This is a genomic window from Paraburkholderia phytofirmans, assembly GCF_046028095.1.
In the GTDB taxonomy this organism is placed as follows: Bacteria; Pseudomonadota; Gammaproteobacteria; order Burkholderiales; family Burkholderiaceae; genus Paraburkholderia; species Paraburkholderia phytofirmans_A.
The window spans coordinates 57,672-115,342 of sequence record NZ_JAQQDJ010000010.1 but is presented as its reverse complement, the minus strand read 5'-3'; the positions used below and the strand labels follow the sequence as shown (position 1 = coordinate 115,342).

Sequence of the window (57,671 nt, the reverse complement as noted above, 5' to 3'; positions counted from 1 at the left end):
CACGCATGACCACGGACGTTTCCACTCAACCTCCCGTGCAGCCTCCCGGCGCTAATCCGCCAGGACAGCCGCCGGGACAGCAGCCGCCGCCCGAGGCGCCGCCGCCCAGGCGCCGCCTCGGCTGGTTGCTGCTGAAAACGGTCGCGTGGATGTTGGCCGTGCTGGTGCTGTTGCTCGCGTTGGGAGTGGGTTTGCTGTACGGCGCGCTGACGACCGAGCGCGGCACCGCCTATGCCTGGCAGGCGGCGGTGAAGTTGCTGGGCGGCAAGCTGAGCGGCACGCTGGAGCGAGGTGCGCTCGCCGATGGCCTGGAATTGCGGCAAGTACGCTGGCGCAGCCTCGACGGCAGCGGCACCGATATTCAGATCGACCGCGTGGCGGGCCGCTGGGCGCTTGCGCGCGAGCCGTGGCGCTTCACGATCGATTATCTGCATATCGGCACGGTGGACGCGCGCATCGGTTCTTCGTCGTCGAGCAGCAGTGGACCGGTGAAGCTGCCGCAGGATTTGCGCTTGCCGATGCAGCTCGACGTTCGCGACGTCCAGGTCGACAAGCTGCTGCTGCATCAAGGCGCGTCGACGACCGAATTCTCGCGCTTCGTCTTTCATGGCCGCAGCGACGGGCGCCATCACGAAGCCGCGATCGAGCGGCTGGATACGCCGTTCGGCGCGGTGACGGCGGCCGCCAAACTCGACGGTGTGCGGCCGTTTCCGCTGAGCGGGGACATCGGCTATTCGGGGAAGGTGAACGACGAAGCGGTGCAGGTGGGCGGCCATCTGAGCGGCTCGTTGGAGAATCTCATCGCGGAACTCGATGCTAGCGGCATGAAGCTCACCGGTCACGCGCGGGTCGAGGCTACGCCGTTCGGCGACGTGCCGCTGCAGCGCGCCACGTTGACTTTCGATCACATCAATCCGCAGGCATTTGCGCCCGGTGCACCGCTGGCCGATCTGGCCGTGCGGGCGGAATTGCAGCCTGTGGGGCAGGGTGCGACGGGGGAGGTTGTGCTGGGGGCGAGTGGGGTCGCCGGGGCGAGTGCCGCGAGAGCGATTGGCGCTGCGTCCGGGCCGGGTGCGGCAAGTGCGGCGAAGGCAGTGAGAAAGGCTGCGAGTTCGGCGAGTACTGGTAATGCCGCGAGTGCCACAAGCGCCACGAACACCGCTACCGCCGCGAGCGCCACAAGCACGACGAACACCGCGAACACCGGCGCCGCCAGCCAGAGCGCACTCGCAAGCGAAAGCAAAGCCGCCAGCACGACACAAACGCACGCCGCCACAAGCGGAAAACGCTCCTCCCAACCTCCGCCAACTTTCGCGGTCACCGGCCACATCTCAATCGTCAACGCCAAACCCGGCGCGATCGACCAGAACCTGCTGCCGCTAATCGACGCCAACGCGGACGTACGGCTCGACGCCCAGGCGCAGCGCATCTCGAACCTTGTCGTGAGGCTCGTAAAAAACGCCACGCTCACCGGCGGCGGTACGCTATCCGGCAAGCGCGGACAGTTCGATCTACAGGTCGCCAACCTCGACCTGAACGCGCTGCAAGCGACGGTGCGGCCCACGCAACTGTCCGGCCCCATCGGCGTGCGCCTGAACGACGACGTGCAGAGTCTCACGCTCGATCTCGCCGACCCGAAAGCGGCGCTGCGCGCTCAAGGCAAGGTAACGTTCGATCCCGCCCGCATGAGCTTCAACGACGTGCGCATCACGTCGGGCAAAGGCCGCATCGATCTGTCCGGCGCGCTCAAGCACGACGCGAATTCCACCTACAACCTGAAAGCGCAACTGACCGATTTCGACCCGTTGACGCTGACTTCGCAGATGCCGTCGCGCAAGCCGGTAGCCGAAGCGGCTCCAGCGGCGAGCCGCGACAAAAACAGCAAAACCGCACAGGCCGCCGCCGCGCAAGCGGGCAGCACGGCCGGCGCAAAGTCCGCTGCGGCAGCGGAAAAAGCCGCCGCCGCCGTGAAAAACACCGCCAAAGCTGCTGTCAAAACCGAAGTAGTCGAGCGCAAAACGCCGCCGCCGAAGAAACGCGGTGCCCCGCCTGCCCGCAAAATCGAGGCGCGCGTGACCGGCACGCTCACCGCGGCCGGCATGCTCGGCCCGGTCTTCACGACCAAGGCCGAATTCAAGCTCGGGCCGAGCGTCTACGACGGCCTGCCGTTGACCGGCGGCGGCACGATCCAACTGGCGGGCTCGCGGATTCTGCCGAGCCGCGCGAACCTCTCGGTTGCGGGCAATCAGGTGGATCTGCAAGGCAGCTTCGGCGCACGCGGCGACCGGCTGAAGTTTCGCGTCGACGCCCCGGCGCTGGAGCGCCTCGGTTTCGGTCTCGCAGGGCTCGTCGCGGCCGATGGCGACGTCACCGGCTCGTTCGCGCATCCGAACGTCGTGCTGAACTACAAGGCCGACAGCGTGGTGTTCAGCAGCAACCGCATCGGCCATGCGGAAGGGCACGCCGAATTGCGCGACGGCGCGAACGGCGCGCTCGTCTTCACCACCGACGCGCGCAATCTCAGCGCGGGCGGCGTCGATCTGACCACGCTCACGGCGCATCTGTCCGGCACGCGCGCCAATCACACGCTCGAGGCCGCGGCCACCGGCAAGCTGCAGGACCGTCCGCTCGATCTCACGCTCGCCGCCAACGGCAAGCTGACCGAAGCGCGCGACGGCACACGCTGGGACGGCACCGTCACGCGGTTGCAGAACCGCGGCACGCCGGCGTTGAATCTCGAGTCGCCGCTCGCCGTCAGCGCCGGGCCGGACCGCCTGACGCTCGGCGCGACCCGGCTCACGCTCGAAGGCGCGGTGCTGAGCCTGAAAACTTTTGCCTTCGATCACGGCAAGATTCAGTCGGCCGGCAGTCTGACCGGCATCTCAGTCGCGCGTCTGCAGGACCTGCGGCGCGAGATCACGGGCGAGCCGCCGCACGTCAAAACCGACCTGGTGTTCGACGGCGACTGGGACTTCGCGCTCGGCAGCACGGCGACCGGCCACATCCAGTTGCAGCGCCGCAGCGGCGACGTCACGGTCGAAATCGGCCGGGGGCTAGCGTCGCTCGGTATTTCGAGCATCGCCGCGCGCGCTGAATTCAGCGGCGGCAACCGGCTCAATGCCACCTTGCACGCGCAGGCGAGCCGCATCGGCGTGATCGACGCCGATGCGCACACCACGCTGGTGATGCGCGACAGCTTCCTGACCGTCAGCGAAGACGGCGCGCTCACCGGCAATGTGAACGCCAACGTGCCGTCGCTGAAAACGACCGGCGGTCTGTTCGGCCCGAGCTATCTGCTCGACGGCCACCTCGCGCTCAAGCTCGCGCTCGGCGGCACCGTCGCCAAGCCGAACCTGACCGGCTCGCTGCTCGGCGACGGCCTGTCCGCGACCCTGGTCGATCAGGGCGTCCAATTGAAGGACGGCGTGGTGCGCATTGCGCTTTCACAAAATCTGGTGGACTTCCAGCAGGTCGAATTTCACGGCGCGAGCGGCACCTTGCGCGCCACCGGCCGCGTGCGCCTGGACGGCGCGGAGCCGGATCTGACGGCGAGCATCGTCGCGGACAAGCTCGAACTGTTTGCGGCGCCGGATCGCAACCTGTCGCTGTCGGGCAGCGCGAGCGTCGCGAACGCCGGCGCGCAGGGCGGCATGGCGATCAACGGCAAATTCGTGGTCGATCACGCGTTGTTCGACATGCCGGAGCAGGCCGCGCCGAAGCTCGGCGACGACGTGGTAGTCGTGCGGCCGGACGGTTCGGTGGCGGGCGAGCGGCCACGGCCTGTACCCGGCGCCGACAAGCCGATCGGTCCGTTCGCGCCGCGCGCCAATATCGACATCAGCCTCGGCAACAACTTCCGTTTCCGCGGCCAGGGCGCCGACCTGGGCTTGACGGGCACGATCACCGCAATGAGCGCGCCGAATCTGCCGCTGCGCGCGGTGGGGAACGTGCGCGTCACGCAGGGCTCGACCTACACGGCGTTCGGCCGCAAGCTCAACATCGAAAACGGCTTCTTCACGTTCAACGGGCCGGTGGCCAATCCCGGCATCAATATCCTGGCGATGCGTCGCAATCAGCAGGTCGAGGCGGGCGTGCAGGTCACGGGCACGGTTCAGTTCCCGACGGCGAAGCTGGTGTCCGAGCCGAACGTGCCGGACAACGAAAAGCTCTCGTGGCTGCTGTTCGGCCACGGCACGGACCAAGGTAACAACCTCGGTCAGCAAAGCACCATGACGACGGCGCTCGCGCTGCTCGGCAGCGCGAGCGGCAAGCGGATCGCGCAGACGTTCGGGCTTGACGAATTCTCGGTCGGACAAAGCGAAGTCGGCTTGACCGATCCGCAAGTGGTGATGGTGTCGAAGGCGATCAACGAGTGGCTCGTGATCGGCTACGAACAGGGGCTGCAGTCGGCGAGCAATGCGATCAAGGCGACGGTCAATCTGACGCGGTACTGGTCGGTCGGGGCTTACGGCGGAACGTTCACCGGCGTCGAACTGTTTTACACGCGGCGCTTCGACCGGATTCGATGGTGATGGGGTGATCGGCTGCGCTTGAATTTGCGGGCCGAGGGTCAAAAAAAACGGCACGCCTTTTTAAGGGCGTGCCGTTTTTTTATGCTTGCTTGCAGCGTGAGACGCCGCGCGCTTTATTTCACGCGCATGCCCGGCTTCGCGCCGCTGTGCGGCTCCAGGATGTACAGGCCCGGTTCCGCTTTCTCGTCGGTCGCGGAGGCGGCTAGCACCATGCCTTCGGACAGGCCGAACTTCATTTTGCGTGGCGCGAGGTTCGCGACCATCACCGTCAACTTGCCGACCAGTTGCTCCGGCTGATATGCCGACTTGATGCCCGAAAACACGTTGCGAGTTTTTTCTTCGCCGATGTCGAGCGTAAGTTGCAGCAGCTTGTCCGACCCTTCCACCGCCTTGCAGTCGACGATCTTCGCAACGCGCAAATCGATCTTCGCGAAGTCGTCGATCGAGATGATGCCGGGCGTTTCGTCCTTATCGGCGGCGGCTGCTTTCGCTGCCTTCGACTTGCCCTTGGCGTCGGCCGGCGCGGCTGCTTCCGGCGTGGCTTGCAACGAGTCGCGATTGGCGGCGATCAGCGCTTCGATCTGCTTCGGATCGACGCGCGTCATCAGATGCTTGTACGCGTTGATCGGGCGCGTGGAACTGAGCGGCACGTTGGCGTCGGCCCATACCAGCGGTTCGATGCCGAGGAAGCCTTCGACCGCTTCGGCGAGCTTCGGCAGCACCGGCTTGAGCGCCAGCGACAACAGGCGGAAAGCCTCGATGCTCACGCTGCAGGTTTCATGCAGCGCGACGCCGTTCGCCGGGTCTTTGGCCTGATCCCACGGCTTGGCGGTGTCGACGTACGCGTTCACGGCGTCGGCCAGTTCCATGGTCTGACGCAGCGCGCGGTTGTACTCGCGGGCTTCGTAGTTCGCGGCGATTTGCGGCAAGGCGGCGCGCAGCGAGGCGAGCAGCGGATGCTGCATCGCGCTGTCCTGCACGCGGCCGTCGAAGCGCTTGATCAAGAAACCGGCGGCGCGGCTCGCGATGTTCACGTACTTGCCGACCAGATCGCTGTTCACGCGCGCCTGGAAGTCGTCGAGGTTCAGGTCGAGGTCTTCCATCGTGCTGTTCAGCTTGGCCGCGAAGTAGTAGCGCAGCCATTCCGGATTCAGCCCTGTGTCGATCACGCTCTGCGCGGTGATAAAGGTGCCGCGCGACTTCGACATCTTCGCGCCGTCCACGGTCAGGAAGCCGTGCGCGAACACGTTGGTCGGCGTGCGGTGGCCCGAAAACTCGAGCATGGCCGGCCAGAACAACGTGTGGAAATACAGAATGTCTTTGCCGATGAAGTGATACTGCTCGGCCGTCGAACCCTTGCGAATCCACGCGTCGAAGTCGAGGCCGCGCTTTTCGGCGAGGTTCTTGAAGCTCGCGTAATAGCCGACCGGCGCGTCCAGCCAGACGTAGAAATACTTGCCCGGCGCGCCCGGAATTTCGAAGCCGAAATACGGCGCGTCGCGCGAAATGTCCCAGTCTGCGAGCTTGGCTTCGCCGGCGTCGCCGAGCCACTCGCGCATCTTGTTGGTGGCTTCCGGCTGCGCCAGGCCGCCCACCCACGCGCGCAGGAAATTCTCGCAACGCGGATCGGAGAGGCGGAAGAAATAGTGCGTCGACGTTTTGCGAATCGGCGTGGCGCCCGAGACGACCGAATACGGATTGATCAGCTCGGTGGGCAGATAAGTCGAACCGCATACTTCACAGCTGTCGCCGTACTGGTCTTTGGCGCCGCATTTCGGGCATTCGCCCTTGATGAAGCGATCCGGCAGGAACATTTCCTTGACCGGGTCATACGCCTGTTCGATGTCGCGCGCGTCGATCAGGCCCGCTTCCTTGAGCGCCAGATAGACGTTTTCGCTGAGAACGCGGTTCTCTTCGGAGTCGGTCGAGTAGTAATTGTCGAACGAAATTCCGAAGCTGTCGAAGTCGCGCTTGTGTTCCTGCCAGACGCGGTCGATCAGCTGCTTCGGCGTGAGACCTTCTTTCTCCGCGCGCAGCATGACGGGCGTGCCGTGCGTGTCGTCGGCGCCCACGTAATAGACCTCGTGCCCGTGCATTCGCAACGTCCGGACCCAGATGTCCGTCTGGATATATTCGACCAGATGGCCGATATGGATTTGCCCGTTCGCATAAGGAAGGGCCGACGTGACGAGAATCTGGCGACGGCCTGACGGCGCGCCTGCGGAGAGATCGGTTACGGGTGCTGACATAAGGATGGTGGGAGCCTGCGGTGGGACGAAAGGTTGATTCTAGCAGGGCAGGCGCCCGGCGCGGGGCGGGCCGCTCGGGGCGCGGCGTGAGTCGTTGCGGGCCGGACGGTGCATAACCGGGCGCCCAAAAAAAACCGGGGCTATTAACCCCGGAGCAACAACGACAAGAGGAGAATGGTGACGCGGCGGCTTCGCCAGCCACGTACCGTAAAGACAGACAGCGGATTTTCGGCAGAGTTCGAAATTTTTTTCGTTCCCGTGCGAGATTCCCTGTTTCCGCTCTTCACGGCTTACCAGAGCGTAACGATCGCCGGTGATACTGCCCCGGCGACCGGCTTTCCCAGTCTCCCGAACTCTCGTCCTTATTGCGTGGTGTGCTGAGCCGTGGCGCGCAGATAGATTTCCACGCGACGGTTGGCGGCACGGCCGGCTTCGGTGTTGTTGTCGGCGATCGGCTGGGTTTGGCCCAGACCTTGTGCCGACAGGCGCTGCGGCGCGACACCGCGTTGGCCCAGATAACCCGTCACGCTTTCCGCGCGGTTGACCGACAGCGTCTGGTTGTACGCCGGCTGGCCCGTGCTATCCGTGTGGCCGACCACTTGCGCGATCAGCTCAGGGTTCTGTTGCATGGTCTGCGCCAGTTGGTCCAGCACCGGCGCGAACGACGGCTTGACCGCGTAGCTGTTGGTGTCGAACGTGACCGAGCTCGGAATGTTCAGCTTGAGCGAGCCGTCCGGCTGCTCGGTGATCTGCGTGCCGGTGCCCTTGGTGGCGCCCGACAGCTTGTTGTGAATGGCTTGCCAGTTGTAGCCGGTGATGCCGCCCACCGCCGCGCCGACGCCGGCGCCGATCGCCGCGCCCTTACCGCCGCCGAAGATCGCGCCCAGCGCCGCGCCGGTGCCGGCGCCCACGCCCGTACCGACAGCCGTGTTGGTGCCCTGTTGAGTGGCGCAGCCCGCCAGCAGCGAACCGGCAACGGCAAAGACAGCCAGGCGAGTCATGATTTTTGCATTCATATTTTTGATTCCTCTTGAGTGAAGCGAGTCAGGCAAGCAAAGCGGCGACAGAAATAAATCTATACGGCGAACGTGACGGCGATAAAGCCGCCGGCTCGCCAGCACGAAAAGTCTTACGCCCTGCTCAGCCTCGGTCCGACAGTAAAAAAGGGTCTTCCGGCACGGCTTGGCGCCAGCCACTACAATAATGACTGAAGCACGCAGCGATGCGGCCCCATGGCGTTCCGCCTGCCCGAAGGGTGCCCGGCACGCCTGGTTTTCGCAATGCTGTCTAACAATTTCTTTCAAATTCCGGCGCGTGGCCGAGACTTCGATTCCGCTGCGCCGCAGGTGTTCCCCACGGAGTGTCAATGAGTATCGATCGGGCATTGGTCGACGCTGCCCTAGCAGCCGTCGCTGACCCCAACACCGGCCGGCCGTACGCAGCCGCCAAGAACATCAAGAGCGTCGCCGTGCAGGGTGACACGGTTAGCGTCGACGTGGTACTCGGCTATCCGGCCATGCGCCAATTCGACGCGATCCGCGCGCAGTTCGCCGATGCGCTGCGCGCCGTGCCGGGCGTGGCCGACGCGCGTGTCCAGGTGTCGCAGCAGATCGCCGCGCATACCGTGCAGCGTGGCGTGAAACTGTTGCCGAACGTTAAGAATATCGTCGCGGTGGCGTCGGGCAAGGGCGGCGTCGGCAAGAGCACGACCGCCGTGAATCTCGCGCTGGCGCTGGCGAGCGAAGGCGCAACGGTCGGTATTCTCGACGCGGACATCTACGGCCCGTCGCTGCCGATGATGCTCGGCATCGCAGGCCGCCCCGAGTCGCCGGACGAGAAGTCGATGAACCCGATGACCGGTCACGGCCTGCAAGCCAACTCGATCGGCTTCCTGATCGAGCAGGACAACCCGATGGTCTGGCGCGGCCCCATGGCCACTTCCGCATTGGAACAACTGCTGCGGCAGACGAACTGGCACGATCTCGACTACCTGATCGTCGACATGCCGCCGGGCACCGGCGACATTCAGCTCACGCTGTCGCAACGCGTGCCGGTGACGGGCGCCGTGATCGTCACCACGCCGCAGGACATCGCGCTGCTCGACGCCAAGAAGGGCCTCAAGATGTTCGAGAAGGTCGGTATTCCGATCCTCGGCATCGTCGAGAACATGGGCATGCATATCTGCTCGAATTGCGGGCACGAAGAGCATATTTTCGGCGCCGGCGGCGGCGAGCGGATGGGCAAGGAATACGGCGTCGACGTGCTCGGCAGCTTGCCGCTCGACATTGCGATCCGTGAGCAGGCCGACTCGGGCAAACCGACCGTGGTGGCCGACCCGCAGGGACGCGTCGCGGAGATCTATCGGTCGATCGCGCGCAAGGTGGCGATCCATATCGCCGAACGCGCTCGCGACATGACCTCGAAGTTTCCCAATATCGTGGTCCAGAACACCTGAGAAAACGCGGGCTACTCCAGGTTTTTGGCCTCGCGGGAAGTCTCCTGGAGGATCACGCCCGCGGGCGGGCTGGCGTGACACGCCACGTTCGACGGGCCACCCTTGACCAGCCGTTCGGATAAGGGGCCAAGGCGTCTGTTTTCGCCTGGTCTCGCGGTATCATGTCGACTTCACAAGTTCGGCTCGGCGGCCGCAGGGGCGGCCACCAGGCCGGCAAGAGGATCGCATGGGAAAACGAATCGACGGGCAGGCGGTGCATGCGTTCATCGTCCTGACTGCCAGCAGTGTGCTGTTATGCGGCTGTAGCGCGTTCCTGAGACCACAGGAAAAACGTGCGGACGCGCAGTTGCTGCCCACCGTGGGCAATCAGGCGCGCGGTCTCGTCACGTTCATCGAGCGCTCGGACGGCGTGCAAGTCACTTACAACCTCGCGGGTATGCCGCCCAATAGCGACCACGCGTTGCAAGTGCACGAGCGCGGCGACTGCAATGCCGCCGACGGCTCGAGCGCCGGCCAGGTGTTTTCGCCGGCCGCGGAGCGTTTGAAATCGGGCGCGCGCGTCGAGGGCGACCTCGGCAATATTCACGCGGACGCGAACGGCGTGGCCACGGGCTTCATCGTTGCGCCGGACGTTTCGCTCGACGGCATCCGCTCGGTGTTGCAGCGCGCGGTTCTGCTGCATCACGACGCGACCGATCCGTACGCGTATCCGCAACATGGCGCAGGCCCCGCGCTCGCTTGTGGATTGATTCGCCAATGAGCGATGAGCGGGCCTCGTGTTCGAGGTCCGGGCGCTCGCTGCCGGCATTCATCTAAAGCAACGTCGGAGCAGGCGCCAGAACACGCCTGAGCCTAATCGCGGCATCGATCTCACGATCGCGTAAAATAAGCGCCTTTCGTTCGGCTGCCTCGCCGGAGTGCCTGTCCTGCCGCATAGGCGGGACACCCGGCAAAGCGAGCGTAGGGCACCCGAACGGCCCGCCGCCTGGCCAGCCCGCGAGGTCAGCGCAAAGCAGGCGCGCAGTAAGCCAAAAGTGACCCGGCACTAACCGGGTCGTTATCCGTCATACCTCTGTCATTCACGTCGAGCAGCGTTCACCTATGACTATCAAATCCGACAAGTGGATCCGGCGCATGGCCGCGTCGCACAACATGATCGAGCCGTTCGCGCCCGATCAGGTCCGCGTCTCCGAAGACGGCCGGAAGATTGTCAGCTACGGCACGTCGAGCTACGGCTACGACATCCGCTGCGCCGACGAATTCAAGATCTTCACGAACATCAACTCGACCATCGTCGATCCGAAGAATTTCGACGAGAAATCGTTCGTCGACTTCAAGGGCGATGTCTGCATCATCCCGCCGAATTCGTTCGCGCTCGCGCGCACGGTGGAGTATTTCCGCATTCCGCGCAGCGTCCTGACCGTGTGTCTGGGCAAGTCCACGTATGCGCGTTGCGGGATCATCGTCAACGTGACGCCGTTCGAGCCCGAATGGGAAGGGCACGTCACGCTCGAATTCTCGAATACGACACCTTTGCCTGCGAAAATCTACGCGAACGAAGGCGTCGCTCAAGTGCTGTTTTTCGAAAGCGACGAGATTTGTGAAACGTCGTACGCGGATCGCGGCGGCAAATATCAAGGTCAGCACGGCGTCACGTTGCCCAAGACGTGACGTCGGCAGCGCATTGACCCACTAGCTATTCGGGTGACCGCTGCAATTTTCAGAATGCAGCGGTCGTTCTTTTTGGAGAATCGCCCATGAAGTTTCGTTTTCCCGTCGTCATCATCGACGAAGATTTTCGCTCCGAGAACATCTCGGGTTCCGGCATCCGTGCTCTGGCCGAAGCCATCGAGAAAGAAGGCGCGGAAGTGCTCGGGTTGACGAGCTACGGCGATCTGACCTCGTTCGCGCAGCAGTCGAGCCGCGCCTCGTGCTTCATCCTTTCGATCGACGACGACGAGTTGCTGCCCTACGTCGATAACGTGGTGGTGGAAGGCGAGACGCCGGAACTCGCCGCCGCGATCGTCGCGCTGCGCGCGTTCGTGACCGAAGTGCGCCGCCGCAACGCCGACATTCCGATCTTCCTGTACGGCGAAACGCGTACGTCGCGCCACTTGCCGAACGACATCCTGCGCGAACTGCACGGCTTCATCCACATGTTCGAGGACACGCCGGAGTTCGTGGCGCGCCATATCATCCGCGAGACCAAGGTGTATCTGGATTCGCTCGCGCCGCCGTTCTTCAAGGAACTGGTGCAGTACGCGGACGAAGGCTCGTACTCGTGGCACTGCCCGGGACACTCGGGCGGTGTGGCGTTTTTGAAGAGCCCGCTTGGCCAGATGTTCCATCAGTTCTTTGGCGAGAACATGTTGCGCGCGGACGTGTGCAACGCCGTCGACGAACTCGGCCAGTTGCTCGATCACACGGGTCCGGTGGCGGCATCCGAGCGCAACGCCGCGCGCATCTTCAGCGCCGACCACGTGTTCTTCGTGACCAACGGCACGTCCACGTCGAACAAGATCGTCTGGCACGGCACGGTCGCGCCGGGCGACATCGTGCTGGTGGACCGCAATTGCCACAAGTCGATTCTGCACGCGATCACCATGACCGGCGCGATTCCGGTGTTCCTCACGCCCACGCGCAACAACTTCGGCATCATCGGGCCGATTCCGCGCAGCGAGTTCGAACCGGAGAACATCAAGAAGAAGATCCTGGCGAACCCGTTTGCGCGCGAAGCGCTCGCGAAGAATCCGGATCTCAAGCCGCGCATTCTGACCATCACGCAAAGCACGTACGACGGCGTGATCTACAACGTCGAGATGATCAAGGAAATGCTGGGCGACTGGCTCGACACGCTGCACTTCGACGAAGCCTGGCTGCCGCACGCCGAATTCCACGAGTTCTATCAGGACATGCACGCGATCGGCGCGGGCCGTCCGCGGATCGGCGCGATGGTGTTCGCCACGCATTCCACGCACAAACTGCTGGCCGGTATTTCGCAGGCTTCGCAGATCGTCGTGCAGGACTCGAAGAACAGCCGCTTCGACAAGCATCGCTTCAATGAAGCTTATCTGATGCACACGTCGACTAGCCCGCAGTACGCGATCATCGCCTCGTGCGATGTGGCCGCGGCCATGATGGAAGCGCCGGGCGGCCCCGCGCTGGTGGAAGAATCGATTGCCGAAGCGCTCGATTTCCGCCGCGCCATGATCAAGGTCGACGCCGAATACGGCGACGACTGGTTTTTCAAGGTGTGGGGCCCGGACCAGTTTGCCGAAGAAGGCATCGGTTCGCGCGAAGACTGGATGCTGCGCCCGAACGACGAGTGGCACGGCTTCGGCCCGCTCGCCGACAACTTCAACATGCTCGACCCGATCAAGGCGACCATTGTTACGCCGGGACTGGACATGGGCGGCGGCTTCGGCGAGACCGGCATTCCGGCGGCGATCGTCACGAAGTATCTGGCGGAGCACGGCATCATCGTCGAGAAGACCGGGCTGTATTCGTTCTTCATCATGTTCACGATCGGCATCACCAAGGGCCGCTGGAACTCGATGGTCACCGAACTCCAGCAGTTCAAGGACGACTACGATAACAACCAGCCGTTGTGGCGCGTGCTGCCGGAGTTCGTCTCGCATCATCCGATGTACGAGCGCGTCGGCCTGCGCGATCTGTGTCAGCAGATTCATAGCGTCTACCGCGCGAACGATATCGCGCGTCTGACCACCGAGATGTATTTGTCGAGCATGGAACCGGCCATGAAGCCGTCGGATGCGTTCGCCAAGCTCGCGCACCGCGAGATCGACCGCGTGCCTATCGACGAGCTCGAAGGCCGTGTCACGTCGATCCTGTTGACGCCGTATCCGCCGGGTATTCCGCTGCTGATTCCGGGCGAGCGCTTCAACAAGACCATCGTCAACTATCTGCGTTTCGCGCGCGAATTCAACGAGCGCTTCCCGGGTTTCCACACGGATATCCATGGGCTCGTCGGCGAAACGATCAATGGGCGCATCGAATACTTCGTCGATTGCGTTCGCGGCTGATGATGTTGCGGGTAACGTCTCTGTTGGCGGCCGGTGCCGGCGTTCGCGGCGCACGGCGCGCGTTCGGCGCGTTGGCGCTGGCTTCGGCGGCGGTGTTCGGCGCGGCGTCGCTGCCGGCGCATGCCGAGGTCGCCGCCGCCGATCCGATCGATGCGTCGATGCGTACGTGCCTCGCACGCAGCGACATGTCGTCGACGACGGGGCAAGTGCAATGCATGGACAATGCGCGGATCGGCTGGAAAACCGCGCTCGATAACGCATGGCAGCAGCTTCAGCCGAAGTTGCCGCCCGCGCAGCGCAAGCAGTGGGAAAAGAGCCAGGCGAGCTGGCAGGCATCACGCGATGCCGAGAAGCAGTTGCTCGCGGCCGTTTTCGCCACGACGCACGGCTCGATGTACGTGCTTGCCGAAGCTGACATGCAATTGCAGCCGGTGCGTGACCGCGCGCTCGCGCTGCGCAGCGCGCTGGCGAAGGCGAGCGCCGGCGGCGCTGCGCTGCGCCGCGTGCGAGCCTGCAGCGCTGACGCGCAATGCGAACACGCGATGTTCGATCTGAACCGTTATTACCGACGTCTGCAGTCGAAGATGCCGGTGCGTTCGCGTGCGACATTGACGCGCGCGCAGAAAGCGTGGACCGCGTATCTGAACGCCACGACGCCGGTGGTCGATGAGCGTGGTCGCATCGACATCATCGGCGCGCGGGTGGCGACGCTCAAGCGTTTGTCGGAGACGGTTGGCAATAGCTGAGCGCTGAGCGACCGACGTTGCGCTTTAGTCTCAGCGGAGCGTGCTCAATCGAGCATGTACCCTTCTGCTTCCGGGCTTGGCAACTTGATGGCTGGTTCGCCGAGCAGGTCGCGCATGGCGTCTTCGATTGCCAGGGACATCGTGTTGAGCGCGAGGTCGTTGTCGTCGATGCCGAACGGCTCTTCGATTTGCGATGCAATGGCTTCGTGCGCCATGAACGTGTACGCCACGAAGACCGCGAAGACCGGCGTGAAAATGCCGATGCTGTCCACCAGTCCGAACGGTAGCGACGCGCAGAAGAAATACACCGTGCGGTGAATCATCACCGAATAGGCAAACGGCAGCGGCGTTGAAGCGATGCGCTCGCATCCGCCAATTACATCCGATATTCCATTCAGATTTCTATCGAAGGCGATGACCGCCATTGGGTCGATTGCGCCTGTTTTGGCCTGGCGTTGTACCCATTCGCCGAGGGAAAGCAGCAAGGTGGCCGGTTTGTACCGCGACGCTGTGACGCGGGCGAAGAGGGCCGGCGGCAAGCGTTCGGCGAGGTCTTCGGTGGGGTCGCTCTTGCGTAGTTGGTGACGCAGCGCGTGCGGGAGGGCGCTGAGTGCTGCTGTGAATTCTTTGAGGTCTTCTTTTTGCAGCTGTTTTGTCGGGAGGGTGAGTGCCTGACGGACGAGTGAGCGTGATTCGTTTAGCAGTTGGCCCCATAGCTTGCGGGCTTCCCACCAGCGGTCGTAGCTGGCGTTGTTTCTGAAGCCGAGGAATACCGCTAACGCTATGCCGATTAGCGAGAAGGGCGCTGTCGTGTTCAGGTTTAGCGAGATCGGGAGGAGGTGGTCGTGGGCCGCCACTGCGACTATCGAAATGCAGAAGATCAGCGCGAGGCGCGGTAGCAATTGCGGAAGCACGGAGCCTCGCCAGGCTAGCAGCATGCGGAACCAATGGACGTGGGGGCGGATGATCATCGTGGTTTGCTTTTTGCCTGCGGCGCTTTTCGGGGTTCTATTATCGCTTTTTTGGGTTTTGGGGGATTTTTAGGGTGGGTTTTGGGCGTTGGCCTTTCCTTGATTTGTTTGTGGTCTATTAGCGTTGCCCCTGTGCGGGGCGGCACTTACTTCTCTTTGCCGGCCGCAAAGAGAAGTAAGCAAGAGAAAGCGGCTCAAACCGCTAGTTCTTAAGCGGGGCCCTCGCACAGTTGCGGTAGTGGTGCATCTGGAATCTGTGTTCTCGCGCATTCGGCGCTTGTGACAAGGCCGTCATTCTTCCGGCGGCGCTGCGCGCGCCGTCGCGGTCGTTCTTCAACCAATCGCTTCGTTTTTTCCTGGCGTTTCTGCTGCGTTGTAGTACTTCGTTCGTGAGCGTGCTTGGGAAATTTCAGAAATCTTGCTGGTGCGCGGCTTTTAGCTCGTGCGGGTGATCACTCGTGAAGCAAGACGTTTAAACTCAATTCGCCGTCAAAACAGCGACGGCCAGGCTTGGCGGCCTGCTACCAAACACGCGCCTGCTTTGGCGGGGCGCGTGTCTATCTCAGCACGTCTTATGGGCGGGCCATGATGGGGAGGCCTTCGGGCCTGCCGGTTTGGTAACGGCCGCCAACCTTGTCACTGTGCCCGCTCACCACCTTGCAAGCGCGTGTCGGGCGATCCAGGAAAGGTTCAGGGAGATCGCGCCATGAGTAAATCCGTCAAGCATTCACGCACCACGTCGCGCCCACCCGTTGACGCACTTCAATACGAAAAACTCGCCTTGTCCGCCTTTGGACTGCTTGAACGGCAGCTAAGCCAGCTGGACAAGTTGGTCACACTCGCGGCTTCAATAGTTAGGAATCCGGCCGTGACGCGAGAAGAAAGGCATCGGCAGCGGAAATTGCTGGAACTGCTGTTGGACACTGGCGAGGACTACCAACGCGAAGTGGAGATTGACCGCGAGCTATACCAGGTCATCGCACTCGATGCGAAGGGAATTCCACAGAGCCGCATCACGGCGCGCCACGCCGCGAACCTTCTGGCAAAGGCCGCGCGCACAGCGGCGGATAGCCGTGAGCGTATCGGCGCAATGCGGGGGACGCAGAACAAGCCGATGCAATTTAGAACGATCTCGCGTCGCACGGCGACTGCACACTGACAGCGAGCCACGAGCCACGAGCCGTACGCTGCGGCTCGCGGCATTGCACTGCGGCCATGAAGAAAGACGCATGCGTCTTCGCATTCTGAGGGTACTGCGGCACGACGCGAAGCGCGTGCCGCGGTGACTGCGAATGTACTGGGTCAGCGCGAACGTTTTCCGACGCAATCCCGCTTAAAGAACCGGAAGCCTCTAACAGCACATCGCCGAGGCGAAGCCGACGGCCCGCAACGCGCACAGAAAAACCTACGGGTTTAAGCAGACCGTTCCGGCGAGCGCATCGCGCGAGGTGGGAAGAATGAGTGCTTTGTCACTGAAGCGGAATGTGCGAGAACACAGATTCCAGACGCACCACTACCGCGACTGTGCGGGGGACCCGCTTAAGAATTAGCGGTGTGAGCCGCTTTCTCTTGCCTACTTCTCTTTGCGGCGGCAAAGAGAAGTAGGTGCCGCCCCGCACAGGGGCAACGCTAATAGACCACAAAGAATTCAAGGAAAGGCCAACACCACAATCAAACACCCAAAACCCGCGGCGCGGACCAAAACCTCAAACCTCAATCCCGAGCCGAAGAAGCCGCCCCATGACTCAACCAATCGAGCACAGCGCTAGCATCATCATCAGCCCCTTGCCTGGCCTTGGCAACAGTCTCAGCCACATCAGCGCTAGGCACAGCGCGCCGAATAGCCACTCCAACAGCAAGAATATCGATCATAACCAGATGCAAGATCCGCGAGATCATAGACAACTGCGACTCACGAATCTCAATATGATCAGTCTCAAGCGCCACAGTAGCGCGCTTAGCCAACGGCGTATTGCTAGAGGTAATAGCAATGACCTTAGCCCCAGCCTGCATAGCCACATCAAGAACCCGCAGCAACTCAGGCGCGCGCCCTGACTTCGACACAGCGACAATCACATCCCCCTTCCCAAGCAAAGCAGCAGACGCCGCCTGCATATACAAATCGCCGTAGGCAATCGTAGGAATCCCAAACCGGAAGAACTTGTAATGCGCATCCTGCGCGACGATATTCGAATTCCCGAGCCCATAAAACTCGATGCGCCGAGCGCCGTTCAAAAGATCGATAGCCCGCTCGACCTGCTCGAAATTCAAATGCTCGCGCAACTGCAAAATTGCGGACACGGTGTTATCGAGCACTTTCGCGCCGAAGTCCGTCGCCGTATCACCGAGATGCACCTGGCTATGGCTAACAGGAATAGTGCCCGTCAAACCAGTCGCCAGCTTCAGCTTGAAATCCGATAACCCCTGGCAACCGAGCGAACGACAAAACCGGATCACCGTCGGCTGACTCACATCCGCCTTGCGCGCGATATCCACAATCGGATCATTGATAATCGACCGCGGATGATTCAGCGCAAGATCGGCAACACGTCGCTCGGCGGGCGTCAACGCATCGCGCATCTGCCGAATCCGCTCGAACACGGCGGATGAACTACCACCCGCACGATTCGACAACTGCTCGGCAAGAATCGCCGACACACCCAGAAACGCCGGATATTCAGCGGTAATCACATACGTCGGCACGTTTTGCAGATAAGCCTCGAACCGGCCTTTAGCCTCGAAGCGCTTGCGAAACGACGAACGTGAAAAGAACTCGCCGAGCCGCGGCACGACACCACCGCCGATATAGATCCCGCCCAACGCCCCGAGCGTCACCGCAATATTGCCCGCGAACGTACCGAGAATGCCGCAGAACACATCGACGGATTCGGCCGCCAATGGTTCGCCTTCCAACGCACGCTTGACGATTTCGATCGTGTCGACATTCGCCGCCACGCGCTTCTTGTCGCGACCCGCAAGCGCGCGATAGATCACTTCGATACCAGGCCCCGCAGCCACGCGCTCAAACGACACATGCGACCACTTCTTGCGCGCGTACTGCAGCACGATATCTTCGCGTTCGTCAGCCGGCGCAAAAGTAGCATGACCACCTTCGCTGCCAAGCGCGATCCAACGATCATCGGCAGGAATCAAGCCGGATACACCCATGCCGGTGCCAGGCCCAAGCAAACCAATCACGCTATTCGGCCGCCGCGCGCCACCACCCACCTGCACACGCTGCGCATCAGTCAGGCCAGGCAGAGCCATGGCCAGCGCGGTAAAGTCATTCACCACCAGCAGCGTATCGAAACCAAGCGCGCGCCGCGTGGCTTCAATCGAAAAGCTCCAGTCGTGATTCGTCATGCTCACCTGATCGCCATCGACCGGGTTCGCAATCGCAATCGCCGCATGATTCACGCGGCCGATCTTGGTGTCCTTCAGATACTTCTTGATGACTTCGGCAACGCCCGGATAGTCCGCGCACGGATAGACCTTCACCGAGCCGATTTCGCCCGGACTCGTCTCCAGCGCGAAGCGCGCATTGGTGCCGCCGATATCGGCCAGCAGCCTCGGTCCATCGGCGTGCTGGCCCGCGCCCGGAACAGCCTTAGTTTGCACACCAGTAGACATCGAGTCTCACTCCCTTGTCGTTTGCCAACTGCGAGATGGCATTTTTTTGTAGCGAAGCGGACGCGGCATTGAGCACGTCCATCTTGCGCGGTCCTGCGATCAGCAAGAACAGATGCTTGACTTCTTTCAACGCGGACATCGACCAGCTCACGCGCGCATGCGGTGCGCTGCCGGGATGCACGGCGACGAAGCGTTCGGTGGTGGTGATCGCATAATCCCATTCGGGCGAGTCGGCGAAGATCGACGCGGTGTGGCCGTCTTCACCCATGCCGAGAATCGCGACGTCGGGCACGTTGCTGAAACGCGCGTCGGCGTTCAGCGCGGCGACATGCGCGTTCAGATCTTGCGTGGTGTCGACTAGCGGCCAGAAGGTCGCGTCCTTCGCGGCGTTCTGCAACAGCGTGGCGTGCACCAGCTGCGAGTTGCTCGCGCTGTCCGTTTCCGGCACCCAGCGGTCGTCGACCAGCGTCACGGCAATGCGCGCCCAGTCGAACGTTTGCGTGGACAACGTCTGCAGGAACGGGCGCGGACTGCTGCCGCCGGACACTGCAAGCATTGCGGGGCGCGCGGTGGTGGAACCGGCGGCCTGTGCGGCGAGCGACGCATGTAACGCGTCGCCGACCGCTTTCGCCAACGCGTCGGATTGGGCGCGTTGATCGTCGAAAGCGTGAAGCTCGATCACTTCTCCTCCGTGCTGCTTTTTTGTGTGATCTGCGGAATCTGCCGTACTGCTCTTACACGATGCCTGCAAGATGGATGACTTGCAGGCGCCCTCGTGATACCGGCGCCATTCCATTCAGTTCGTCGGTGGGTCTTACGGGCGCCACGTCATATTCCATTCAATACGACGTACCGCCGTGATTCAATTCTCTTCTTCGAGCCAGCAGGTGCCGTGCTGCGCGAGCATCGCGCTCGATGCAGCCGGTCCCCACGTGCCCGATGCGTACGGCTTGGGCGGCTTGTTCGACGCCTTCCATTCGTTCAGGATCGGTTCGACCCAGCGCCATGCGGCTTCCTGCTCGTCGCGCCGCACAAACAGCGCGAGGCGGCCGTTGATGACGTCGAGCAGCAATCGCTGATACGCCTCCATCTGTCCTTCGCGGAAGAACTGGTCGAACGCGAGGTCGAGGTGGACGCTGGCGAGGTTCATGCCTTCGCCGGGTTGCTTCGCGAGACAGTAGAGGCGAATGGTTTCGTTCGGCTGCAGGCGGATCACCAGACGATTCGCGCCGGCGCGCAATGCGGAAGCGCCGAGCGCCGAATGTGGCACTGCACGAAAGTTCACCACGATCTCGGCGACGCGATCGGCGAGGCGCTTGCCGGTGCGCAGGAAAAACGGCACGCCGGCCCAACGCCAGTTTTCGATCTCGACCTTCAGCGCAACGAACGTTTCGGTCGCGCTTTCAGGCTTCACGCCGGGCTCCGTTGCATACGCCGGCACGGCAGTGCCGCGGATCACGCCCGAATGATACTGCCCGCGCACGGCAACCTTGCCGATATCGCGCGGATCGATGGGCTTCAAAGCGCGCAGCACGCGCAGCTTTTCGTCACGCACCGAATCCGAATCCATGGAGTGCGGCGGTTCCATCGCTACGATGGAAAGCAGTTGCAGCAAATGGTTCTGCACCATGTCGCGCAACGCGCCGGTGTTGTCGTAGAAGTCGCCGCGCGCTTCCACGCCGAGTTCTTCGGCAATCGTGATCTGAATGCTCTCGACCCACTCGCGACGCCACAGCGGCTCGAACAGCGCATTGCCGAAGCGCAGCGCCAGCAGGTTCTGCACCGGTTCTTTACCGAGGTAGTGGTCGATCCGATAGATCTGTTCTTCAGCGAAGATTTCGCCGACCGCATCATTAATTGCATTCGACGACTTGAGGTCGTAGCCGAGCGGCTTTTCCAGCACGATGCGCGAATTCGCGTTCAGTCCAACCGATGCCAGCGCATGGCAGATCGGCACGAACAGCGACGGGCCTGTAGCCAGATAGAACACGCGGATACCAGGCAAGTCCTGGATGGCGTCGCGTAAATGCACGAAGTCTTCCGCTTTGCCGAGGTCGATGTTCACGAACTCGATGCGCTCCAGAAAGCTCGCCCATGCCGATTCATCCACACCGTTCTTCGACACATGCGGTTTGACGTGCTCGTTTACCCATTGGATGTACTCGCCGCGATCCGTTGCATGCCGCGCCACCGCGACGATCTTGCCACTGTCGGCCAGCATGCCGCCTGCACGGTGTGCTTCAAACAGTGCGGGCAGGATCTTGCGCATCGACAGATCGCCGGTGCCGCCGAAGAGAACGAAGGTGAAGCTTGAATCGGTTTGCATGAGTCTCCGTCGATGTCCTGGGGCCGCGGAAGGTGAGCGAAAGCGCGACCGTAGTCCGATAAAATATTTTTTGACACTGAATTGTAGTTTAACTACAATCCAAATCAAGAGGTAGCGCTAATTCGATGAAAAAAGCGTGCGCTAAGCGTCAAGATGCGCGTTTTCCCGAATCGGCAGGCGTCCCCTGCATGTTAACGGACATTGCGTGTCGGCACGTGCCAGCATGCCCCGGCGGCCTTTACGGAATGCCGGGGAGTTGAGCGGCCGGCAGGGTCGGCACCAGGTTGACGTGCAAGGCACCTCGAGTCTGCCGCGCGAAACGCGGGCAGGCAAAAATCAAAAGAGGAGACAGTCAGTTGCATCCCGAACCACTCATCTCTTGAGCTTCCAGCGGCCGGACATTGGTCCGCCGGCACATGCCTCGCGCATGCGCCCGACCGTGCTCGATCGCCCAGTGTTTTGCCTGTTTGAACCAACCACAGCACCCTGGCGACATCAGGGGCCATTTGTTTTTTGTTCAGGTGTCTGGAGGAGATAAGCAATGAAATTTCGCGCGATCATGGGCGCTTTGTGCGCCGCAGGTCTGATGTGTGGCGTCTCGGCCGTGCAAGCCGCCGAGTCGATCGAAGTGTTGCACTGGTGGACCTCGGGCGGCGAATCGAAAGCCGTCGGCGTCCTCAAGGACGACATGACGAAGCAAGGTTACACGTGGAAGGACTTCGCGGTTGCGGGTGGCGCCGGCGCGGCTGCCATGACGGCACTCAAGACGCAGGTGATCTCGGGCAACGCGCCGAGCGCTGCGCAGATCAAGGGTCCGCTGATCCAGGACTGGGCGCAGCAAGGCGTGCTCGTGCCGATCGACTCGGCCGCTGGCGACTGGAAGAAGAACCTGCCGCCCGAAATCGACAAGATCATGCACGCGGACGGTCACTATGTTGCCGCGCCGTTCTCGGTGCACCGCGTGAACTGGCTGTACATCAACAAGGCAGCGCTGGACAAGGCGGGCGGCAAGGCGCCGACCACGTGGCCTGAGTTCTTCGCGGTGGCCGACAAGATGAAGGCCGCGGGCATCCAGCCGATCGCGATGGGTGGCCAGCCGTGGCAAGACCTGACGCTGTGGGAAGACGTCGTGCTGTCGCAAGGCGCGGGCTTCTACAAGAAGGCGCTGGTCGACCTCGACGAGAAGACGCTGACGTCGGATCAGATGGTCGGCGTGTTCGACACGGTCCGCAAGATTCAGGGTTACTTCGACGCGGGCCGTACTGGTCGTGACTGGAACCTGGCAACGGCCATGGTCATCAATGGCAAGGCCGGTATGCAGTTCATGGGCGACTGGGCGAAGGGCGAATTCGCCAACGCCGGCAAGAAGTCGGGCTCGGACTACATCTGCGCCGCTGTGCCGGGCACGGAAAAGTCCTACACGTTCAACGTCGACTCGTTCGTGTTCTTCCAGCAGAAGGGCCAAAAGGCGGCAACGCCGGGTCAACTCGCACTGGCGAAGACGATCATGTCGCCGGAGTTCCAGGAACAGTTCAGCCTGAACAAGGGTTCCATCCCGGTTCGTCTGGGCGTGTCGATGGCCAAGTTCGACGACTGCGCGAAGAAGTCGTACGCGGATGAACAAGTGGCGATCAAGTCGGGCGGCTATGTGCCTTCGCTGGCACACGGCATGGCGCAACCGGATGCAGCAGCCGGTGCGATCTCGGACGTGGTCACGAAGTTCATGAACTCGCAGCAGGATTCGAAGAGCGCAGTTGCCGCGCTCGCGAAGGCAGCGAAGACCAAGTAAGTTGCGTCAAACGAAGCGGCGCGCCCGGCGGTTCAGCAACGGGCGTCGGGCGCGCCCTTCGTGTCGCTGATTGCCGGGGTTTTACTCGTTGCATGGCAGGCGGCTTCACCCTGGTTTCATAGAGTCACATCTATGTCGCTACGGCCTCGCGTTTTTTCAGCGTGAAGGTCCCGGCGGCACAGTTTCAGCAGGAGTCGAGTAGTGACTGCTTCTATCAGCGGAAACGGGAAAACGGCCACCGTGACCCGCCGCACGTCGCCGATGGCGGCCCTTGCCGATCGCTGGATTCCGAAGCTGGTGCTCGCACCCAGCGTCGTGATCAGCCTGATCTTCGTGTATGGCTTCATCGCCATTACCGGCTTTCTGTCGCTGTCCAATTCGCGACTGATGCCACGTTATGAATTTGTCGGTCTCGATCGTTATCGCGAGCTGTTCGATAACGACGTGTTCTGGACGTCGGCTGCCAACCTCGGCTGGTTCGGCATCCCGTTCATCGGTATCTGTATCGGTCTCGGTCTGTTCCTCGCGATCCTGCTCGATCAGCAGATCCGCAACGAAGGCGCGCTGCGCGCCGTGTTCCTGTACCCGATGGCGCTCTCGTTCATCGTGACGGGTACGGCGTGGCAATGGATCATGACGCCGAGCATCGGCCTCGAGAAGGTGTTCCACGACTGGGGCTGGACGAGCTTTTCGTTCGGCTGGTTGGGCGACCCGGACAAGGCGATCTTCTGCGTCGTGATCGCGGCCGTGTGGCAATCCGTCGGCTTCGTGATGGCGCTGTTCCTCGCGGGCTTGCGCGGCGTGGACGGTGAAATTTTCAAGGCCGCGCAGATGGACGGCGCGGGCTTGCCCACCATCTATCGCAAGATCGTGATTCCGAGCATGCGTCCGGTGTTCTTCTCCGTGCTGCTGATTCTCTGCCACATCACGATCAAGACCTTCGACCTGGTCGTTGCTTTGACCGCGGGCGGTCCGGGCACGTCTTCGTCGCTGCCGGCTATTTTCATGTACACGTTTTCGTTCAATCGCGGGCAGCTGGGCGTCGGCGCGGCATCGTCGATGATGATGCTCGCCACTGTCGTAGCCGTGCTCGTGCCGCTGATGTATCTGGAATCGAGGAGCACCCGCAATGCAGCCTAAGATGACGATCAGCCGTGCCGTCATTTATGCGGCCTTGTTTCTGTTCGCCCTGTATTTCCTGTTCCCGCTGTACGTGATGCTGTCCACGTCGTTCAAGGACATCGATCAACTGCGCACGGGCAACCTGCTCACGCCGCCTACCCACTGGACCATCGAACCGTGGATCAAGGCATGGAGCGGCGCCTGCACGGGCGTGCGTTGCGACGGTATGCAGCCGTTCTTCATGAACTCGGTGCGGATGGTGATTCCCGCCGTGCTGATCTCGTCGATCATCGGCGCGTTCAACGGTTATGTGCTCACGCACTGGCGTTTTCGTGGCGCGGATCCGATCTTCACGATGATCCTGGTCGGCTGTTTCATTCCGTTCCAGGCGATCCTGCTGCCGATGGCGCGCTTCGAAGGCTTTCTCGGCCTGTCGAACACGACGACCGGTCTGGTGGTCGTGCACGTGATCTACGGTATCGCCTTCACCACGATGTTCTTCCGCAACTTTTACGTCAGCATTCCGGCTGAACTCGTGAAGGCGGCGCGTATCGACGGCGCGGGTTTCTTCACGATCTTCACGAAGATTCTGCTGCCGGTTTCGCTGCCGATTTTCATGGTGTGCCTGATCTGGCAATTCACGCAGATCTGGAATGACTTCCTGTTCGGTATCGTGTTTTCCGGCGTCGATTCGATGCCGATCACGGTGGCGCTGAACAACCTCGTGAACACCTCGACCGGCGTGAAGGAATACAACGTGGACATGGCCGGCGCGATCATCGCCGCGCTGCCCACGCTGCTGGTGTACATCATCGCCGGACGCTATTTCGTGCGCGGTCTGACGGCGGGCGCAGTGAAGGGCTAGACGCCAGGCTAAACCATCCGAGCGCGGCGGCGCTTCATGAAGCGCCGCCGTCACCCGAAGACGTTTTCAAGCAGTACCAGAGACAAAGAGGATTCACAGCATGGCAAGCCTTTCCATCCGTGACGTGTACAAGACTTACCCGAACGGGGTGCCGGTTCTGAAGGGTGTCAACATCGACATCGAAGACGGCCAGTTCCTGATTCTGGTCGGCGGTTCGGGCTGCGGCAAGTCGACGCTGCTCAACATGATTGCCGGCCTCGAAACCGTGACCAAGGGCGAGATCCAGATCGACGGCAAGACGGTGAACAACCTGTCGCCGAAAGATCGCGACATCGCGATGGTGTTCCAGTCGTATGCGCTGTATCCGTCCATGACGGTGCGCGAGAACATCTCGTTCGGTCTGAACATCCGTAAGGTGCCGAAGAACGAGCAGACGCAGATCGTCGACCGCGTGTCGAACACGCTGCAGATCACGCACCTGCTCGACCGCAAGCCGGGTCAACTGTCCGGCGGCCAGCGTCAGCGCGTGGCCATGGGCCGTGCCCTGGCGCGCGATCCGGTGATGTTCCTGTTCGACGAACCGCTGTCGAACCTCGACGCGAAGCTGCGTATCGAGATGCGTTCGGAAATCAAGCTGCTGCATCAGCGCCTCGGCACGACGATCGTCTACGTGACGCACGATCAGATCGAAGCGATGACACTCGGCGACCGCATCGCGGTGATGAAAGACGGCATCGTGCAGCAGTTCGGCGCACCGCAGGAAATCTACGACTCGCCGTCGAACCTGTTCGTGGCCGGCTTCATCGGCGCGCCGCCGATGAACTTCATCCAGGGCAAGCTGGTGGAGCAGGGCGCGGGCGTCGCGCTCGAACTGGATACGGGTGTTGCACGCACGGCGGTGAATCTGCCGTTCGACTCGGCGAGGGTGAAGTCGCATGTCGGCCGCGAGGTGATTCTAGGCCTGCGTCCGGAGCGCATCACCGACGCGCGCGGCGCGCATGGCGACAACGCGAAGCTGCAGCCGATCGAAGTGAAAGTCGACGTGATCGAGCCGACCGGTCCGGACACGCTGGTGTTCGCGCAGGTCAACGGCAAGCGCATCGTGAGCCGCGTGCACCCGGCGTCGAATCCGCAACCGCTGACGAACACGACGCTGTTGTTCGATACGTCGAAGGCGGTGCTGTTCGATCCGTCGAACGAAGAGCGGATTGCCTGATCGCGAAGTTTTGCTGCTTTCGTTGCAATAGAAAAGAAACCCCATGCGTCTCACGACGCATGGGGTTTTGTCGTTTTGCGGGTTTAGGTTTTACTGCTCGGTAATGCGCAGGTCCGGATTGTTGCGCGCCAGTTCGGTCACCCACTCAATGAAAGCACGCAGCCGTGAACTCAGATTGCGGCGATGCGCGTAGAGCACCGACAGCGGCGTGCCCGGGCTCGTGTAGCCGGTGAGGATTTCCTTCAGCGCGCCTTGCGCGATCAGATCGGCGACCATGAAGCGCGACGGCTGAATGATGCCGTGCCCGAGCGCGGCCGCGCCGATATAGACCGAGCCGTCGTTCACCGCGAGTACGCTTTTAAGCGACACTTTGGCGATCTCGCCGTCCACCTGGTATTCGAACGGGAACGTTCTGCCGGTGCGCGCGGACACGTAATTAACCGCGCGGTGCTCGCTCAATTCTTCGAGCGTGGTCGGCTCGCCGTATTTCTCCAGATACGCCGGCGACGCGCACGTGACGATCCGCGCCTGGCCGATCCGTCGAGCGACGAGACTCGACTCTTCCGGCGTGCCCATGCGGATCACGCAATCCACGCCGTCCTGAATCAGATCGATGTTGCGGTCGGCGAGGCCGAGCCGTACGTCGATCTCCGGGTATTGCCGATAGAAATCGTCGAGCGCGGGCAGCAGCAGCGCGCGGGCCAAGGTGCCGGACGTATCCACGCGGATCGTGCCGGCCGGATTCTCGCGCTTGTTCGACAGCGACGATTCGGCGTCGGTGACTTCGGCGAGGATGCGCACGCAGCGTTCGTAGAACAGCGCGCCGTCTTCGGTGACGCTGACCTGGCGCGTCGAACGATTCAGCAGACGCACGCCGACGTGTTCCTCCAGCGCCTGGATGGTACGGCTCACTTTGGCGCGCGGCAGGTCGAGCGACTCGGAAACTTTGGTGAAGCTGTTCGCCTCGACCACACGCGTGAATATCTCCATGGCTTCGAAACGGTCCATGTTTTGCCTTAAGGTTGATTGGCGGAAGTAGGTTTCGAAGTGAAGTGTATAGGTTGGAAAAATTGTTGTCGCAAACCGTTAGGGTCGACGTGGCGCGGGCGCTCGTCTTTTGCGCGACACGAGCGCGCGGCCGTTCGTCAATCCCGGTCCGGCGCGCCGAGTGGGAAGTACGCGCGATACGGGCGCGCTTCGTCCACCGCGCGGGCAAACGACGGCCGCGCCAGCAGGCGCTTGCGGTAGGCGAGCACGTGCGGGAACGCCGGGCCGATGGCGTGCGTCCAGTCGGCGTAAAACAGGAACGGCGCGGCGCCGCAATCGGCGAGACTGAAGGCGTCTCCCGCCGCCCATTCGCGTTCCGCCATCACCTTGTCCAGCCAGCCGTACGCGGTGTCGAGCATGGCGCGCGCATCGGCGACGGCGTGCGGGTCGCGCTCCGCCTCGGGACGCATGCTGTCGTAGACGATCTTTTGCTGCGGCGTCGAAATGTAGTTGTCGAAGAAGCGGTCCATGCTGCGCACTTCCAGCGCGGCGCGGGCGTCGGCTGGCAGCAGCGACACCGGGCCGGGGTGATAAAGGCCCAGGTACTCGATGATGATGCTCGCCTCCATCACGGTCCGGCTGCCGTCCACTAGCACCGGAAAGCGCTTGATCGGCCACAGCGCGGCGAATTCGGCCATGACTTGCGGGTCGTCGTGCGCCAGCAGGCGCAGCTCGAATGGCGTGCCGTTTTCGTAGAGCGCGGTCAAAACCTTCTGGCAGTAGGACGAGAAGGGATGGGCGTAGAGCTTCAGGGTCATCGTGGTCACCTTGAATGGTCGGTGAGTTGCTGTGGCAGGAGAACGGCCGGAGCGGCCGTTTTATCCCACGACGAGCGGGAGCCGCGCAAATCGACACCCACGACGCTTGCTCTAACCAACATTCGCTACGTTAAAACGTCACAAAACTATGAAGAAAGATGGTGTAACATTTGAAAACTTTGTAAGAGACGCCGACGTGACCGGATAAATGGCGCAACAGAAGCAGCCCGGGACGTCGCTTAACGAATAACGAAAAAATTCGACGTACGGGGAGCTTCACATGTCTAGCATCACGTCCTCGGTGAATAGCGCGACGGCCAACGCGCAAAGCCAGGTCCAGCAAGCAGCGCAATCCATTATCAGCGGCTCGACCGGCAATTCGTCGATGGATGTCTCGACCCTGGTCTCGGCGCTCGTCAACGCCAAAACGGCGGGGCAGGCGGCGTCGCTGCAGGCCAGGCAGACCAGCGACAACACCACCTTGTCCGCGTATGGCGCGCTCACTTCGGCGCTGTCCGCCTTGCAGGCGGCGATCAAGAATCTGTCGGACGGGACCACGCTGTCCACCTTCGCGGCCACTGCGAGCGGCAAGGGCCTGGACCCGAAAGCGGGCCCCGGCGCGGTGGCCGGCAGCTATTCGATCGACGTGACGCAGATCGCCTCGTCGCAGAGTCTTGCGTCGGCGGCGTTCGGCGCGACAACGCAACTCGGCACCGGCACGTTGACGATCTCGGTGGGCGGCAAGTCGATCGACGTCTCCATCGACAGCACCAACAACACGTTGAGCGGTATTGCCAGCGCGATCAACAAGGCGTCCAACAATCCGGGCGTCACGGCGACGATCGTGACCGGCACCGGCGGCGCTCACCTCGTGCTGCGCTCGGCCAGCACCGGCTCGGCCAATACGATCAACGTGGCCACCAGCAACGTGCAGAACGACGCGGGCCTGTCGAGCCTCGGCGTGACCTCGACACCCGGCGCGAACGGCGGGGCGTCCACGATCGTGTCGTCGGACGCCGGCAATGCGTGGCGTCAAAGCGAAGTCGCGCAGGACGCGTTGGTGACCATCGGCGGGATTGCGGCGCGCAGTGCCAACAACGCCGTCACCGACGCAATTGCCGGCGTTACGCTGAATCTGTCGGCCGCGTCGGTCGGCAATCCGCAAACGCTGACGATCGCGCCCGATACCACCGCGCAGAACACGGCCATCACGAACTTCGCCAACCTGTACAACACGGTGGTCACCACGATCAGCAAGTTGTCCTCGTACGACAAAACGTCGAAGACGGGCGGTGCATTGCTCGGCGACTCCACGCTGCTTACTGTCAAGAACGCGTTGGCGTCGATCGTCGCCGGTGGGGTGGGTAAGGGCGCTTCGGTGGTGAGCCTTGGGCACATCGGCATCACGCTGAAGGGCGACCCCGCCGACGGCACGCTGGTCGTCGACAACGCGAAACTCACCACGGCGCTCAACACCAGCCCGGCGCAAGTTGCCGCGCTGTTCAACTCGACCGACGGCGTCGGCGCCAAATTGAGCAAGAGCATCGATGAGTTCACGCGGACGGGCGGCATCATCGACACGCGCAACAACGCGCTCACCGCCGACCTGAAGAGCGTCACCGCGCAGCAGACCAAGCTGAGCGACTACGCCACGCAATTGACGAAGCAGTATCAAAGCCAGTTCACCGCGCTGAACACGTTGATGGCGACCATGAACAACAACTCGGCCTACCTGACGGCGCTGTTCGGCGGCTCGAAGAGCGCGGGCGCGCTGGCGACCAACAAGTAGTTCGAATGAGGCGGCGGCGCGTTGCCTGTTCGCGGGCGATGCGCCGCCGCCTGGCGATTCATGCGATCAATGCGGCAAGCGCACATTGAACCGGAATGTCGCGAGCCGTGCGAGCAGGATGAAGGCGGTGGCGATCAGCACGCTGTAGACCGTGTCGAAATCGATGTAGTCCAGCAGCACATACAGCCAGCAGCCCACGAACGCACACGTGGCGTACGGCCGCGAGTCGCGCAGAATCAGCGGCACTTCGTTGCACAGCACGTCGCGAATCACGCCGCCGAATACGCCCGTCAGCACACCCATCATCACCGAGGTGAACCACGGCATTTGCGCATCGTGCGCGATCGACGTGCCGCCTATGCTGAACAGCCCCAGCCCGATCGCATCCGCGACCAGCAGTACCCGCTCGGAAAAGAGCCGCGAGGTCATTTTCAGGAGAGTCGGCGCGAACAGCGACATCACGAAGATCGCGATCAGATAATCCTGATGCTCGACCCAGTAGAAGGGCCGCCGCTCCAGCAACACGTCGCGCAACGTGCCTCCGCCGAAGGCCGTGGCGATCGCCACCAGAAACGTGCCCACGGCGTCGAGGCGGCGGGTTTTGGCTTCGATGAAACCGGAAATGGCGTACGCGAAAATCGCCAGCGCCTCCATGATGGTCAGCGCGAGCGTCAGCCTCGGATGGATCACCGTGGCTCCGTCAAACTTTGGCGTGAGCCGGCAGTGCGCCCGGCTGCAACAGCACGACCACCGCGCCGGCGCCGCCGTCGTGCGGACGCGCCTGGCAGAACGCGATGACCTCGGACTTCTGCACGAGCCACGCGCGCACTTTGCCCTTCAGTACGGGTTCCTTGCCGATCGATCCCAGGCCCTTGCCGTGAATCACGCGCAAACACCGCAAGCCGCGCTTCACCGACTCGCGGATGAATTCCGCGAGTGCCTCGCGCGCCTCTTCGCGCCGCATGCCGTGCAGGTCGATTTGCGCCTGCACGATCCAGTCGCCGCGCCGCAGTTTGCGCACGACTTCCTGACTCACGCCGGGGCGGCAGTAGGACAGCGTCTCGTCGGTTTCGAGCAGGATTTCCGGGTCGAACTCGTCGGAGATTGCTTCGTGCAGCACGGCTTCTTCGTCGAGTTTGGTTTGCACCGGCAGCGGCGGCGGAGGATTGCGCGGCAACGTGGCGCGCGGCGGCACCGCTAGCGGCGCCACCTCACCGATCTCGCGGCGAAACAGATCGGCGTCCGCCGAGGCTTCGCGCTGAGCGACCGCGGCGGCTACCCGTTCGCGCTCGCGCCGCTGCGTGTCGACTTTGAGCGCATCGCGCAGCGCACCGAGGCCGGCGAGGCCAGCCGCCGGATCGAGCTTCGGCTTGGCGGCGGGAGCAGCCGGTTCGGGCGCGGGCCGCGCGACCGCTCGCGCGCGCTTCGGTTCGCTCGGATGGGGCTGGTTCTTCGGCATATGGAGTAAGACACGCAGAAAAAGTGGTTCGGTCGCGCGAGGTTTTCTTGCTACCGGAAGACCTGAATGCAAAAAGGCCGCCGGCTTGGCAGCCGCGGCCTTCTTTCAAGCCGGCGGCCGGGTCATGCCCAGCCGCCATTTTACCGTCGCGCTAACTTTCCAGACCGGTTCGCAAACCGGCGCGGGCGATTAACGCTCGGCTTCCTGGCTCATTGCATGCTCGCCGGCCATCTCGTCGATGGTTTCCAGATAGCGTTGCGCGTCGAGCGCGGCCATACAACCCGTGCCGGCGCTGGTGATCGCCTGACGGTACACGTGGTCCTGCACGTCGCCCGCAGCGAACACGCCGGCTACGCTAGTCGCCGTAGCAAAACCGTTCAGGCCGCCCTTGGTGATGATGTAGCCGTTCTTCATCTCCAGCTGGCCAGCGAAAATGTCCGTGTTCGGCTTATGGCCGATCGCCACGAAAATGCCTTGCAGCGCGATGTCTTCGGTGGCACCCGTTTTCGTGTTCTTGATCCGCAAACCGGTTACGCCGGACTGGTCGCCGGTGACTTCGTCGAGCGTGCTGTCCCACTTGATCTCGACCAGGCCTTCCTTTTCCTTCGCCAGCAAGCGGTCGATCAGGATCGGCTCGGCGCGGAACTTGTCGCGGCGATGGATCACGGTCACCTTCTTGGCGATGCCGGACAAATAGAGCGCTTCCTCGACCGCGGTATTGCCGCCGCCGATCACGGCCACATGTTGTTGCTTGTAGAAGAAGCCGTCGCAGGTGGCGCAAGCCGATATGCCCTTGCCCATGAACGCTTCTTCCGACGGCAGGCCGAGATACTGCGCCGATGCGCCGGTCGAGATGATCAGCGAGTCGCAGGTGTATTCGCCCGAGTCGCCGATCAGGCGGATCGGCTTCTCATCCAGCTTGGCCGTGTGGATGTGGTCGAAAATGATTTCGGTGTTGAAGCGCTCGGCGTGCTCCAGGAAGCGCGTCATCAGTTCCGGGCCTTGCACGCCGTTGGGGTCCGCCGGCCAGTTTTCGACGTCGGTCGTGGTCATCAGCTGGCCGCCTTGAGCCAGACCCGTGACGAGCACCGGCGCGAGGTTGGCGCGCGCCGCGTACACCGCGGCCGTGTAGCCGGCGGGACCGGAACCGAGAATCAGAACCTTGGCGTGTTTCGTGGAAGTTGCAGGCATGATCGAATCCTTTTACGGCGCCCGGCTCGCCCATGCGAGGCCGCGCGACTTGAGCTGAAACTGTAGATGGGTATCAGCGCGACATTATAAAGGGCGGGGCGCCGGCCTGCTCCATGAAGCTTTCCGATCACGCCGATAGCGTCGGCGGCGGGCCGCGCAACGCCTTTCTGTGGCCAAACGGCCAAGTTACCGTCATTTACAGCCTCGCGCGGGACACTGCGTTTACAATAGGCCGGATCGAAGTTCCCGGAAGCCGGGATCGGGCCCGAAGCCGCGCTGGGCGAGGCTTAATCACGAAACCACGACTCAGGCCGGGATCGGGCACACACGCAACAGGATCAATGGCAAAAGCTCCCTATTCCGCGAGCGCGCAGGCATTGCCGCACCGCATGTCGCGCCTCTTCACCGAAATCCGCTGGATCCTGCAGGTGGCGCTCGGCGTTTTCCTGCTCATGGCGCTCGTCAGCTACAGCCGCCGCGATCCGAGTTGGACCCATGCCGCGCAGGTCGACCATATCGCCAACTGGGCGGGCCGCGTCGGCGCGTGGACGTCGGACATTCTGCTGCTGCTGTTCGGCCTGTCCGCCTACTGGTGGATCGTGCTGCTCGGCCGCCATATCTCCGCGAACTACAAGCGCATCACCCGTCACGAGGAAGAGCAGGAAGACGCGCCGCGCGAGAGCTGGCTCGCCGACGCGTTCGCTTTCATGCTCGTGCTGCTGGCCTGCGACGGCATCGAAGCGCTGCGCATGTGGTCGCTTAAAGTGCAGCTGCCGCGCGCGCCGGGCGGTGTGATCGGCGAGGCGGTTGCGCGTGGCGTGTCGCATGCGCTGGGTTTCACGGGCGGCACGCTGGCGCTCTTGATCGTGCTCGGCATCGGTTTGTCGCTGTATTTTCGTTTTTCCTGGCTGTCGGTGTCGGAGAAGGTCGGCGAATCGATCATTTCCGCCGTGACGTTCGCCAAGCTGCGCCGTGAGGCCGGCCGCGACCGCAAGCTGGGCGAAGCGGCCGCGGTCAAGCGCGAGGGCAAGGTCGAGAAGGGCCGCGTGCGAATCGAGGAGCACGAGCCGGTCATGATCGTGCCGCCGGTCGTCACGCCGGCCAAGTCGGAGCGCGTCGAGAAGGAGCGGCAAGTGCCGCTCTTCACGGACCTGCCGGGCGACTCCACCTTGCCGCCCATCTCGCTGCTCGACGCTGCGCCCGTCGCTCAGGAAACCATTTCCGCGGATACGCTGGAATTCACTTCGCGCCTGATCGAGAAAAAGCTCAAGGACTTCGGCGTCGAAGTGAGCGTGGTCGCGGCGTATCCCGGTCCAGTGGTCACGCGTTATGAGATCGAGCCGGCCACGGGCGTGAAGGGCAGCCAGATTGTCGGTCTAGCCAAGGACCTCGCGCGTTCGCTGTCGCTCGTGTCGATTCGCGTGGTCGAAACCATTCCGGGCAAAAATTTCATGGCGTTGGAGTTGCCGAACCAGCGTCGTCAGACCGTGAGTCTCTCGGAGATTCTCGGCTCAGCGGTTTATGCCGATGCAGCGTCGCCGCTGACCATGGGTCTCGGCAAAGACATCGGCGGCAAGCCGGTATGCGCCGACCTCGCGAAGATGCCGCACTTGCTGGTGGCGGGTACGACGGGCTCGGGCAAGTCGGTCGGTATCAACGCGATGATCCTGTCGCTGCTCTATAAGGCGAGCGCTGAGCAGGTCCGCATGATCCTGATCGATCCGAAGATGCTCGAAATGAGCGTGTACGAAGGCATTCCGCATCTGCTGTGTCCGGTGGTGACGGACATGCGCCAGGCCGGTCACGCGCTCAACTGGGCGGTCGCCGAAATGGAGCGCCGCTACAAACTCATGAGCAAGCTCGGCGTGCGTAACCTCGCCGGCTACAACAACAAGATCGACGAAGCCGCCAAACGCGAAGAAAAGCTGCCGAATCCGTTCAGCCTCACGCCGGACGATCCGGAGCCGCTCACGCGTCTGCCGAACATCGTCGTGGTGATCGACGAACTGGCCGACCTGATGATGGTGGTCGGCAAGAAGGTCGAAGAGTTGATCGCGCGGATCGCGCAGAAGGCGCGTGCGGCGGGCATTCACCTGATTCTCGCGACGCAGCGTCCGTCGGTGGATGTGATCACCGGCCTCATCAAGGCCAACGTGCCGACGCGGATGGCCTTCCAGGTGTCGTCCAAGATCGACTCGCGCACGATTCTCGACCAGCAGGGCGCGGAATCGCTGCTCGGCATGGGCGACATGCTGTATCTGCCGCCGGGCAGCGGCTTGCCGGTGCGCGTGCACGGCGCGTTCGTGTCGGACGAGGAGGTGCACCGCGTCGTCGACAAACTCAAGGAACAGGGCGAGCCAAACTATATCGAGGGCATTCTCGAAGGCGGCGTGACGGGCGAGGGCGACGAAGGCTCCGCGGGCGCCGGAGGAACCGGATCGGGCGACGGCGAGTCGGACCCGTTATACGACCAGGCGGTCGATGTGGTGCTGAAGAACCGCCGTGCGTCGATCTCGCTGGTGCAGCGGCATTTGCGCATCGGTTATAACCGCGCGGCCCGGCTGCTCGAGCAGATGGAAAACTCGGGCGTGGTGTCGGCGATGTCGTCGAACGGCAATCGCGAGATTCTGGCGCCGGCGCGGGAAGCGGAATAGAACGAAGGGCAGCGAGTTCGCAGCGCGGCGGCGAATGCGCTGTCGGCTGCGAGACGCGGACGTTTCTTTACCGCAACCGATAGCAAGGCAAGCCGCGCTTTGCTGTGTAGATGCGTTGCCCTCGTCGTCGAAGGCTTATTTGGCAAGCCACGCTTCCCGACGTTAAAGGGCCGGCCGCTACCCTAAGGCTCGTTTAAGGCGGGTTGACTAAGCTGCCATGACACGCCTGAGTACGGCAGAGGGGACGCAGACTCGCTGGCATCGCGGCAGCCCCTCGCTAATATGGATACGCAGGCATCGCCCAATGCACGAGCAAGCGGTCATGACCGCTCAACGAATTCAATCAAGGGAGAAAACTACATGCAGCTATTCGCGCAGCAGCACGCTCGAGAGAATGCTCAATCCAGCCAAATCGGCCAGCTCGCCCGCACCTTTGTGCGCGGGATAGGCAGCGTGGCGATCGGCGCGTCGGTATTGTTCGCATCGCAGGCGTTCGCGAGCGGCACCGAGCAACTGAAGGCGTTCGTCGCGCAAGTGCATTCGGCGCGCGGCACTTTCGTTCAGCAGGAAGTGCGGGCGCCGAGCAAGGCGCAAGGCGCGAGCGGCACGTTGTCGACCCAGGGAGCGGGCAAAACCGGCACGTCGAGCGGCACCTTCACGTTCGCGCGTCCCGGCAAGTTCATCTGGCAATACGAGAAACCGTATGCCCAGTTGTTGCAAGCAGACGGTGACAAGCTCTACGTCTACGACAAGGATCTGAATCAGGTGACGGTGCGCAGCCTCGGCGGCGCGCTCGGTGCGAGCCCGGCAGCGATCCTGTTCGGCAGCAACGATCTCGACAAGAACTTCACGCTGCGCGACGCGGGTGTGAAAGCCGGCATCGACTGGCTCGAACTCACGCCGAAGGCGAAAGACACGCAGTTCCAGCGCGTCGGCATCGGCTTCAAGGACGGCAATCTCGAAGCGATGGAATTGCACGACGTGTTCGGCAACGTGACGCTGCTGACGTTCTCGAACATTCAGAAGAATCCGCCGCTGCCGGCCGATGCGTTCAAGTTCACAGTGCCGAAGGGCGCGGACGTGATCAACGGATAAGCCTTCACGCAGTGGGTCGTGATTGCTAAAAAGCCACGGCGTGCCGTGGCTTTTTTAATGCGCGCGTTGCCCGTTCGCTATTCGTCCACTTCCAGCACCTGCACCGGATGCGCAGCCTTCATATCGTCGATAAACGCTTCGACGATATCCGTTCGATGCTGCCGCGCCCGCGTGACCATGTGAAACGCCACTCGATAACGCATCTGCGCCGGATTCAGCGCGGCGAGCAGCCCTTGCTTGACGAACGGCGCCGCGAAATGCCCCGGCAGATAGCCAAGGTGATGCCCGGAAAGCACCAGCATCGCGACCGCTTCCATGTTGTCCGCGACGGCGGTGACGTTCTGCGGCGTGGTCGAGCTCTCGGCTTCAGGTAGCGGATAACTGCGCCACGCCCATTCGTGCTGCGCGGCTTCGGCGGGCGGCACTTCGCCCGCTTGTGCGAACAGCGGGTGACCTTTCGCGCAATAAGCGAACTGGTCTTCCGCGAACACCTCGGTGTATTCGAGGGACGGCACGCGATGCCAGAAATAGCCGATGCCGATCTGAATCCGCCCGTTCAGCAGCAACTCCTCCAGTTCGCCCGGCGAGCGCACCAGAATCGAAAACCGCACCGACTGATCGCGCGCCCGGAACCGGCCGATCGCGTCGCTGATGCGCGCGCTCGCCGACACCGGCGTGTGGCCTATCATGCCTATATCGAGCGTGCCGACCAGCTTGCGGCCGACGTTGCGCGCCTGCATGCCGAAGGTATCGACGGCCGACAGCAGGGCGCGCGCCGCGTCGATGAACTGCTCGCCGCGCGCAGTCAGGCTGAAGCCGCCGCGGCCACGTTCGCACAGCCGGTAGCCGAGGCGAGTTTCCAGCGTGGCGAGTTGCGTGCTGATGGTCGACTGGCCGACGTTCAGAGTGGCCTGGGCCGGCGAGACGCCGCCCGCGTCGACAATGGCGAGAAAAACGCGGATCAGCCGCAGGTCGAGATCGGTAAGTTGGGAGAACATACGTCAGGATACATCGCTGAAGATCAATGTGAAGTTTATTCCGTCGGTATTTTAACTTCTGGGAAACTGCTCAAGAATCGAGATTCGCCCGGCAAGGTGTGCTTCTAATGATTCTCCTCGGCCGGTGTGCACGATTTTGCTTGCTGCCCCCTTTTCATTGCCGAGACACGATGAATACCTCCTCCTTCATTTCCCCAGAAGCCGGCGAACGGCCGCAGCCGCTGTCCGGCAACGCCATGCCCCGCTGCGGCGGCATCGCGACGATGATGCGGCTGCCGAACGTCGGCTCGGCCGAAGGCTTCGACGCCTGCTTCGTCGGCGTGCCGTTCGATCTCGGCACTTCGAACCGCACCGGCGCGCGCTTCGGGCCGCGCCAGATCCGCAGCGAATCCGTGCTGCTGCGCCCCTACAACATGGCGACGCGCGCCGCGCCGTTCGATTCGCTGCGCGTGGCCGACCTCGGCGACGTCGCGATCAATCCGTATAACCTGCATGACTCGATCAAGCGCATCGAAACCGCGTACGACGAAATTCTCCAGCACGATTGCAAGCCGATCACGCTGGGCGGCGACCACACCATCGCGCTGCCGATCCTGCGCGCGATTCATCGCAAGCACGGCAAGGTCGGTCTGATTCACGTCGACGCGCACGCCGACGTCAACGACACCATGATGGGCGAGAAGATCGCGCACGGCACGCCGTTCCGCCGCGCGGTGGAAGAGGGCTTGCTGGATTGCGACCGTGTCGTGCAGATCGGTTTGCGCGGCACGGGTTACGCGGCGGAAGATTTCGACTGGTGCCGCGATCAGGGTTTTGAAGTCGTGCAGGCCGAGGCGTGCTGGAACCAGTCGCTCGTGCCGTTGATGGCGCGCATTCGCGAGCGCATGGGCGACGGCCCGGTGTACATCACGTTCGACATCGACGGGATCGATCCGGCCTTTGCGCCGGGCACGGGCACGCCGGAAATCGCCGGTTTGACGGTGCCGCAGGCGCTGGAAATCATTCGCGGCTCGCGTGGGCTGAATATCGTCGGCTGCGATCTGGTCGAGGTCGCGCCGCCTTACGATCCGTTCGGCACGACCGCGCTGCTCGGCGCGAATCTCGCGTTCGAATTGCTGTGTGTGCTGCCGGGCGTCGAGTATCGGGCGTCCACGCGCTAAAACGACTTGAGCGATATGAAAAGGCCTGCATTTGCAGGCCTTTTTGCGTTTATTTGACGGTGACGCTAGCTAAATTGAGCCTCACGCATACGCCGTCTTGCGCGCCGACACGAACACCAGATAACACACCGCGCCGATCACCAATGCAGGCAAGGTCGCGCCGAGATTCGGCAGCCATTGATTGATCACCTGATACGCGACGATACCGATCGCCCACGCAAGGAAGGCGCTCAGATGCCAGCCGCCCGAGAAGCCATAACGGCCGCGCACGTCGGCGAGCGCGGCGGCTTCGATACGGCGCTTGCGCACAATGAAGTGATCCACCAGCACCACGCCGAACAGCGGCGCGAACACCGAGCCGATCAGCAGCAGGAAGTTCTGATACTTCGCCATCGGCACGGCAAGGGCGATCAGCGTGCACAGCGCGCCGAACGCCGCCGACAACATGGGCACGCCGCCGCGCGTCCAGAACGTGCCGGTCGACACCGCGGCCGAGTGGATGTCCGCGAAGGCGTTGTCGACTTCATCGATCAGGATCAGCAGCAGCGCGAGGCCGCCGCCGGCTTGCGCCAGCGCGCCGGTCAACAGCGCGTCGCCGCCGCCCGCCGCGAGGCCGTAGACCGCGCCGAGCGCGTAAAACCAGATGTTGGCGATGCCGTAACCGAGCAGCGTGCCGCGGAAGGTTTCGCCGGGCTTCCTGCCGAAGCGCGTGTAGTCGGCGATTAGCGGCAGCCACGAGAGCGGCATGGCCACCACCAGATCGATCGCGCCGCCGAACGACATCTCGCCCGTGCCCGGACGCTGCATCAACGCGTTCAGATCGTGCTTGGCGAGCAGATTCCACGTGAGCCACGCCGCGCCCGCGAGCAGCAGCCAGATGCCCCACGTGCGCAGAAAGCGTCGCACGAACGACAGCGGGCCGCTGATCGCCAGCAGCGTCGCGAGCAAACCGAAGATCACCGTCCAGATGAGCGGCATGGAGAGGCCGAAGGCCTGCTTGGCGAGGGCGTCGGCGGAATCGCGCATCACGATCACCTCGAACGAGCCCCAGCCGACCAGTTGCACCGCGTTCAGCACGGCGGGCACCGACGCGCCGCGCACGCCGAGTGTCGGCCGCAGCGACGACATGGCCGCGAGCCCCGTATCCGTGCCGATCACGCCGGCCAGCGCCAGCAGCACCACACCGATCACGCTGCCGATCACGATGGCGAGCAACGCATGCGGCAGCGACAATCCCGGCACCAGCAGCGCGCCCGCTTGCGCGACCAAGAGGCCTATGCCGAGCGAGAACCAGAGCGCGAAGGCGTCGCCGGTGCGGAACGCGCGCCGCGCGTCGGGCACCGGCGTGAGCGGTGCGTAGGTGGAGCCGGCGTCGCCGGCGAGTGGATCTTGTGCCATCTGGTCTTGTCCCTGTTGATAGTGCTTGCCGACTCGTTTGCCGACTCGTTTGCCGACCCAGTTGCCAACTCAGTTGCCAATCTAGCCGCGAAGCTGCGCCGACGGTTGTGTCTGCTGTTATTTCCCCGGTTAGGTCAGGCGTTGCCTGCCCTGTCCGCTCGATCGTTTAACCGTTTCACCCGTTGCCGGATTCCGGCCTGGCGGGCCGCTTGGGCCGTTCCCGGCGCGCCGCGCGTCCTTCGTCCAGAAGCCGGGCGATTCTTGCCCGGGCGCCGTCACTGTCATAATGCAGGACGTTGCCCGCACCTTCACGTGCTGGCGTGGCTCACCGGCAGTACGCCGCCTTCACACGGACCGCGTCCGGAAAAGCCGAGATTATCCCCAAAACGTCATGTTTGAAGAAACCCGTGCCAATGTTCCGCTCGCCGAACGCCTGCGGCCCCGCAATATCGACGAAGTGATCGGCCAGAAGCATCTGCTCGGCCCGAACAAGCCGCTGCGGGTCGCATTCGAATCCGGCGAAGCCCATTCGATGATCCTCTGGGGCCCGCCCGGCGTCGGTAAAACCACGCTCGCCCGGCTCATGGCCGATGCGTTCCACGCGGAGTTTATCGCGCTCTCCGCGGTGCTCTCGGGCGTGAAGGATATCCGCGAGGCGGTCGAGACCGCGCAGATTCATCGCGCGAACGGGCATCAGACGCTCGTGTTCGTCGACGAAGTGCATCGCTTCAACAAGAGCCAGCAAGACGCGTTCTTGCCGCACGTCGAGTCGGGGCTGTTCGTGTTCGTCGGCGCGACGACCGAGAATCCGTCGTTCGAGGTGAACAGCGCGTTGCTCTCGCGTGCCGCAGTCTACGTGCTGAAAAGCCTCACCGACGAAGAGCAGCGCGAGTTGCTCGAGCGCGCGCAACAGGAACTCGGCGGCCTGACTTTCACCGACGAAGCCCGCGACGCGCTGATCGGTTCCGCCGACGGCGACGGCCGCAAGCTGTTGAACAACCTTGAAATCGTCGCGCGGGCGGCTTCGCAGCAAAAGACCACCGAGATCGATGGCGCCTTGCTCGGCAGCGCGCTGGCCGAAAATCTGCGCCGCTTCGACAAAGGCGGCGACGCATTTTACGACCAGATCAGCGCGCTGCATAAATCGGTGCGCGGCAGCAGCCCGGACGGGGCGCTGTACTGGTTCTGCCGCATGCTCGACGGCGGCGCGGACCCGCGTTACCTGGCGCGCCGCATCGTGCGCATGGCGTGGGAAGACATCGGCCTCGCCGATCCGCGCGCCGCGCGCATCGCGCTCGACGCCGCCGAAACCTACGAGCGCCTGGGCACGCCCGAGGGCGAGCTGGCGCTGGCGCAGGCGATCATCTATCTGGCGGTCGCGCCGAAGTCGAACGCTGGATACAACGCGTATAACGAGGCGCGGCGCTTCGTGAGCAAGGATCAATCGCGCGGCGTGCCGGTGCATCTGCGCAACGCGCCGACCAAGCTGATGAAGGAACTCGGCTACGGTCACGAGTACCGCTATGCGCACGACGAACCCGACGCCTACGCGGCCGGCGAAACCTATCTGCCGGACAACATGCGCGATCCGCATTGGTACGAGCCGACGCCGCGCGGTCTCGAAGGCAAGATCGGCGACAAGATGGCGCGTCTCGCGGAGCTCGATGCGCAGTGGCGCGGCGAGAACAAGCCGAAGAAGGGTTGAGGCATTCCACACACACCAACTATCTAACGCACCGGCCGCCCACGCCGGTGCGCTAAAATCCCACCTTCATACAACGAATACCCGCCCCATCCCATGCTCGACATTCAGCTGCTGCGCAAAGACCTCGACGGCGTCGCCAAACGCCTCGCCGACCGCGGCTATACCCTCGACGTGGCGGCCTTCGCCGCGCTCGAAGCGGAACGCCGCGAAACCCAGACCCGTACCGAAGAGATGCAGGCGCGCCGCAACAGCCTGTCGAAGCAGATCGGCGCGATGAAAGGCAAGGGCGAGGACACCTCGGCGGTAATGGCCGAAGTGGGCGGCATCGGCGACGAGATGAAGGCGTCGGCGGCCAGGCTTGACGACATCCAGAAGCGTTTGTCGGAACTGCTGCAAGGCGTGCCGAATCTGCCGCATGAAAGCGTGCCGATGGGCGCGGACGAAACCGGCAACGTCGAAGTGCGGCGCTGGGGCACGCCGCGCCAGTTCGATTTCGAGGTGAAGGATCACGTCGATGTCGGCACGCCGCTCGGCCTCGACTTCGAGACCGGCGCGAAGCTCTCGGGCGCGCGTTTCACCATGTTGCGCGGCCAGATCGCGCGTCTGCATCGCGCGCTCGCGCAGTTCATGATCGACACGCACACGCAGCAGCACGGCTATACGGAGGTCTACACGCCGTACATCGTGAATCCGGAAATTCTGTACGGCACCGGCCAACTGCCCAAGTTCGCCGACGACATGTTCCGCGTCGAGAAGGGCGGCGATGAGAACACGGTCACGCAGTATCTGATCTCCACGTCGGAGATTTCGCTGACGAACACGGTGCGCGACAGCATCCTCGAAGCAGACGCGCTGCCCATCAAGCTGACCGCGCATTCGCCGTGCTTCCGCTCGGAAGCGGGCTCGTATGGCCGCGACACGCGCGGTCTGATCCGCCAGCATCAGTTCGACAAGGTCGAGATGGTGCAGATCGTCGCACCGGAAACATCGTACACGGCGCTGAAAGAGATGGTCGGCCACGCTGAGACGATCCTGCAGAAGCTGGAATTGCCGTACCGCGTGATCACGCTGTGCACGGGCGACATGGGCTTCTCGGCCGCCAAGACGTATGACCTGGAAGTGTGGGTGCCGGCGCAGAACACGTATCGCGAAATCTCGAGTTGCTCGAACACGGAGTCGTTCCAGGCTCGTCGCATGCAGGCGCGTTATCGCAATGCGCAAGGCAAGCCGGAACTCGTGCACACGCTGAACGGCTCGGGTCTGGCCGTCGGCCGTACGCTTGTTGCGGTGCTCGAGAACTTCCAGAACGCCGATGGTTCGGTCACCGTGCCGGCGGCCTTGCGTCCGTATCTGGGTGGCATTGAACGACTGGAAGTGGCGGCTCGATGAGCGGCTTCATGAGCGATGGGATCGTAATTGCGTCGATCCCGTGCTGATGTTGCATCAAGACATGTACGGCGCGCCAAGCGCTTCCGAAGTTTTTTTGGGTCAAGGGGCTTGGCAAACCGAAATAGGCTGTTTTATAATCTTTTTCTCCCAAGCGATCGACCCGCTTGGTACTGATGAGGCGGTAGTCACCGTGATTCAGTAGACCCGGAAAGGTGGCAGAGTGGTCGAATGTACCTGACTCGAAATCAGGCGTACGGTTTTCCCGTACCGTGGGTTCGAATCCCACCCTTTCCGCCAAATTTAAAAACCCCGCAGAGCGAACGTTCTGCGGGGTTTTTGTTTTGACGCAACGCGACTTCGGATCGGTCGTCGAACAAAGCAATCATCTGCCAGCGTCAGCGCAATTCCCGCTTGCTGCATCCAAAGAGATCCGCGCTGCGTAAATCCCCTCAAGGACCGCAACCTTCGTCACACCTCTTGAATTCAACGCGTGTCCCCAGCTCAAGGAGACGCGCCCATGCCCCATTCCGCACCGACCTCACCACTACCGCGCGGCTCGCGGGTCGCGGTCATCGGCGCCGGCATCTCGGGTTTGGCCAGTGCCTATCTGCTGGCGCGCAACCATCGGGTCACGCTGTTCGAATCGGCCGAGTACCTGGGTGGCCACACCAACACCGTGGACGTCACGCTCGACGGCCACACGCATCCCGTCGACACCGGCTTCCTGGTGTTCAACGACCGCACCTATCCGAACCTGATCGCGCTGTTCGCAGAACTGGGCGTGCAGTCGCATCCGAGCGACATGACCTTCTCGGTCTCGCTCGACGAAGGCCGTCTCGAATGGGCCGGCACCAGTCTGAACACAGTGTTCGCGCAGCGCCGCAACCTGTTTTCGCCGACCTTCATCGGCATGCTGCGCGACATCATGCGGTTCAACGGCAGCGCGCAACGCAACCTCGAACTGGCGATTGAAACGCGCGCGTCGATGGGCGAGCTGTTGACGGAAGGCGGCTACGGCGGCGCGTTCCAGCGACAATATTTGCTGCCGATGGCCGCCGCGATCTGGTCGAGCGCGACCGCCGACATCCTCGCGTTCCCGGCCACCACCTTCCTGCGCTTCTGCCTGAACCACGCACTGCTGCAGGTGAATCGCCGGCCGCAGTGGCGGACCGTGGTCGGCGGCGGCCGCGAGTATGTGAAGCGTATAACCAGCACGCTCGACGACGTGCGTATCGGCACGGCAGTGCGTGGCGTGCGACGCGACGCCGACGGTGTCGACGTGCTCACTGACCACGGCACCGAGCGCTTCGACGCGCTGGTGCTCGCCACTCACGCACCGACCACGCTGCGCCTGCTGGAAGACGCCGATCAGGACGAGCGCGGCGTGCTCGCCGCCGTGCGCTATCAACCGAACGTCGCGGTGCTGCATACGGATACGAATCTGCTGCCGCGTCGTCAGCGCGTGTGGTCGGCGTGGAATTATCTGGGCAGCCGCAGTGTCGACGGCACACATCCGGTGTGCGTCAGTTATCTGGTCAATCAGTTGCAGCCGCTGCCGTTCAGGACGCCGCTCGTCGTCACGCTCAACCCGGTGACGCAGCCGGCGCCGGGCACCGAACTGCGCCGCTTCGTCTACGATCATCCGCTGTTCGATCTGGCCGCCATCGACGCGCAGCATCGCCTGCCATCGCTGCAAGGCAAGCGCCGCACGTGGTTCGCGGGCGCCTGGACGGGCTACGGTTTTCACGAGGACGGTCTGAAATCGGCGCTGCGCGTCGCGGCCGATTTCGACGCATCGCCGGCATGGGCCAGGCTATGAAACCGCCGGGCGACAATGTCGGCGCAGATCCGGCAGCCTGGCTTCTGACCGGCCGGGTGATGCACGAACGTCTGCGGCCAAAACATCATCGCTTCACGTATCCCGTGTTTTACGTGCGATGCGACCTGGATCGGCTGGCCTCGCTGGATAGCGGCTGGTTCGGCATCGACCGCTGGCGGCCGCTCAGCCTGTATCGATGCGACCACGGCGCGCGCGACGGCAGCGACCTCGCCACATGGATGCGAGAGCAACTACGTGCCGCGGGCATTGAAGAAGCGAACGGCCGGATCTGGCTGCAAGCTTTCCCGCGCGTGTTCGGCTACGCGTTCAACCCGATCAGTTTCTGGTACTGCCACGACCGCGACGGCCAACTGCGCGCGCTGCTGGCCGAAGTGCGCAACACCTTCGGCGAGCGCCACAGCTATCTGCTCAGCGCAAACGGCAACGCGCCGATCACTGCGAATACGCGGCTCATGTGTCGCAAAGTGCTGCACGTGTCGCCGTTTTGCCGTGTGGAGGGCGGCTACACCTTTCGCGTCAAGGAAGCGCCCAGTAGCGCGTCGGTCTCGATCGACTATCACGACGCCGACGGTCTGCTGATCCGCACCGCACTCGGCGGCCGCCTGACGCCGCTCACCCGCGCGGCCGCGTTCGCCGCGCTGCTGCGTCAGCCGCTGTTGAGCGTGAGCGTCGTCGCGAGAATTCACTGGCAGGCCTTGCGCCTTGCCCTCAAGAAAGCGCCGTTCCACGGCAAAAACCCCGCGCCGGCCCGCACCGACGACGCGTCCACCCACCACGCCGCAGCCGCCAAACCATCCGTCGCCGCGCGCCCCATTTCGTCCGATTGAGGAGATTCAGCCATGGCGCTTTCAAGAACCCTGAGCGGGCACCAAACCGCCCCCGCGTCAGGCCGTCTGTTTCTGTCCTTGCTCGAGCGGATCCAGGTGGGGCATCTGGTCCTGATCACGCCCGATGGTCAGCAGCGCGTGTTCGGCGATCCGCACGCGGCGCCCGGCGCGCGTCTGGAGATGCGTGACTGGCGCGCATGCGGCGCGATTCTGCGCAAAGGCGATATCGGTTTCGCGGATGCATGGCGCTCTTTCTGGGTCGATACGCCCGATCTGGCCGCGCTGCTGCGCGTCGCGATCCGCAACGAGCGCGCTCTGCAGCGCACGGTGTATGGCGGCTGGCTCGCGCAACTCTGGTATGGGTTGCGTCACAAGCTGAGGCGGAACACACGCTCGGGCAGCCGGCGCAACATTCACGCGCACTACGACATCGGCAACGCGTTTTACGGGGAGTGGCTCGATTCGACGTTCACCTATTCGAGCGCGGTATTCGGCGGCAATTTCCATCAATCACTCGAAGACGCGCAGCACGCGAAGTATCAACGCATCATCGATACGCTGGGTTTGCGCGAAAGCATGCACATTCTGGAAATCGGCTGCGGGTGGGGCGCTTTTGCGTTGCACGCGGCGCGTCTGGGCATTCACGTGCATGGCGTGACGATCTCGCCGGCACAACTCGAATTCGCCCGGCAGCGCGTGAACGAAGCAGGCCTGAGCGAGCGCGTGCAACTCGAACTGCGCGACTATCGCAGCCTGACCGGCCAGTACGACGCCGTTGTATCGATTGAAATGTTCGAGGCCGTCGGCGAAAAATTCTGGCCGACGTATTTTCAGATTCTGCGCGAACGTCTGCGGCCGGGTGCTCGCGCGCTAGTGCAAACCATCACGATCGACGACTCGCACTTCGCCGCGTATCGCGCGACGAGCGACTTCATTCGCGAGTTCATTTTTCCTGGCGGCATGTTGCCGAGCCCGCAGCGTTTCGCGCAAGCCGCACGGCGCGGCAAGCTCACGACGCACACGTCGCTGGCGTTCGGCCGCGATTACGCGGAGACCTTGCGTCGCTGGCGCGGCGGATTCGAAGCGCAACTCGATACGATCCGCGCGCAGGGCTTCGATGAAATTTTCGTGCGCACGTGGCGGCTCTATCTGGCGTATTGCGAAGCCGGCTTCGACGAAGGACGCACGGACGTGATGCAGTTCGTGCTCTCGAAGGCGGACTGACGTGCGCGCTTCCATCGCTCTCGCGCTGGTGTTGTGGGCGAGCGCCGCTTGCGCGGACTGGCGCAGCGATGTGCAGTCCGCGCAACTCGTCGGCGAAGGGGATTTCAGCGTGCTCGGCTTCCGGCTCTATCGCGCGCAGATGTGGAGCGAACGCGTGCCGGTCGATTACGACGCGCGCTTCGCGCTGCATATCGTCTACGCGCGCGGCATCAAACGCGAACGCCTCGCGGACACCGGCATCAGCGAGATCAAGCGTCTGGCGAGCGCGCCGATTCCGGCCGACACGCTGGAACGCTGGCGCGCGGATATGCTGCAGGCCTTCGTGGATGTCAGTCCCGGCGACCAGTTGAGTGCGGTGTATCTGCCGGACAAGGGCGTGCGTTTCTATGCCGGCGAGCGCATGACCGGCGAATTCGACGATCCCGCCTTCGCGCGCGCATTCTTCGGCATCTGGCTCGATCCTTCGACACGTGCGCCTACTTTGCGCAAGCAATTGCTGGGCATGGCGCAGCGGTAGTTCGTACGCGACGCGTTGCGAAGATTGCCGTTGGGCACCGGCTCGAGCACCTGAATCAGATACGCGTTCAAAGCGGGGGCAGCGCGTCACCGCAGAGCGGCGACGCGCGTTGCGACCCGTTGCAGCGGCGTTTATTCGCTGTGGCCCAGATGGCCTTGTTTCTGGCAATCGGTATCAGCGGCGGGCGTTGATGCGGATGCCGAGCCATCGCACGACGCTACCGCTGCTTTCGCCCGTTGCCTGCGCATCTGATAGACGTTGCCTTGCGCGTCGGAAGATGCGGGCAGCAATTGCGCGCTACCGTCTGTAGCACCCTTGTGCGAACGCCGTACTTCATTGCTCGCCTGCGTGTCGATAAACGCACTCGCATCGTCGAGCACCGGCGCAAAGGCGCGCAACGGCCCGGCAAACGCGCCCACTAGCAGCGCATGCCCGACGCGCGGATAGTGCTTCACTTCGACATCCGCGTCGCCCGCTGCACGCAGTTTCGCCGCGAGCCGGTCCGTGTTGCCCGGATCGACGGTCGTATCGCGCTGGCCTGCCGCGAGGAACATCGGCGGCTCGTCGCCGGCGACAAAGTTGATCGGCTGACTCGCGGCACGCAAGGCACGCGGGAAAATTTCCTCGAGCGTCGCGTCGTGCAACGGCAGAAAATCATACGGGCCGGCCAGGCCGATCACGCCGCTGATATCGCTTTTGCTCATCTGCTGCGCGGCGAGATAGCGGCCGTCGGTGGCGAGAAGCATCACGATATGCGCGCCTGCCGAGTGTCCCATCAGGAAGATTCGCGACGGGTCGCCGCCGAACTCGGCCGCGTGATCGCGTGCCCAGCGCACGGCCATGGCCGCGTCGTCGACGAAGCCGGGGAAGGCCGTGTCGGGCCACGTCCGATAGTCCGGCAGCACGGCGACGAAGCCGCGCGAGGCCAACGCCGCGCCGACGAACAGATAGTTGCTGCGCGAGCCGTTCTGCCAACTGCCGCCATAGAAGAACACCACGATCGGACGGCCGTGCGAAGAAGCGGCTGGCGGCGCGTCGGCGGTGGGCACGTAGACGTCGAGTTTCTGGCGCGGCGCGTTGCCGTAAGCAAGGCCGTTTTCGGCGCGGAACTGCTTGTGCGATACGGCGGCGTTCAGCACGCCGGCCGCGCTGCAGCCGCCGAGAGCGGCGAGCGCCAGCGTGGCGGTCAAAGTGAGCAGGCGTCGAGGCATGGGAGTCGAGTCCGTCCGAAGAGATGCGTTCGAACAATGTACGCGCCAAGCCCTCGAGCGGATGCAGGCCGTGCTATGACGCCGCTGGCTCACGCGGCATGGAACGGCGGCCACGGCGAAATGCCGGCCACTTGCAGCAGCAGAATGAGATTGAGCGCCAGCACGACGACCGTGCCGAGGATCGCCGCAAAGGTCGTCGCACGACGATTCCGGTAGCGGCCCATCAGATCGCCGCGCGAGGTGAACCACACGAGCGCGATCATCGGCACGGGCAGCGCGATGCTGAGCACCACCTGGCTCAGCACCAACGCGCGCGTCGCGTCGACGCCGCAGGCCACCACCGCGAAGGCCGGCGCCATCGTGATCAACCGCCGCGCCCACACGGGGATATGAAAGCCGACGAAGCCCTGCATGATCATTTGCCCGGCCATTGTGCCGACCACTGAACTCGACACGCCCGACGCGATCAACGCGGCCAGAAAGAGTCCCGCCGCGGCGCCGCCGAGCAGCGGCGTGAGCGTGCGCCACGCGGTCTCGATGCTGGCGATTTCCGGGTGCCCCGCATGAAACGCGCTCGAGGCCATGATCACCATCGCCATGTTGATGAACCCGGCCACGCCGAACGCGACCACCACTTCGATATTGGAAAAGCGCAGCAGCCTCGTGCGCTCGCCGTCATTGCGCGGTTTAGCACGATTCTGCGTGAGCCCCGAATGCAGGAACAGCACATGCGGCATCACCGTGGCGCCGATGATGCCCACCGATATCGTCAACGCATTGCTATCCGGCACGCGCGGCGTGAACGTGTGCGCGATCACCGATGGCCAATGCACCGGGGCGATCAGCAACTCGGCGAGATACGACAATCCGATTACGCCGATCAGCGCCGCGATCGCCAGTTCGAGCGGGCGGAAGCCGCGCTTTTCGAATTGCAGCAAACCATACGTGACGGCAGCGGTGATGAGCATGCTCGGTATCATCGGCAGATGCGTGAGCAACGACACACCGATCGCGCCGCCGACGAACTCGGCCAGATCGGTCGCCATCGCCGCGATTTCGCTGATGCCCCACATCGCGAGCACGGAGCGGCGTGGCAGCGCTTCGCGGCATAACTCGGCGAGATTGCGCCCAGTGACCAGACCGAGCTTGGCCGACAGCGACTGGAACAGCATTGCGACGACATTCGCGACCGCCACGACCCACAGCAGCGTATAGCCGTATCCCGCGCCCGCCTGGATGTTGGTGGCGAAGTTGCCCGGGTCCATGTACGCGATCGACGCCACCACCGCCGGCCCGACGAACGGCAGCATCGCACGCACGCCACGGCGCCGTCCCGCCAGTGTTTCGCTAATGTCGAAACAGGTCTGCTCGGTGAGAGTCTGCGGCACGGCGCCCTGGCTTATCGCTTCGTTCATAGCGGCTCCTGTACGTCGTCAAACGTTCAACGCAATCCGCACATGACGTGTCCGGCCAACGGGTTCAGCGCGATCGTCGTCGCGGCGTCCCGTTGCCGGTGCAACTGACACAACGGATCACTCAGCTCAGGCACTCATGTTCAGCGAACCGTTCACACCGTTCGGGAAGAAGCCGCCTTTGGTCGCCGCCGAGCTCGTCAGATAGACGATGTTGAGGACGTTGCTGTAGTTGCGGCTGAATGCGAGCCCATTGCTGTCCAGCGGCACGATGTTGGACGTGCCGGCGGTCGCGCCGGTGATGCCCTGATCGTCGTGGCCGTTGTGATCGAGGCTGTTACGTGCAGCCGAAATCGCGTTGGCTGCGGTGACGAGACTCGTCATGTCGATACCTTTCGAGTACAGCACCGTGCGCACCAAACCGGCGTGATATGCCTCGGCCGCGAGAATGCCGGCCGCCGCTTCGAGGAACGTCTTGTTGGTGATGAGCGGCGAGGCGCCTTTATAAGCCGTCACGCCGACGTCCTCGAAGATGTACGCGCCGAGCAGGAAGTTGTTGTCGTTCGCATACGGATTGAATGGGGTGCCGGCAGGCACGAGACCCGCGGCGCGCGCCGCGTTCGAGAACGCGCCATTCGGATCGGTGCCGCCGATGTCGATCGCGGGCATGGCAACCGCGGCCGAACCCAACGCGCTGCGCAGAAAGGTGACGTGCTCGCGCTCGTCGTTGGCGATTTCATTGGCGTAGGCCTTCACCACCGGATCCTGGAAGGGCACTTGCTGCCCCGGAATCACCGTGCCCACCGTGCCGACGCCTGCGGTCATGCTCGCGGCAAGCCCGGCGCCGGTCGTCGCGTACGTATAGAACTGCGATTCGAGGTACTCCAGATTCAGCGCGAAATTCAGGATTTCCGCGTCGGTCGGCGCGCTCTGGGCCGATACGTTCGAAACCGAGCCGCCGCCGCCGCACGCGCTGATCAGCGTGCCGCCGACGAGTCCCAGACTCAAGCCGCCGGCGTTGCGAAAGAACTGTCTGCGTTGCAGGCGGCGCTCGGCGCGGCGATCGAATGCATCAATAAGGGATGCTGATTTATTGCTGGACTCCGACATGGCGATGCTCCTCAAATGGTTCGCTGCCGATGCCGCGGATTCGCGGCGCACACGCACGCACATCTGCGACTCGCTCGCTAGCAGGACGCAAAATCGCGGGCGCAACGAGGCCCCGTTCTTCTGAGAAGAACTAAATGATCAAGGGAGAAGAGCGAGTCCTCATTCGCCTTTACGGGGCGAAAACTCTGCTAGATGCAACCCTCGCAAAAGATTTCTGTTTGCGTGTGCAGCATCAAGTACGCTGCATGCGCGGAGTCGGTCGAGCATGCCGCCCGCCGCCACCGCGAACCGTTCCGTTCGGCAAGTTTGGCGCGGTTCGCACAGGCTCGGCTGCGATCCTCTGTACAATTGGCCGATCGATTGAACATCGACCTCCCATTCGACCCATATCGACCGAATTCATGGCTATTACCTACAAGACTCCCGACGACATCGCCAAGCTGCGCATTTCCGGCCGCCTCGCGGCCGATGTGCTGGCGATGATCGGCGAGCACGTCAAGGCCGGCGTCTCCACCGACGAGCTGGACGCACTGTGCAACGACTACATTGTCAATACGCAAAAGTCGATTCCGGCAAATGTCGGCTATCTGGGTTTTCCGAAGACGGTGTGCACCTCGGTCAACTCGGTGGTGTGCCACGGCATTCCGAATCGCGCCGAGGTCCTGAAAGATGGCGACATCATCAATATCGACGTCGCGATCATCAAGGATGGCTACTTCGGCGATACGAGCCGCATGTATTGCGTCGGCCAGCCGAGCACGGTGGCGCGTCAACTCATCGACACGACCTATGAAGCGATGCTCGCCGGCATCCGCGAAGTGAAGCCGGGCGCCACGCTCGGCGACGTGGGCCATGCGATTCAAAAGGTCGCGCAGCGTGACGGCTTCTCGATCGTGCGCGACTATTGCGGGCACGGCATCGGCAAGGTCTATCACGAAGATCCGCAAGTGCTGCACTATGGTCAGCCGGGGCAGGGCGTGCGTCTGAAGCCGGGCATGGTCTTCACGATCGAGCCGATGATCAACGCGGGCCGCGCCGGCACCGCGGTGCAGCGCGACGGCTGGACCGTGGTCACCAAAGACCGTTCGCTGTCGGCGCAATGGGAACACATGATCGCCGTGACCGACGACGGCTATGAACTCCTGACACCGTGGCCGGACGGCACCGGTAGCTACGAAGCGCCGTGACTCTGCGCGGCGCGCACCGCGTCTGGCCACTTGCGCCGGAGGTGGCGCGTTGCATGCTGCTGAGTCTGGATACACTTCGCATGTCGTCTCCCGAGGAGACTTCCTGCGGCGCATGCCACATTCCGGTAAAGAATGATTTGACTCTCGCGCCGGTTCGGTTAAAGCTACGCCTTAGGGTTTCAAGGGGTTTTCGTCTGCATGAGTCCGTCATTGACCGTTCGCCGTATCGCCGCTGATCAGGGCGCCGTTTTCCGCGAACTCCGTACTGCGTCGCTGCGGGAGGCACCCTATGCCTTCGGCGCCACGCTCGAGGACGCGTTGTCGGCTGACGCCGCCAGTTTCGACGCCACCGCCGCGGATCATGCGGTTTCCTTCACCTTCACCACCTTCATCCTCTACACCGAGGGCCATCCGGCGGGACTGATCGAAGCGTACTTCGACGATTCCGCGGCGCGCCGCGCATTCGTTTGCGAACTGTGGGTGGCGCCGGCCGTGCGTCATCTGCGAGGCGGCGAGCTGCTGGTCGACTCGGCCGCCGCGTGGCTCGCGAACGAAGGCGCCACGGAAATTTACGCGTGGGTCGCCGACGCCAATCGCAATGCCATGCGCTTTTACGAGGCGCTCGGCTTCGGTCCGACCGGCGAGCACCGTCGCGTCACGCGCGCGCCGGACCAGGCCGAAAGCCTGCTGGTTCGCCACGTGCCGACCACGTCCCAGGTGTTTCAGCAGTGATCTCGCGGGCGGCGCAACAGTCTGCCGCTCGATTCCCTTCCGCGTCTCTTCAGCGTCTATCGCCGGATCATCGGCGCGATGCGCGGCCTGAATGGCCACGCCGAGGCCTTCGCGTTGGCTGCCCGGGCCGCGTCGTGATCGCGGCGGCCCGTTCTCCCGGCGAAAAAGCTGGCCGCGCGCGTCGACGCCTGTAAAATACGCAAAATTTTTTGCCGAACGCTATGTCGCCCAAGAAATCGCCCTTTTTCGAACTTCGCAGCGGCTCTGTCGACACGCTCCTGTTCGTGGTCAAGACAACCGACCTCGACGCCATGCGTGCCGAACTGACCCGGCGCTTCGAGGCGACCCCCGAGTTTTTCGCTAACGACGTCGTCGCCATCGACGTGCGCCGTCTCGCCGACAACGAACGCGTGCCGCTCGCCGACATCGCGCAATTGCTGGACAGCGTGCGCATGCGCCCCGTTGGCGTGGTCGCCAACGCGCAGCAGACGTGGGCCGCCGAGTCGCAGTTGCCGCTGCTCGAAGCCCGCGACCGCCGCGGCGCCACTAACGCCGCCAAATCCGCGGACGAAGACAGCACCGCCGCTCCAGCGCCGGCTGTCACCGCCGCGACGGCCACGCCGCCTTCCGATCTGTTCGAACTCGCCGCCGGCACGCCGGAAAACGGCACGCCGGCCACGGCCGCCGCCGTCGAGCCGGCTCCCGCCGCGGAGCCGGTGCGTCTCGCCACGTCGTCGCAAACCATGGTGGTCGACAAGCCGCTGCGCTCCGGTCAGCGCATTTACGCCAAGGGCGACCTGGTCGTGCTCGGCCTCGTGAGCTACGGCGCGGAAGTGATCGCGGAAGGCAACATCCATATTTACGCGCCGCTGCGCGGCCGGGCATTGGCCGGCGTGCAGGGCAATCACGACGCGCGCATTTTCTGCACGTGTCTCGAGCCGGAACTCATCTCGATCGCAGGCATCTACCGTACGACTGAGAACCCGCTGCCGGCCGACGTGCTCGGCAAGCCGGTGCAGATCTGGCTCGAAGAAGAAAAGTTGATGATCGAACCGCTGCGGCTCACCTAAGCGACGCGAAGCGCGCTGCGTCGATCAACCCGATGCACGCGGCGTTTCACGGCAAATATGGCCGCACATAATTGACGAATTTGACGAACACAAGGTAAGGGTAATGGCAAAAATCATTGTGGTGACTTCGGGCAAGGGTGGCGTGGGCAAGACGACCACGAGCGCGAGTTTTGCATCGGCCCTCGCTCTGCGGGGCAGCAAAACCGCCGTGATCGACTTCGACGTCGGCCTGCGTAACCTCGACCTCATCATGGGTTGTGAACGCCGCGTGGTGTACGACCTGATCAATGTGATCCAGGGCGAAGCCAATCTGAACCAGGCGCTCATCAAGGACAAGAAGTGCGAGAACCTGTTCATCCTGCCGGCCTCGCAAACGCGTGACAAAGACGCGCTGACCATGGAAGGCGTCGAGAAGGTCATCAACGATCTGATCGCGATGGACTTCGAATTCATCGTGTGCGATTCGCCGGCCGGTATCGAATCGGGCGCGTTGCTCGCCATGCATTTCGCCGACGAAGCGCTGATCGTGACGAATCCGGAAGTCTCGTCGGTGCGTGACTCGGACCGCATCCTCGGCATTCTGTCGTCGAAGACCAAGCGCGCGATCGAAGGCAAGGAGCCGATCAAGGAACACCTGCTGATCACCCGCTATAACCCGAAGCGCGTCAGCGAAGGCGAAATGCTGTCGCTGACCGATATCCAGGAAATTCTGCGCATCGATCTGATCGGCGTGATTCCGGAATCGGAAGCGGTGCTGCACGCATCGAACCAGGGTTTGCCGGCGGTGCATCTGGACGGCACCGATGTGGCCGAAGCCTACAAAGACGTCGTATCGCGTTTCCTCGGCGAGCAGAAGTCGCTTCGCTTTACCGATTACCAGAAGCCCGGGCTGCTGCAGCGCCTCTTCGGCACCAAGTAAGGGGAGCGCACGTAATGTCGATTCTTTCGTTTTTGCTGGGCGAGAAGAAGAAGTCCGCATCGGTAGCGAAGGAGCGCCTGCAGTTGATCATCGCGCATGAGCGCGCCGGCGGCCATGCGCCTGCCGATTATCTGCCTGCGTTGCAACGCGAACTGGTGGCCGTGATCTCGAAGTACGTGAAGATTTCCCATGACGATATTCGCGTGAGCCTCGAACGTCAGGACGATCTCGAAGTGCTCGAGGTCAAGATCGAAATACCGCAGGCCTGATCGTCCAGGGTCTGTGTCCTCTCGCGGCCGGTTTCATATGACGTGCTGCGCGCTTCGCTGTGTTGCGTCGAGATGACGTGATGCGGGGCGGCGCGCGAGTGCGCCGGTCTGTTGTGCCTCTTTGTTTCCGTTGGTCGTTGCTCCCACTTCCCTCTGTGTTCGTGCGCGATTGCATGCATGGGCTTTCTCGCGCGCGTCGGCGGCACGTCGAAATAATCCGTTGCACTTGAGCGTGTGGCGTTACACGCCCACGGTCAGCCGCTGCGTCCCCTCAAGCATTAAACGGATAACGCCGCCTTCGGTGTTCATCTACAGAGGGATAACATGAACAAGACCTTGCGTTTGCTGCTCGCCAATACCGTATTGATTGCCGCCGGCGCGGCCGCCGTGGCATCGGCTTCGGCCGCGGAAGTCGTCGTGATCGCGCCGTCCGCGCCGCCGCCGGTGCGCTACGAAGCGGTGCCCGCGTCGCGCGTCGGCTACGTGTGGGATCGCGGTCATTGGCGCTGGGATCATGGCCGCTATGTGTGGATCGGCGGTCATTGGCAAGCCGAGCGTGTCGGCTATCACTGGGTGCCGGGACACTGGGTCGCGCACGGCCCGAATTATCACTGGGTTGAAGGCCACTGGGCGTAACGCCACGAGCTTTGGCAATGCGCGGCACGACACGGTGAATGCCGTGCGTGCCGCTCCTTCCGTTTCGACAAGCACAGACACATGCATACGCTGCGCACGCGTTCGGCGTAGCGTTCGTCTGCGCGCGCTTCAGGAAACCATGTGATGAAAAAGAATCTGCTTCTGATCGCCGTGCTGGCGGTCATGCTGGCCGGCTGCGTCGTTGTGCCTGCGCGGCCGGTGTATCTGCGAGCGCCGGCTGTCGTTGTCTACTGACGTGGTGCGCTGCCGTTGGTGTCGTCGGCGGGCGGCTCGCCGTCGACGTTGGCCGAGACCGAAGCGGGTGCTTCGACCTCGGGCACTTCCGGCGTCGGTGCGGGCGAAGGTTGCGGCAACGGCGTCATATAGCGCGCGGCCAGCGACTCATACAGCGGCGGCGCAAAGAGGCGCGACACGCGGCTCGAAATCAACGCGGTGGCCATCAGCGAGATCACCAACGCGTGGCCGTTGATCATCTCCATCACGATCACGAACGACGTAATCGGCGACTGCGTGACGGCGGCCAGATAGCCGACCATGCCGAGGGCGATCAGCATCGGCAGATCCATCGATTCGAACACTCGGTGCAGCAGATCGCCGAAGCCCGCGCCGATCGATAGCGACGGCGCGAAGATGCCGCCCGGAATGCCCGGCAAATAAGAACCGACCATCGAAATCATCTTCAAGAACGGATAAAACACCGACAGTTGCGCGTGGCCGTCGAGCAATCCGCGTGCTTCGGCGTAGCCGCTGCCGAAGGTCGTGCCGCCCGAAATGAGGCCGACCACGGCGATCAAGAAACCGCACAGCGCGGCAAACGCGACCGGCCGCTCGCTATGCAATTGACGCAGCGGGCCCGGAATCCAGCGCGCGGTGTTCAGCAGGAGCCAACCGAACAGACCGCCCGCAAGGCCGGTGACGACCGCCGTGAGCAGCACCGCGAGCGCCAGCACATTGGGAAAGTGCGCGCCGATCTGGATGGTGCCGAAATAGGTGTAGTTGCCATTCAGGCCGAGCGCGATCACGCCGGCGATGATGATCGCGGTAATCAGCACGCCGCTCGCACGAGCCTCAAAGCTGCGCGTCAATTCCTCGATCGCGAACACGATGCCGGCAAGCGGCGTATTGAACGCCGCGGACAAACCCGCCGCCGCGCCGGCCAGCACGAGTTGCCGTTCGATCAGCGCATTCGAGCGGGGATACAGCCGCCGCAGATTGAACATCAAGGCGGCGCCGACCTGCACGGTCGGCCCCTCGCGGCCGATCGTGAGGCCGCCGAGAATCGCCAGAAAGGACACGACGATCTTGCCGAACAGAATCCGGAAGCTCAGCAGCCGCGAACCGTATTCGCTGGTCCGGGAGTGAAGCGTGGCGATGACCTGCGGAATGCCGCTGCCTTCGGCGCCGCGGAAGAACTTGCGCGTGAGCCAGACGGCGAGTGCCGCGACCGCGGGCGTGATGATCAGCGGCGCCCACACATGCTGTTGCTGCACGGAGCGAAACTCGTTGTAGCCCCAGTCGATCAGTCTTGCGTACAGCACCGCGGTTAGCCCGACTGCGATCGCGCCAAGCCAGAAGACGCCGTATTGGCGCCACAGTCGCCTCGCGCGTCGAACGATGGCGGAAGATCGGATCGGAATGGGCCGGGACATGAGCGAGTGAAGGCGCAAAGGCAGAAGTATAAGGCGCGCAGGACCCGCAAATCCGTATGAAAGTATTTTGAAATGGTGTAAAAGGGCTGCGTGTAAGCCGGCGAACGTAACCCTCCGTATTAATGACCGAACGGCGTGCTGTGCGATTCGGCAAAGCTTATCGGTTTGGTCGGCTAAAATGCCTTGATGTTCGAACAACTCACAGGTCCTCAATGAAGCGAGTCCTTATCGTCAAGGTCACTTCGCTCGGCGATATCGTGCAGGCCCTGCCAGTGGTCGCCGATATCAAGCGCGCGTTTCCCGGCGTTCAGGTGGATTGGGCCGCCGACGAAGCATTCGCCGAAGTGGTGCACTGGAGCGAGAACGTGGACCGCGTGCTGTGCGCGCCGCTGCGCCGCTTCAAGAAAGCGCGCCGCTGGGCCGATTTCAAATCGATCTGGGCGTCCATCGCCGAATTGCG

At 63.1% G+C, this 57,671-nt stretch carries 45 protein-coding genes and 1 tRNA gene (1 of these 46 only partly in view); 29 read left to right on the top strand and 17 right to left on the bottom strand.

Going from position 1 to position 57,671, the window contains the following annotated elements; all coding sequences use genetic code 11:
• The first annotated feature begins 5 nt into the window (after positions 1–5).
• Positions 6–4,532 carry a translocation/assembly module TamB domain-containing protein gene (locus PQR54_RS25970; RefSeq protein WP_408250686.1) on the top strand — a complete coding sequence of 1,509 codons (4,527 nt, stop codon included), beginning with the start codon at positions 6–8 and terminating at the stop codon, positions 4,530–4,532.
• A gap of 113 nt (positions 4,533–4,645) precedes the next feature.
• Here PQR54_RS25970 and metG read toward each other — a convergent pair whose 3' ends face one another.
• Positions 4,646–6,781: a methionine--tRNA ligase gene (gene metG, locus PQR54_RS25965; protein WP_408250684.1), complete on the bottom strand. Its 2,136-nt coding sequence runs from the start codon at positions 6,779–6,781 to the stop codon at positions 4,646–4,648.
• 362 nt (positions 6,782–7,143) lie between these two features.
• Positions 7,144–7,797 carry a YiaD family glycine zipper/OmpA-like lipoprotein gene (locus PQR54_RS25960; RefSeq protein WP_132375682.1) on the bottom strand — a complete coding sequence of 218 codons (654 nt, stop codon included), beginning with the start codon at positions 7,795–7,797 and terminating at the stop codon, positions 7,144–7,146.
• A gap of 350 nt (positions 7,798–8,147) precedes the next feature.
• Here PQR54_RS25960 and apbC point away from each other — a divergent pair, with 350 nt between their 5' ends.
• The 5 genes from apbC to PQR54_RS25935 all read left to right on the top strand — a co-directional run bounded on the left by apbC (position 8,148) and on the right by PQR54_RS25935 (position 14,025).
• Complete coding sequence (gene apbC, locus PQR54_RS25955) at positions 8,148–9,236, top strand: iron-sulfur cluster carrier protein ApbC (protein WP_408250682.1); 1,089 nt, start codon at positions 8,148–8,150, stop codon at positions 9,234–9,236.
• A 226-nt stretch (positions 9,237–9,462) separates the two neighbouring features.
• The gene (locus PQR54_RS25950) at positions 9,463–9,996 is read left to right on the top strand and encodes a superoxide dismutase family protein (RefSeq protein WP_012432067.1); all 534 of its coding nucleotides are present in this window, start codon (positions 9,463–9,465) and stop codon (positions 9,994–9,996) included.
• A gap of 341 nt (positions 9,997–10,337) precedes the next feature.
• Entirely contained in the window at positions 10,338–10,907 is a 570-nt protein-coding gene (gene dcd / locus PQR54_RS25945; RefSeq protein ID WP_012432068.1) for a dCTP deaminase, read from the top strand.
• An 86-nt stretch (positions 10,908–10,993) separates the two neighbouring features.
• Positions 10,994–13,279 carry an Orn/Lys/Arg family decarboxylase gene (locus PQR54_RS25940; protein WP_408250680.1) on the top strand — a complete coding sequence of 762 codons (2,286 nt, stop codon included), beginning with the start codon at positions 10,994–10,996 and terminating at the stop codon, positions 13,277–13,279.
• A complete protein-coding gene (locus PQR54_RS25935) occupies positions 13,279–14,025 on the top strand; it encodes a lysozyme inhibitor LprI family protein (RefSeq protein WP_408250678.1) in 747 nt (248 codons plus the stop codon). Before PQR54_RS25940 ends, PQR54_RS25935 begins: the two co-directional genes overlap by 1 nt.
• A gap of 44 nt (positions 14,026–14,069) precedes the next feature.
• Here PQR54_RS25935 and PQR54_RS25930 read toward each other — a convergent pair whose 3' ends face one another.
• Positions 14,070–14,996: a bestrophin family protein gene (locus PQR54_RS25930; protein WP_408250676.1), complete on the bottom strand. Its 927-nt coding sequence runs from the start codon at positions 14,994–14,996 to the stop codon at positions 14,070–14,072.
• A 706-nt stretch (positions 14,997–15,702) separates the two neighbouring features.
• On the opposite strand from PQR54_RS25930, the gene PQR54_RS25925 reads away from it, so the two are divergent.
• Positions 15,703–16,155: a hypothetical protein gene (locus PQR54_RS25925; RefSeq protein ID WP_408250675.1), complete on the top strand. Its 453-nt coding sequence runs from the start codon at positions 15,703–15,705 to the stop codon at positions 16,153–16,155.
• Positions 16,156–16,709: 554 nt separating this feature from the next.
• Here the strand turns inward: PQR54_RS25925 and PQR54_RS25920 are convergent.
• From PQR54_RS25920 to zwf, 3 genes are all read right to left on the bottom strand, one after another.
• Positions 16,710–18,626, bottom strand: coding sequence for a bifunctional transcriptional regulator/glucokinase (locus PQR54_RS25920; protein ID WP_408250673.1), 1,917 nt, complete (start codon positions 18,624–18,626; stop codon positions 16,710–16,712).
• Positions 18,604–19,308 carry a 6-phosphogluconolactonase gene (gene pgl / locus PQR54_RS25915; protein ID WP_408250671.1) on the bottom strand — a complete coding sequence of 235 codons (705 nt, stop codon included), beginning with the start codon at positions 19,306–19,308 and terminating at the stop codon, positions 18,604–18,606. The genes PQR54_RS25920 and pgl overlap by 23 nt, the downstream gene beginning before the upstream one ends.
• Positions 19,309–19,488: 180 nt before the next feature.
• Positions 19,489–20,952 (bottom strand): glucose-6-phosphate dehydrogenase, encoded by a 1,464-nt coding sequence (gene zwf, locus PQR54_RS25910; protein WP_408250669.1) that lies wholly within the window; start codon positions 20,950–20,952, stop codon positions 19,489–19,491.
• A 541-nt stretch (positions 20,953–21,493) separates the two neighbouring features.
• On the opposite strand from zwf, the gene PQR54_RS25905 reads away from it, so the two are divergent.
• The 4 genes from PQR54_RS25905 to PQR54_RS25890 all read left to right on the top strand — a co-directional run bounded on the left by PQR54_RS25905 (position 21,494) and on the right by PQR54_RS25890 (position 25,944).
• Positions 21,494–22,741 (top strand): ABC transporter substrate-binding protein, encoded by a 1,248-nt coding sequence (locus tag PQR54_RS25905; RefSeq protein ID WP_408250667.1) that lies wholly within the window; start codon positions 21,494–21,496, stop codon positions 22,739–22,741.
• A 201-nt stretch (positions 22,742–22,942) separates the two neighbouring features.
• Entirely contained in the window at positions 22,943–23,881 is a 939-nt protein-coding gene (locus PQR54_RS25900) for a carbohydrate ABC transporter permease (protein ID WP_408250666.1), read from the top strand.
• Complete coding sequence (locus PQR54_RS25895; RefSeq protein ID WP_408250664.1) at positions 23,871–24,728, top strand: carbohydrate ABC transporter permease; 858 nt, start codon at positions 23,871–23,873, stop codon at positions 24,726–24,728. The genes PQR54_RS25900 and PQR54_RS25895 overlap by 11 nt, the downstream gene beginning before the upstream one ends.
• A gap of 100 nt (positions 24,729–24,828) precedes the next feature.
• Complete coding sequence (locus PQR54_RS25890) at positions 24,829–25,944, top strand: ABC transporter ATP-binding protein (RefSeq protein ID WP_408250662.1); 1,116 nt, start codon at positions 24,829–24,831, stop codon at positions 25,942–25,944.
• Between the two features lie 90 nt (positions 25,945–26,034).
• On the opposite strand, the gene PQR54_RS25885 is transcribed toward PQR54_RS25890, so the two are convergent.
• Both PQR54_RS25885 and PQR54_RS25880 read right to left on the bottom strand, forming a co-directional pair.
• Complete coding sequence (locus PQR54_RS25885; RefSeq protein ID WP_012432081.1) at positions 26,035–26,952, bottom strand: LysR family transcriptional regulator; 918 nt, start codon at positions 26,950–26,952, stop codon at positions 26,035–26,037.
• Between the two features lie 137 nt (positions 26,953–27,089).
• Positions 27,090–27,749 (bottom strand): glutathione S-transferase family protein, encoded by a 660-nt coding sequence (locus tag PQR54_RS25880; RefSeq protein ID WP_408250660.1) that lies wholly within the window; start codon positions 27,747–27,749, stop codon positions 27,090–27,092.
• Positions 27,750–28,029: 280 nt separating this feature from the next.
• Here PQR54_RS25880 and fliD point away from each other — a divergent pair, with 280 nt between their 5' ends.
• Entirely contained in the window at positions 28,030–29,538 is a 1,509-nt protein-coding gene (gene fliD / locus PQR54_RS25875) for a flagellar filament capping protein FliD (RefSeq protein WP_408250658.1), read from the top strand.
• Between the two features lie 66 nt (positions 29,539–29,604).
• Here fliD and PQR54_RS25870 read toward each other — a convergent pair whose 3' ends face one another.
• The 3 genes from PQR54_RS25870 to trxB form a co-directional block, all read right to left on the bottom strand.
• Complete coding sequence (locus PQR54_RS25870) at positions 29,605–30,225, bottom strand: trimeric intracellular cation channel family protein (RefSeq protein ID WP_106306861.1); 621 nt, start codon at positions 30,223–30,225, stop codon at positions 29,605–29,607.
• Between the two features lie 13 nt (positions 30,226–30,238).
• A complete protein-coding gene (locus PQR54_RS25865) occupies positions 30,239–30,997 on the bottom strand; it encodes a Smr/MutS family protein (protein WP_408250656.1) in 759 nt (252 codons plus the stop codon).
• 189 nt (positions 30,998–31,186) lie between these two features.
• Positions 31,187–32,188 (bottom strand): thioredoxin-disulfide reductase, encoded by a 1,002-nt coding sequence (gene trxB / locus PQR54_RS25860; RefSeq protein WP_408250654.1) that lies wholly within the window; start codon positions 32,186–32,188, stop codon positions 31,187–31,189.
• Positions 32,189–32,529: 341 nt separating this feature from the next.
• Here trxB and PQR54_RS25855 point away from each other — a divergent pair, with 341 nt between their 5' ends.
• Positions 32,530–34,842 (top strand): DNA translocase FtsK, encoded by a 2,313-nt coding sequence (locus PQR54_RS25855; protein ID WP_408250652.1) that lies wholly within the window; start codon positions 32,530–32,532, stop codon positions 34,840–34,842.
• 360 nt (positions 34,843–35,202) lie between these two features.
• On the top strand, positions 35,203–35,937 hold the full coding sequence (lolA, locus tag PQR54_RS25850; RefSeq protein WP_408250650.1) for an outer membrane lipoprotein chaperone LolA: 735 nt from the start codon (positions 35,203–35,205) through the stop codon (positions 35,935–35,937).
• Between the two features lie 77 nt (positions 35,938–36,014).
• Here the strand turns inward: lolA and PQR54_RS25845 are convergent, their stop codons facing one another.
• Complete coding sequence (locus tag PQR54_RS25845; RefSeq protein ID WP_106279954.1) at positions 36,015–36,935, bottom strand: LysR family transcriptional regulator; 921 nt, start codon at positions 36,933–36,935, stop codon at positions 36,015–36,017.
• 170 nt (positions 36,936–37,105) lie between these two features.
• Between PQR54_RS25845 and speB the strand changes: the two genes are divergently transcribed.
• Positions 37,106–38,095 (top strand): agmatinase, encoded by a 990-nt coding sequence (gene speB / locus PQR54_RS25840; RefSeq protein WP_012432090.1) that lies wholly within the window; start codon positions 37,106–37,108, stop codon positions 38,093–38,095.
• Positions 38,096–38,176: 81 nt separating this feature from the next.
• Here speB and cytX read toward each other — a convergent pair whose 3' ends face one another.
• Positions 38,177–39,493 (bottom strand): putative hydroxymethylpyrimidine transporter CytX, encoded by a 1,317-nt coding sequence (gene cytX, locus PQR54_RS25835; protein WP_408250647.1) that lies wholly within the window; start codon positions 39,491–39,493, stop codon positions 38,177–38,179.
• 391 nt (positions 39,494–39,884) lie between these two features.
• Here cytX and PQR54_RS25830 point away from each other — a divergent pair, with 391 nt between their 5' ends.
• The 7 genes from PQR54_RS25830 to PQR54_RS25800 all read left to right on the top strand — a co-directional run bounded on the left by PQR54_RS25830 (position 39,885) and on the right by PQR54_RS25800 (position 46,995).
• Positions 39,885–41,198 carry a replication-associated recombination protein A gene (locus PQR54_RS25830; protein WP_408250645.1) on the top strand — a complete coding sequence of 438 codons (1,314 nt, stop codon included), beginning with the start codon at positions 39,885–39,887 and terminating at the stop codon, positions 41,196–41,198.
• Between the two features lie 93 nt (positions 41,199–41,291).
• A complete protein-coding gene (serS, locus tag PQR54_RS25825; RefSeq protein ID WP_408250643.1) occupies positions 41,292–42,587 on the top strand; it encodes a serine--tRNA ligase in 1,296 nt (431 codons plus the stop codon).
• Positions 42,588–42,793: 206 nt separating this feature from the next.
• Positions 42,794–42,884: transfer RNA gene (locus PQR54_RS25820), tRNA-Ser, on the top strand.
• Between the two features lie 220 nt (positions 42,885–43,104).
• Positions 43,105–44,406, top strand: coding sequence for an NAD(P)/FAD-dependent oxidoreductase (locus PQR54_RS25815; RefSeq protein WP_408250641.1), 1,302 nt, complete (start codon positions 43,105–43,107; stop codon positions 44,404–44,406).
• A complete protein-coding gene (locus PQR54_RS25810) occupies positions 44,391–45,254 on the top strand; it encodes a DUF1365 domain-containing protein (RefSeq protein ID WP_408250640.1) in 864 nt (287 codons plus the stop codon). The genes PQR54_RS25815 and PQR54_RS25810 overlap by 16 nt, the downstream gene beginning before the upstream one ends.
• A 12-nt stretch (positions 45,255–45,266) precedes the next feature.
• Positions 45,267–46,478 (top strand): class I SAM-dependent methyltransferase, encoded by a 1,212-nt coding sequence (locus PQR54_RS25805; protein ID WP_408250638.1) that lies wholly within the window; start codon positions 45,267–45,269, stop codon positions 46,476–46,478.
• A gap of 1 nt (position 46,479) precedes the next feature.
• The gene (locus tag PQR54_RS25800) at positions 46,480–46,995 is read left to right on the top strand and encodes a chalcone isomerase family protein (protein ID WP_408250636.1); all 516 of its coding nucleotides are present in this window, start codon (positions 46,480–46,482) and stop codon (positions 46,993–46,995) included.
• Positions 46,996–47,126: 131 nt separating this feature from the next.
• Here the strand turns inward: PQR54_RS25800 and PQR54_RS25795 are convergent, their stop codons facing one another.
• The 3 genes from PQR54_RS25795 to PQR54_RS25785 all read right to left on the bottom strand — a co-directional run bounded on the left by PQR54_RS25795 (position 47,127) and on the right by PQR54_RS25785 (position 50,728).
• Positions 47,127–48,206 carry an alpha/beta hydrolase gene (locus PQR54_RS25795; RefSeq protein ID WP_408250634.1) on the bottom strand — a complete coding sequence of 360 codons (1,080 nt, stop codon included), beginning with the start codon at positions 48,204–48,206 and terminating at the stop codon, positions 47,127–47,129.
• 89 nt (positions 48,207–48,295) lie between these two features.
• The gene (locus tag PQR54_RS25790; RefSeq protein WP_408250632.1) at positions 48,296–49,621 is read right to left on the bottom strand and encodes an Nramp family divalent metal transporter; all 1,326 of its coding nucleotides are present in this window, start codon (positions 49,619–49,621) and stop codon (positions 48,296–48,298) included.
• Between the two features lie 126 nt (positions 49,622–49,747).
• Positions 49,748–50,728 (bottom strand): ferritin-like domain-containing protein, encoded by a 981-nt coding sequence (locus PQR54_RS25785; protein WP_408250631.1) that lies wholly within the window; start codon positions 50,726–50,728, stop codon positions 49,748–49,750.
• A 401-nt stretch (positions 50,729–51,129) separates the two neighbouring features.
• Here PQR54_RS25785 and map point away from each other — a divergent pair, with 401 nt between their 5' ends.
• The 6 genes from map (at position 51,130) to PQR54_RS25755 (ending at position 55,541) form a co-directional block, all read left to right on the top strand.
• Complete coding sequence (map, locus tag PQR54_RS25780) at positions 51,130–51,915, top strand: type I methionyl aminopeptidase (protein ID WP_106306140.1); 786 nt, start codon at positions 51,130–51,132, stop codon at positions 51,913–51,915.
• 198 nt (positions 51,916–52,113) lie between these two features.
• Positions 52,114–52,647, top strand: a complete 534-nt coding sequence (locus PQR54_RS25775; RefSeq protein WP_012432102.1) for a GNAT family N-acetyltransferase — start codon at positions 52,114–52,116, stop codon at positions 52,645–52,647.
• Positions 52,648–52,868: 221 nt separating this feature from the next.
• Positions 52,869–53,717: a septum site-determining protein MinC gene (minC, locus tag PQR54_RS25770; RefSeq protein WP_408250629.1), complete on the top strand. Its 849-nt coding sequence runs from the start codon at positions 52,869–52,871 to the stop codon at positions 53,715–53,717.
• 103 nt (positions 53,718–53,820) lie between these two features.
• Positions 53,821–54,636, top strand: coding sequence for a septum site-determining protein MinD (gene minD / locus PQR54_RS25765; RefSeq protein ID WP_006048490.1), 816 nt, complete (start codon positions 53,821–53,823; stop codon positions 54,634–54,636).
• Positions 54,637–54,650: 14 nt separating this feature from the next.
• Positions 54,651–54,905 (top strand): cell division topological specificity factor MinE, encoded by a 255-nt coding sequence (gene minE, locus PQR54_RS25760; RefSeq protein WP_012432104.1) that lies wholly within the window; start codon positions 54,651–54,653, stop codon positions 54,903–54,905.
• Between the two features lie 324 nt (positions 54,906–55,229).
• Positions 55,230–55,541 (top strand): YXWGXW repeat-containing protein, encoded by a 312-nt coding sequence (locus tag PQR54_RS25755; RefSeq protein WP_012432105.1) that lies wholly within the window; start codon positions 55,230–55,232, stop codon positions 55,539–55,541.
• 248 nt (positions 55,542–55,789) lie between these two features.
• Here PQR54_RS25755 and PQR54_RS25750 read toward each other — a convergent pair whose 3' ends face one another.
• The gene (locus PQR54_RS25750; RefSeq protein WP_408250626.1) at positions 55,790–57,211 is read right to left on the bottom strand and encodes a chloride channel protein; all 1,422 of its coding nucleotides are present in this window, start codon (positions 57,209–57,211) and stop codon (positions 55,790–55,792) included.
• A gap of 212 nt (positions 57,212–57,423) precedes the next feature.
• Between PQR54_RS25750 and waaC the strand changes: the two genes are divergently transcribed.
• A protein-coding gene (gene waaC / locus PQR54_RS25745) for a lipopolysaccharide heptosyltransferase I (RefSeq protein WP_408250624.1) crosses the window boundary here: on the top strand, positions 57,424–57,671 show its 5' portion. Its footprint extends 757 nt past the window's final position; only the first 248 of its 1,005 coding nucleotides appear in the window; the start codon lies at positions 57,424–57,426; its stop codon lies beyond the right edge, outside the window.

Coding starts and splice junctions, on each gene's coding strand:
- PQR54_RS25935 (WP_408250678.1), top strand. CDS start 13,279: ATGATGTTGCGGGTAACGTCTCTGTTGGCGGCCGGTGCCGGCGTTCGC.
- apbC (WP_408250682.1), top strand. CDS start 8,148: ATGAGTATCGATCGGGCATTGGTCGACGCTGCCCTAGCAGCCGTCGCT.
- PQR54_RS25830 (WP_408250645.1), top strand. CDS start 39,885: ATGTTTGAAGAAACCCGTGCCAATGTTCCGCTCGCCGAACGCCTGCGG.
- map (WP_106306140.1), top strand. CDS start 51,130: ATGGCTATTACCTACAAGACTCCCGACGACATCGCCAAGCTGCGCATT.
- trxB (WP_408250654.1), bottom strand. CDS start 32,188: ATGCCTGCAACTTCCACGAAACACGCCAAGGTTCTGATTCTCGGTTCC.
- PQR54_RS25885 (WP_012432081.1), bottom strand. CDS start 26,952: ATGGACCGTTTCGAAGCCATGGAGATATTCACGCGTGTGGTCGAGGCG.
- PQR54_RS25815 (WP_408250641.1), top strand. CDS start 43,105: ATGCCCCATTCCGCACCGACCTCACCACTACCGCGCGGCTCGCGGGTC.
- zwf (WP_408250669.1), bottom strand. CDS start 20,952: ATGCAAACCGATTCAAGCTTCACCTTCGTTCTCTTCGGCGGCACCGGC.
- PQR54_RS25750 (WP_408250626.1), bottom strand. CDS start 57,211: ATGTCCCGGCCCATTCCGATCCGATCTTCCGCCATCGTTCGACGCGCG.
- PQR54_RS25930 (WP_408250676.1), bottom strand. CDS start 14,996: ATGATCATCCGCCCCCACGTCCATTGGTTCCGCATGCTGCTAGCCTGG.
- cytX (WP_408250647.1), bottom strand. CDS start 39,493: ATGGCACAAGATCCACTCGCCGGCGACGCCGGCTCCACCTACGCACCG.
- PQR54_RS25845 (WP_106279954.1), bottom strand. CDS start 36,935: ATGTTCTCCCAACTTACCGATCTCGACCTGCGGCTGATCCGCGTTTTT.
- PQR54_RS25810 (WP_408250640.1), top strand. CDS start 44,391: ATGGGCCAGGCTATGAAACCGCCGGGCGACAATGTCGGCGCAGATCCG.
- metG (WP_408250684.1), bottom strand. CDS start 6,781: ATGTCAGCACCCGTAACCGATCTCTCCGCAGGCGCGCCGTCAGGCCGT.
- PQR54_RS25905 (WP_408250667.1), top strand. CDS start 21,494: ATGAAATTTCGCGCGATCATGGGCGCTTTGTGCGCCGCAGGTCTGATG.
- PQR54_RS25960 (WP_132375682.1), bottom strand. CDS start 7,797: ATGAATGCAAAAATCATGACTCGCCTGGCTGTCTTTGCCGTTGCCGGT.
- minE (WP_012432104.1), top strand. CDS start 54,651: ATGTCGATTCTTTCGTTTTTGCTGGGCGAGAAGAAGAAGTCCGCATCG.
- PQR54_RS25775 (WP_012432102.1), top strand. CDS start 52,114: ATGAGTCCGTCATTGACCGTTCGCCGTATCGCCGCTGATCAGGGCGCC.
- PQR54_RS25855 (WP_408250652.1), top strand. CDS start 32,530: ATGGCAAAAGCTCCCTATTCCGCGAGCGCGCAGGCATTGCCGCACCGC.
- PQR54_RS25920 (WP_408250673.1), bottom strand. CDS start 18,626: ATGTCTACTGGTGTGCAAACTAAGGCTGTTCCGGGCGCGGGCCAGCAC.
- PQR54_RS25790 (WP_408250632.1), bottom strand. CDS start 49,621: ATGAACGAAGCGATAAGCCAGGGCGCCGTGCCGCAGACTCTCACCGAG.
- PQR54_RS25970 (WP_408250686.1), top strand. CDS start 6: ATGACCACGGACGTTTCCACTCAACCTCCCGTGCAGCCTCCCGGCGCT.
- PQR54_RS25895 (WP_408250664.1), top strand. CDS start 23,871: ATGCAGCCTAAGATGACGATCAGCCGTGCCGTCATTTATGCGGCCTTG.
- minC (WP_408250629.1), top strand. CDS start 52,869: ATGTCGCCCAAGAAATCGCCCTTTTTCGAACTTCGCAGCGGCTCTGTC.
- serS (WP_408250643.1), top strand. CDS start 41,292: ATGCTCGACATTCAGCTGCTGCGCAAAGACCTCGACGGCGTCGCCAAA.
- PQR54_RS25795 (WP_408250634.1), bottom strand. CDS start 48,206: ATGCCTCGACGCCTGCTCACTTTGACCGCCACGCTGGCGCTCGCCGCT.
- PQR54_RS25785 (WP_408250631.1), bottom strand. CDS start 50,728: ATGTCGGAGTCCAGCAATAAATCAGCATCCCTTATTGATGCATTCGAT.
- dcd (WP_012432068.1), top strand. CDS start 10,338: ATGACTATCAAATCCGACAAGTGGATCCGGCGCATGGCCGCGTCGCAC.
- PQR54_RS25940 (WP_408250680.1), top strand. CDS start 10,994: ATGAAGTTTCGTTTTCCCGTCGTCATCATCGACGAAGATTTTCGCTCC.
- PQR54_RS25755 (WP_012432105.1), top strand. CDS start 55,230: ATGAACAAGACCTTGCGTTTGCTGCTCGCCAATACCGTATTGATTGCC.
- PQR54_RS25880 (WP_408250660.1), bottom strand. CDS start 27,749: ATGACCCTGAAGCTCTACGCCCATCCCTTCTCGTCCTACTGCCAGAAG.
- PQR54_RS25865 (WP_408250656.1), bottom strand. CDS start 30,997: ATGCCGAAGAACCAGCCCCATCCGAGCGAACCGAAGCGCGCGCGAGCG.
- PQR54_RS25890 (WP_408250662.1), top strand. CDS start 24,829: ATGGCAAGCCTTTCCATCCGTGACGTGTACAAGACTTACCCGAACGGG.
- minD (WP_006048490.1), top strand. CDS start 53,821: ATGGCAAAAATCATTGTGGTGACTTCGGGCAAGGGTGGCGTGGGCAAG.
- speB (WP_012432090.1), top strand. CDS start 37,106: ATGAATACCTCCTCCTTCATTTCCCCAGAAGCCGGCGAACGGCCGCAG.
- fliD (WP_408250658.1), top strand. CDS start 28,030: ATGTCTAGCATCACGTCCTCGGTGAATAGCGCGACGGCCAACGCGCAA.
- PQR54_RS25805 (WP_408250638.1), top strand. CDS start 45,267: ATGGCGCTTTCAAGAACCCTGAGCGGGCACCAAACCGCCCCCGCGTCA.
- PQR54_RS25950 (WP_012432067.1), top strand. CDS start 9,463: ATGGGAAAACGAATCGACGGGCAGGCGGTGCATGCGTTCATCGTCCTG.
- PQR54_RS25925 (WP_408250675.1), top strand. CDS start 15,703: ATGAGTAAATCCGTCAAGCATTCACGCACCACGTCGCGCCCACCCGTT.
- lolA (WP_408250650.1), top strand. CDS start 35,203: ATGCAGCTATTCGCGCAGCAGCACGCTCGAGAGAATGCTCAATCCAGC.